The organism is Eggerthella sinensis, assembly GCF_003339815.1.
GTDB classification, from domain to species: Bacteria; Actinomycetota; Coriobacteriia; order Coriobacteriales; family Eggerthellaceae; genus Eggerthella; species Eggerthella sinensis.
Genome location: NZ_PPTT01000009.1, coordinates 1 through 57671 on the forward strand (window position 1 = coordinate 1; position 57671 = coordinate 57671).

A 57671-nucleotide genomic window follows, 5' to 3' on the forward strand; every position below is an offset into this window, starting at 1 on the left:
GGGCGTGCTATGGTGGGGGCATGGAAACGAATCCTTACAACGGCGGTCCGGCTTCCGGGCGCACGTCCGTGCGGCGAAAATTCGTCGTGGTCGGCCGCTGGGTGCTGGCCGTGGCGTGGGCGGCCACCGTCTATCTCATGCCGAGCGTGGCCGCGCCGTCCACCATCGTGTGCTTCGTCGAATTCGCCGTGCTCAGCTTCCTTTTGGCCAACGCGCTGTGGCAGCACATGGGGCTGTTCACCTCGTGCGCGCTGGCCGTGCTGCTCACGTGCATGCTGGGCATCGCCGACGGCGTGGTGTCGCTGCTGGTGCCCGACCACCTGTTCAGCTTCGTCGACTGGCTCGTGGGCTCGGCCGGCGCCGTCGTGGGCGGCGTGGTGGCCCATCCCGCCCTGCGCGCCATCGACAGCTTCATCAGCTCCGACCTCTGAGGGCGAACGCCCTCCCTCATCCCATCCGAAGGTTACGGGTGCTTCTCGGGGCGGCCACGTGCGCGCGGCGTGCGCTGCGGCGCTCGCCGTGTGCGCTAGGGTGACGAGTCGAACGGACACCCCGAGCAGAAGGAGACAGCCATGAACGCGAAGGAAGGCAGCAACCGGCCCGCCGCGCTGGGACGCGGACTCGACACCCTCATGGGACGCGACGACGACGTCCAGGAAGATTGGAAGGAAGCGCAGGAGGCCGTGGAAGGAGACGAATTCCAGGAGCTCGACGGCGTCGAAGCGCCCGAGGAGCCCGGCCGCGAGCAGCGACTTGCGCCCGAGGAGCCCGCGCGCCGCAAGGACCGCTCGCTTGAGAAAAACGCGTGCCTCGTGGGCGGGCTCATCGCGAGCGGGGCGGCGGGCGCCGTCGCCGTTGCGGCGTTTACCCTGCTCGGCGTGCGGGCGGTGCTGTCGATGAGCCGCCGTCGCTGGTAGCGTCGCACCCCTCCATCCCCCTCGCCCCCTTGAGAAACGCCGCCCGCCCGGGCGGCGTTTCCGCGTTCGGAAGCGCGCCCGCCGCCGTTTTCTGCTACCGTGGTGGCGAACGCAACGAACGGGGGAAGGACCAGCTATGCGCATTCTGCTTGTCGAGGACGACGGGGCCATCGTGGCCAGCTTGACCGATTTGCTGCGAGCGGAAGGGTACGAGATCGACGCCGCGGACGGCCAAGACGCCGCCGTCGAGCTGCTGCGCGGGGCGCGCTACGACCTCGCGCTCGTGGACGTGGCGCTCGCGCAGGGCAACGGGTTCGCGGTGTGCGCCGCCGCCAAGGCGTGCGAGCCCGCGCCCGCCGTCATCTTCCTCACCGCCTCCGACGACGAGTACAGCACGGTGGCCGGCCTCGACATGGGCGCCGACGACTACATCGCCAAGCCCTTCCGCGCCCGCGAGCTGCTCTCGCGCATCCGCTCGGTGCTGCGGCGCACCGCGCACACGTCCTCGCTGCTGCGCCTGGGCGACGTGGAGATCGACGCGGGCTCGGCGTGCGTGCGCAAGGCGGGCGGCGACGTGGCGCTCACGGCGCTCGAGTACCGGCTGCTCCTGCTGTTCGCGCAGAGCCAGGGCAAGCTGGTCACGCGCGAGCACGTGCGCAACGCCATCTGGGACAGCGCCGGCGAGTACGTGAGCGACAACACGCTGAGCGTGTACGTCAAGCGCCTGCGCGACAAGGTGGAGGACGACCCTGCGAACCCCCGGCTCATCCTCACGGTGCGCGGGCTGGGCTACCGGGCGGGAGCGTGAGATGAAACTGCTGAGGAATCGCGCGTTCGCCGGCCAACTCGCGTTGCTCGGCGGCGCGCTCGCCCTCGTCGCCGTGGCGGCGGGCGTCGTCGAAGGACCGCGCGCAGGGCTGTGGGCGCTCGCCGCGGACGCGGTGGCCTGCGCGCTGTTCGCGGCGTTCTCGGCGCACCGCTACGGCCAGATCGCGCGTTTGGCCGCCGAAGTGGACGAGGTGCTGCACGACGGCCGCCGCATCGATTTCTCCGACTACCGCGAGGGCGACCTCGCCGTGCTCAAGAACGAGCTGGCCAAGATGGTGGCGGCCCTGAGAACGGCAACCGAGCGCCTCGAAGCGGAGAAGCACGCCCTGGCCGATGCGCTGGCCGACGTGTCGCACCAGATCAGAACGCCGCTCACGGCCATGGGCCTGCTCATCCCCGCCGCCGAGCGCGCCGAAGACGACGCCGAGCGGCGACGCATCCTGCACGAGCTCGAAACGCTGACGGATCGCGTGGGCTGGCTCGTGACCGCGCTGCTCAAGCTGGCGAAGGCCGATGCGGGGGCCATCCGCGTGCAGGCCCGGCCCGTGGACGCGGCGCGCCTCGTCTCCGACGCGCTGGCCCCGCTGGCCGGCGCCTTCGACCTGCGCGACGTGACCTGCACGGTGGACGTGGACGAGGGCGCCTCCTTCGTCGGCGACGCCGCGTGGTCGGCCGAGGCGCTGGGCAACATCCTCAAGAACTGCATGGAGCACACGCCGGCCGGAGGGGCCGTGCGCGTGCGCGCCTCCGTCGACGCCGTGGCCTTCCGCCTGCGCGTGACGGACACGGGGCCGGGCATCGCGAGCGAGGACCTTCCCCATCTGTTCGAGCGCTTCTACCGCGGCGAGGGCTCGGAAGGCTTCGGCATCGGCCTGGCGCTCGCGCAGGCGCTCGTGACGGCGCAGGGCGGCTCGCTGCGCGCGAGCAACGACCGCGACGGCGGTGCACGCTTCGACCTCGTGTTTCCCAAGGTCATCGTGTAGCGCGACCCCGCTCGAAGTTCGCCGCGCGGCGTTTCTGAAGACAACATGACAATTCTGTCACGGAGCGTTCATGCCCGTGCAAGCGCCGTGGGCGCACACTGTTCCGCAGACCGTAAGCGAGAAAGGCTCATCATGGACATTCTGACCATCGACCATCTCACCAAGGTGTACGGAAGCGGACGCACGGCGCTCAAGGCGCTCGACGACGTGTCGTTCTCCGTCGCCGCAGGCGAGTTCGTGGCCATCGTCGGCTCGTCGGGCTCCGGCAAGTCGACGCTGCTGCACCTCATGGGCGGCGTCGACCGCCCCACGTCGGGCACCGTGCTGCTGAACGGCGCCGACGTGTACGCGCGCTCCGACGAGGAGCTGGCCGTGCTGCGCCGCCGCGAGGTGGGGCTCGTGTACCAGTTCTACAACCTCATTCCCGTGCTGAACGTGGTGGAGAACATGACGCTGCCCGTGCTCATGGACGGCCGGCCGGTGAACGAGCAGCGCCTCGGCATGCTGCTGGACGGCCTGGGTTTGCGCGGGCACGAGCGCTTCCTGCCGAACCAGCTGTCGGGCGGGCAGCAGCAGCGCGTGGCCATCGGGCGCGCGCTCATGAACGCCCCGGCCGTCGTGCTGGCCGACGAGCCCACCGGCAACCTCGACTCGCGCAACTCCGGCGAGATCATGGCGCTGCTGCGCGAGTCGAACAAGCGCTTCGACCAGACGCTCGTGGTGATCACCCACGACGAGGACATCGCGTGCATGGCCGACCGCGTGATCGCCATCGAGGACGGCCGCATCGCCTCCGACGAGAGGCGGCGCTAGATGGCCGGCATATTCACGCGCTTCACCCGGCGCACGCTCGCGCGCAACCGCGTGCGCACCGCCGTGACCGTGGTGGGCATCGCCTTGTCCACGGCGCTCTTGGCGGCCGTGCTCACGAGCGTGGCCAGCGTGCAGCAGGGGCTGTTCGAGCGCACGCTGGCCACCGAGGGCTCGTGGCACGTCTACTCCCCCGACGTGACCGCGCAGGCCGTCGACGCCTTGAAGGACGCCGACGAAACGCGCGCGCTCGCGACGTTCACGCTGTACGGGACCGCCGCGCTCACCGAGCAGGACGCCCGCTCCCTGGGCAGCTTCATCGGGGTCAAATCCCTGCCGAGCACCGTCAAGGGCGCGGACGAACCCGACGGGGCGCCCTTCGCGCTCATGCCGGAGCTGCTCGAGGGGCGCGAGCCCGAAACCGCCGACGAGGTGCTGCTGCCCGACTACTTCAAGGGCGAGACGCTGGGGGCCGACGGCGCGCCGGGTGCATCGTCGAACGGCCCGCTCGAGGTGGGCGGCACCGTCACGGCCGACTTCGGCGCCCTCGCCGCAGCGGACGGCGAGACGCGCATCGAGGAGGCGCGCGAGCGCACGCTCACCGTCGTGGGCTTCTACCGGCACCAGCCGGGCTTCCTCGGGAACAACTACACCGCCGCCGAATCATCCGCGGTGGCCCTCACCGTGGCGGACGCTGCGGAAGGAGCCGGCGCGGCTTCCTCGCCCGCCGCCAAAACCGGCGTCTACGTGGTGACGCAGGGCGTGTCGAGCCTCGACGGCATGCACGCGTTCTTCGAGCGCGCCACGGGCGTCGGCGAGGCGGCCTCCACCCTGTACCACACGAACCTGTTCCGCTACCTGGGCGTCTCCGACGGCCGTGCCATCTGGGACGCGTTGTGGATGGTCGCCGCCGTGCTGGCCGCCGTCATCGTGGTGGCGTCGGTGTCGCTCATCTACAACGCCTTCGCCATCTCGGTGGCCGAGCGCACGCGGCAGTTCGGCCTTTTGGCCTCGCTCGGCGCGTCGAAGCGGCAGCTCAGGCGCACCGTGCTCGTGGAAGCGCTGCTGCTCGGCGCCGTCGGCGTGCCCGTGGGGCTGCTGGTCGGCGTCGCGGGAACCGCCGGGGTGTTCGCCGTGTCGCAGGAGGCGTTCGCGGCCATGCTCGGCGAGAGCGGCGGCCTCTCCGTGCACCTGAGCGCGCCCATCCTCGCCGCCGCGGCGGCGCTCTCGTTCGTCACGCTGCTCGTGAGCGCGTGGGTGCCGGCCGCGCGGGCGGCGCGCGTGTCGGCCGTCGACGCCATCCGCCAGACGCAGGACGTGCGCCTGTCGAAGCGCGCGACCCGCAAGGCGGCCTCGGACGGCGCGGGAAGCGGCGGTCCCTGCGCCGTCAAGCTGGGGCTCGCCGGAAGGCTGTGCGGCATCCCCGGGTTCGTGGCGCATCGCAACCTCTCGCGCGCCGCGTCGCGCGGACGCACCGTGGTGGCGTCGCTCGCCGTGAGCGTGGCCCTCGTGGTCACCACGGGCAGCGTGGCGCTGTACCTCGAACCGCTGTCGCAGCGCGCAGGCGGCTCGGGAGGCGCCGGAAGCGGCGCGGACATCGTGGCGTCGGTCTACGCCAACAACGAGGGCATGCGCGAGAGTGCCATCCTCTCGGACCGCGCCGACGAGTTCGACCGGTTCGTGGAACGCGCGAGCCGGATCGAGGGCGTGGAGCTCATCGGGTCGACGCGTCAAGGGCAGACCGAATGCGTCATCCCGGCCGACCTCATCACGCCCGAGGCGCGGCAGACGCGCGAGGCCTACCAGGAGCAGATCGCCGCCGACTGGGTGCCGCGCGCCTTCGACGCCCAGGGCGCCTACTACGGCGAAGTCACCCTCTTCTACCTCGATGCGGGGGCGTGGGAGGCGCTCGTGGACGAGCTGGGGCTCGATGCGGCGGCGTACTCCGACTCGGCGAACCCGCGCGCCATCGGCCTCGACGTCTACCAGGATACCCTGCCCGACGGCTCCTACGTGTCCGCCAAGCCGTTCGCCGGCACGGGGCCCGTCACCCTGTACGCCATCGAGGAGCGCGAAGGGTTCTCCTCGATGGGCATGACGAAGGGCGACGACGGAGAGCCCGCCGTGTGCTACCTCGACCAGGAGGCGGCCGACGGCGCGGGCGGCGGCCTGATCTCCGTGCCGGCCGACGAAGCCGCCGCGGCCTACCCGCTCGAGATCGGCGCGCTCGCGGCCGACGAGCCCGCCGCGGTGAACGCCGCCGCAGGCGGACAGCGCTTCCCGGCCCTGCTGCTGCCGGAAAGCGCGGCGGACGACGCTGCCTCGGGAGACGGGCAGACGAGCCCCTACGCGTACACGTTCGCAAGCCTCTCGTTCACCGCCGAGGACCACGCGCAGGCCGTCGCCGAGCTCGAGGAGCTGGCGAAGGACTACGACGGCCTCTCGGTGAACGTGAACGACATCGTGGAATCGGCGCGCCAGAACCGTCTCATCTTCCAGTCCATCCAGCTGTTCGTGCTGTGCTTCTCGCTCATCACCGTGCTCATCGCCGTGGCCAACGTGTTCAACACGCTGGCGAACGGGATCATCCTGCGCACGCGCGAATTTGCCACGCTGCGCTCGGTGGGCATGGGCAATCGCGCCTTCGCCCGCATGCTGGCCTACGAGTGCGCCAGCTACGCGCTGCGCGGCTTGGGAATCGGCCTCGCCGTTGCGGTGGCAGTGGCGTTCCTGCTGTTCAAAGCCACGTCCCTGGCGTTCGCCGGGCTGGCCTTCACCCTGCCCTGGGGCTACGTGGCCCTGGCTGCGGGCATCGTGTGCGCGGTGCTCGCCCTGAGCGTGGCCTACGCGCTCCACCGATCGCACGCCGCCAGCATCGTGGAGTCCCTGCGCTCCGACGCCATCTAGGCGCCCCCGCCGGACGGCCCGTCCCCCCGGGGAACGGGCCGTCCGCGACGCCGGCCCCTCCCGGCGCCGCCCCTCTCCCGTTCGCTTCCTCAGCGGGCGGCTTTGAAGGTGCGCACGGTCGCGTCCACGGCGTCGATGGCGAGCGCGACCAGCACGAGACCGCAGAACGCGGTTTGGATGTTCGCGACGGCCCACTGCACGGGGCCGTTCAGCGGATCGCCCGACGATTCCAGCGCTTGCATGACGGCCGTCCCGTCGACGATCTGGAAGTTCGTCAGCCAGAACACCACGAGCACGGCCGCCAGCGCATCGGAGACGAGCGTGACCGCGAGCAGCCGCGTCGAGTAACGGCCTTCGACGAGCTTGAAGCTCTCGGCGGCCACGCAGATGAGCGTCCAGGCGATGATGACCCAGGCCGATGCGCGGATGGCGGCCACGTTGAACGGGTCGAACGGCACGCCGTCGCCGCGGTGGCTCAAAGCGTTCAGCACGTCGGGGAACAGCAGGAGCACCGCCGCGCCCAGCACCGAGAACACGATGCCTGCCACGGCGTCGCCGCGCGTCGAGGGCTTCGCCTCGCGCGGCACGGGCGGAAGGTCGTCGAGCGAGCCCATCATGGACACGTCCACCTCGATGCCCTTGCGCGAGAAGACGGCGAACAGCACCGTCACGAACGAGAACGCGAACGAGAGGGCCGCGATCCAGCCGCCGACGCCCTCGACCGCCTGCAGAGCCAGGTTGTCGCCCGGTTCAACGAGCATCGACAGGATGCCCGCCACGGCCATGCCGCCCGTCACGCAGATGAGGACCAGCTTCAGCACCGCGATATATTGGGAGTAATACGGCTGCCCGATCAGGCACTTCCCTTCGCCGTTCGTGTACTTGCGCACCATTTCGGCCGGCGTTCCCAACTCGGTGAGCACCACGCGCACGTCCTTCGACGTGGGCGCGAGCCCGCCGCAGCGCTCGTCGAGCATGTCGGAGATCAGCGTGCGCAACTCCTCGGCCACGTCGGCGCGCTGTTCGGCCGGCAGATGGCGCGTGATGGCGTACAGGTAGCGCTCGATCAGGTCGTTATCGTTCGACATGGGTGCGATCCTTTCCCGCGGCGTCGGCGTCGCCGGCGCGCTCTTCGGCATGTTCCGTATGCAGCAGCGTGTTCACGCCCGCGCAGAGCGCCTGCCACTGCGCCTCCACCTCGCCGAGCACGCGCACGCCCTCGTCGGTGGTTCGGTAGTACTTGCGCGGCTTCGATGCGCCGTTGTCCCACTCGCTCGTCAGCAGCCCCTGCGCCTCAAGGCGCCGCATGAGCGGGTACAGCGTGTTCGCCTCGATGGGAATGCCGTGATCGGCCAGCGTCTTCACCAGCGCGTAGCCGTACGCCGGTTCGCGCAGCTGCCCGAGCACGAGCATGACCAGCGTGCCGCGCCGCAGCTCGAGGACCATGCTCGATACGATGTCGTCGTGCGCCACGTCTCCCCCTTTCCGCCGTTCGTTCGATAGTGTGTGTTGCACACTATAACATACGATACACGATAGTGTGCGATACACACCATAAACTATTTGGATCGCGCTTGCGAGGCGCCGAGCGCGGGCGCGTCGTGCTACCATATTCCTTTATATGATCGCTTGTATCATGGAAAGAGATAGCGCTATGAACCAGAAGCCGAACGCGTCCGTATGGCTCTCGAGGATAACGGCGGTGGTGCTGGCCGTGCTGATGACCGCCTTCTTCGTGATCACCATTAACAACATGATGACCATCAGCAACCGCACCGACGAGATCAAGAGCAGCCCCTACCCCGTGTCGGTGGCGGCCGGGCGCGTGGAAACGCTGCTCGTGCAGTGCCGCACGCTCTCGGGCCGCCCGCTGCTCTCCCGCAGCGACGAGGCCCTCGACGCCCTCGAGCGCTCCTACGACAACGTCGACGAAGACATGCGCGAGAAGACGGCGTTCATCGCGAGCGAGCACGACGCCGACCCCGCCGCCGCACAGGCGCTCGAGGAGGGCTACGCCGACCTCGACGAGCTGCAGGAGCAGCTCGTGGCCCTCGCGCGCGACCCGTCCGTCACCGACGAGGAGATCAGGGCCTTCACCGACGAGCGCATCAATCCCGCCATCGAAGACCTGCTCGGCCTCGACATCGGCATCCTCGACCAATCCACCGCCTCGGTCGAAGAGCTGTACACCGTCGTCACCGACGTGGGCATGCAGACCATCGCCTGGGCCATCGTGCTCATGGCGGGCGTGACCGCGTCGGTGGGCGCCTACCTCGTCCTCATTCGCCGCAACCGCAAAAGCGAGGACAAGCTGCGGGCCGACCTGCAGGAAGCGCTCGCCCTCGCGCAAACCGCGAGCGCGGCGAAGTCGCAGTTCCTCTCGAACATGTCCCACGACATCCGCACGCCCATGAACGCCATCGTGGGCCTCACCTCCATCGCCGAGGCGCACCTCGAGGAGCCCGAGCACGTGGCCGTCTGCCTCGACCGCATCAAGACGTCGTCGCGGCACCTGCTCAGCCTCATCAACGACGTGCTCGATATGGGAAAGATCGAAAGCGGCAAGATCGTGCTCAACGAGGACCGCTTCAGCTTCCCCGAGTTCGTCAACGGCATCGTGACCATCGCGCAGCCGCAGGCGCAGGAAAAGCATCTGACGCTCGACATCACCATCGGCAACGTGCAGCAGGAGAACGTCATCGGGGATTCCATGCGGCTCAACCAGGCGCTCATCAACCTCGTGAGCAACGCGGTGAAATACACGCCCGAAGGCGGCACCGTGCGCCTGTCGCTCAGCGAGGAGCCGTCGCGGCGCGCGGGCCATCACAACTACCGGTTCGTCGTGCAGGATACCGGCTACGGCATGACGCCTGAGTTCGTCGAGCGCCTGTTCGACCCGTTCGAGCGCGAGGAGAGCGCCGAGACGAAGCGCATCGAGGGCACCGGTCTCGGCATGGCCATCACGAAGAACGTCGTGGACATGATGGGCGGCACCATCGAGGTGGAGAGCGCGCCCGGCGAAGGTTCCACGTTCACCGTGGTGGTGCCCCTCGTGCCGGTAAAGGACGCCGAGGAGGATTTCGCCCTCGGCACGCTCGAAGCGGCGCGCGTGCTCGTGGTGGACGACGACGCGCAGGTGGTGGAGGGCACGCTGCTCATCCTCGACGAGCTGGGCCTGCGCGGCGACGCGGCCACGTCGGGCGCGCAGGCCGTGTCGCTCGTGGCGGGCGCGCACGACGAGCGCGACGACTTCCGCTTCATCATCGTGGACTGGATCATGCCCGGCATGGACGGCATCGAAACGGTGCGCCGCATCCGCGCCGAAGCGGGCGACTCCACCCCCATCGTGCTGCTGACCGCCTACGACTGGGCCGATATCGAGGACGAGGCGCGCGCGGCAGGCGTGTCCGCGTTCGTGTCGAAGCCCCTGTTCAAGTCGCGCCTCCATCGCGTGCTCAAGGAATTCGCCGACCTCGACGGCGCGGGGGGCGTCGAGCAGCCGCGCGCCGAGGGGCACGTCGTCGGGCGCGTGCTGCTCGTGGAGGACAACCTGTTGAACCGCGAGATCGCCTCCGAGCTCATCCGCACCATCGGCGCCGAGGTCGAGCAGGCGCACGATGGGCAGAAGGCCGTCGAGGCGGCCGGCGCGGCGCCTGAAGGGTACTTCGACCTCGTGTTCATGGACATGCAGATGCCGCTCATGAACGGCATCGAGGCCACCCGCGCCATCCGCGCGGGCGAGCGCGCCGCGGGGCGCGGCCGGGTGCCCATCGTAGCCATGACGGCCAACGCGTTCACCGAGGATCGCGAGCAGGCGCTCGAAGCCGGCATGGACGGCTTCATGACCAAGCCCATCGACCTGGGGAAGCTCAGGCGCGTGCTGGAAGAATACTTGCCGGAGAACGCGGAGTAAGCCCGCGCGCGGCTGCTCCATTCGCTATAATCGCACCCATGAGAAAAGCCGGCCCCGCGCCGGCGTCCGCGAGACACGAGGAGGACTACCCTGATGGATCCCAACAAGCGCCCCGACGATATGGTTCGCATCACCACGCCCGAGCTGGCGAACGCGTTCATCGACGAGCAGGTCGACGCGATTCGCGCGCAGGTCGGCGACAAGAAGGTGCTCCTGGCCCTGTCCGGCGGCGTGGACTCGTCCGTGGTGGCGGCGCTGCTCATCAAGGCCATCGGCAAGCAGCTCATCTGCGTGCACGTGAACCACGGCCTCATGCGCGCCGGCGAGAGCGAGCAGGTGGTGGACGTGTTCCAGAACCAGCTCGACGCGAACCTCGTGTACGTGGACGCGGTCGATCGCTTCCTCGCGCTGCTCGACGGCGTGGCCGAGCCCGAGGCCAAGCGCAAGATCATCGGCGCCGAGTTCATCCGCGTGTTCGAGGAGGAGGCCCGCAAGGTGGGCGACGAGGTGAGCTTCCTCGCGCAGGGCACCATCTACCCCGACATCCTGGAATCCGACGGCGTGAAGGCGCACCACAACGTGGGCGGCCTGCCCGACGATCTGCAGTTCGAGCTGTGCGAGCCCGTCAAGCTGCTGTACAAGGACGAAGTGCGCGTCATCGGCCGCGAACTGGGCCTTCCCGAGGAGATGGTGGAGCGCCAGCCCTTCCCCGGCCCGGGTCTGGGCGTGCGCTGCCTCGGCGCCATCACGCGCGACCGCCTCGAGGCGCTGCGCGCAGCCGACGCCATCCTGCGCGAGGAGTTCGCCGCGGCCGGCCTCGAGGGCAAGGTGTGGCAGTACTTCGTGAGCGTGCCCGACTTCCGCGCCACCGGCGTGCGCGACGGCGTGCGCGCCTTCGAGTGGCCCGCCATCATCCGCGCGGTGAACACCGTCGACGCCATGACCGCCGAGGTGCCGGAGCTGGATTGGGCGCTGCTCAAGAAGATCACGGCGCGCATTCTGGACGAGGTCCCCGGCATCTGCCGCGTCGTGTACGATTTGACGCCGAAACCCATCGGAACGATCGAGTGGGAATAGCCGCAGGCAAAACGCTTCAAATCACTTCCGCTCAAAAAGTAACGTTTACGCAGGTTAAAAGTGTTGTTTCGCTAAGTTCGACACACCCTTGCGAAACGCTAGAAAACGCTCCTTCCGGGATTATTCGTACCGAAATTCGTACCAGCCCGGCGCCATAGCCCATGGCGCTGGGCACCCGGAAAGGAGTCCAAACAATGACAGACGAGCCAAGATCGAGCAGCTCTGCCAAGACGGGGAGATGGCCTACTTCCGCACGGATCTCTGCCCGTATTCGTCGGACAGCTACACGCTCGAAGAGAAGCGGGGGCATCTGCGACGACATGGCCAGCACCTCCGAGGCGCTGCTCGACGCGAAGCGGAAGGATTTCGAGGGGCTGCCGCCGAAGGCTCGGGCGAGGCTCTTGGACATGCTCTGCCTATCCGGCGTGGAGAGCCCCGGATGGTGGCGGGGCGTCCTCGCAGGCAGCGGCGATCCGGCCCGCAAAGACCCTGCGGGGATCTAGCCCCGCTTTCCGAAGATGCCCGCATCCCCGACCCGCGCTTTGAAGGAATGCGCGGGTCGTCAGCGAGCAAAACGGCTACAACTGCAATGGCACTGGAAAAGGCGGCACGCCGTCGCGTTCATTCCCCGTCGAGAGCGTCCCACATCCCGCCGAGCGCCTCGAAGACGGGGACCAAGGGCAGAAGGAGGATCGCAGGCAGCAGGAAGAGCACCCCGTCCAGAAGCCCGCCGCACACCTCCGCCAACCGCGCCCGACGCCTACGCCAGCAGCTCATTCACCCGCCTCTGCACGGCCTCGTAGTCCGCGCCCAAGCGCTCCCTGCGCGCCTCGCCGTTGCCGTAGTCGCCGTTGATGACGGCGTGCGCCAGCGCATCCACGTTGGAAGCGGCGCCGGATGCGGAAGGCCCGCAGCCCAGGATCTCGTTCACGCGCGCCTGGACGGCCTCGAGTCCACGCCTAAGGCGGCGCGACGGGCCTCCCCGTTGCCGAACTCCCCGCCGATCGCACGGCGCGCGAGCCCGTCCACGTCGCACCCGCCGCCCGGAACCCCTCCGCCGGACGCCTCGCCCGATAGCGCCCGGTTCACCTCGGCCTGCACCTCGTCGTAGCGCGCGCCCAGCGACGCGCGCCGCGCGTCGCCGTTGCCGAACTCCCCTGCGATCACACGCCGCGCCAAGTCACCGACGTCCCCCGAAGGCGCGCCTCCGCCACCGCTCCCGGAGCCGTCGTCGGCCGATCCACCGCCGCAGATGCGCGCGTGCAGCCACGCCCACTTGCCGGCGTCCACGTAGGGCGCCGGGCACAGCTTGCCCGTCACGTCGTAGTGGCGGATCACGTCGCCCGCCCCGATGCCGTAGCGGGCACGGATGTCGCCCACCAGCCCGGCCAAGGCCGCCACCTGCTCCTCGGTGAAGTCCTCACCCGCGCTCACCACCTCGATGCCGACGGAGCGCAGATTCACGCCCCAGTCGCCCGCGTGCCAGGCGGTGTCCCCCTCGGCAACGCTCTGGCGCACCGCGCCGTCCTTGTCGACGAAGTAGTGCGCCGACGCCTGCGCGTCCGAACGAGAGAAGTACAGCAGGTTGTCATGGGCGGAGGCGTCGGTGGCCGTGTAGTGCACCACGATCTTTGACACGGCGCGCCCTTGGCGTCCCGGCGTGTAGTTGCGGGCGTCGCATTGGACGAACTCGACCACATCAGGCATCGCTTCCACCGCCCTCGGGCAGCGCACGGCCGAGCTCCGCCATCACGGGCGACAGCACCGCCATCACCAGCGCCACGCACAGCGCGCGCCACGTCGGATCGAGCACCGCACACCCCATCAGCAAATCCACGTTCGCCACGATCACGCCCAGCACGCCCTGCACGACCGTGCGCGCCAGCCGCCATGACCACTCGTTGCCCGTCAGGAACTTGTCCATCTCACACCTCCGTGCTCCGGCGAAGGTCGGCGATATCGCGCTGAGCCACGACCATATCCTGCTCCAGCGCGTACGTGCGCTCGATCATGCCGTTGTGCTTCTCCACGTGCTTCGCCAGCTCATCGATCTTGAACTCCATGACGGCCTGGCTCCGCAGGTTGGAGACGATCACGCCGGCGAGCGTGAGCCCGCCCGTGACCAGCGCCGTGACCAGCGACTCCATGCACCCTCCCTCCGCGTACCGATAACATGGGGAAAGCATAAGGGCGCGTCACAAACAGAAAGCGCACCCCGAAGGGCGCGCCGATGAGAAAGACGGATCCATGAGCCGGGCTACACCGCAGAAGAAAGCCATCTGCTACATGCGAACGCAAGCTGTTTGCACGTTTCGGGATTCGTCCCAACGTACAGGCATACCCCTAATGCCAGGGCCATCTAGATCGGCTGAGGATTGACCTTACCCACCATCTGGGCGACGCTTTCGCTTACGGACTCGCTCAAGCAGGCTTTGAGAACCCTCCCCTTGCCGTCCGAGAACTCGAACCCCGTTTGTCCGTTCGCCTCCATTGCGACCTCCTCAACTCGCCATCCGGCAATAAGAGCCTAGGTGAACTAGATTCATTTGCATCCTTAACTGCGCTCTGCAATAATCCTACTAGCAAAATACTTCCGCGAATAGATACGAGATAGTTGAAAAACTTCCGCATTTGGAGAAGCGATGCCGTACAAACCAATCGAAAAGACCAAGATCAGCAAGAGAGCGTTTGGCATGACGCTGGAACAGCTCGGATGGTCCCGGCGAAAGCTTGGCGCGGCCTTCTCATGCGCCGAAAGCGTGAAGCCCGAATTGCGTAGAACAGAAAGGGCCATACGCGATGCGGTCAACAGGGGGGAAATGCGAGCGGACGTGCTCGACGCGCTATCCAGATTCCTCGATGTTGAGCCGGACCTCCTGTCGGGAAAGCTGCACAGGAGCATATGGAGGCTCGATCTCCCGAAAGAAGCGAAGTGGTCGCTCGTCAGCTCCCTCAAACCGGAGAATTTTCGATACGGCACGCTTCATACAGGAGAAAGCACCTTCCGCTACATCGAAGACCTTTTGGCGCTCCACGGCGTCGCCCCCCGCCAGTATGAGGAATTCAGCAGGGAGCGGCAGCTTGATTTCGCCGAGGCAATTGAAAACGCGTTGGTGCCGGTAATCATCGACTTCTTCCCAAAAAATGCAGCCGGAAGGAATATCGAGCCCGGCGTCTGGTCGCTGTTTGTTCAAATCCAAGACGCGAGAGATGAGTTTTATCTGGAACCAAACGAGCCCGTTTTCGATTAGCCCCGCATCACCCCGCCGTCAGATACCCGATCTTCCCATCGAGCCCGTCGATCACCATCCGGTCGTAGTTCGTGCGCGACGCCGAGTAAACCGTCCCGTTGCCGCCGACCAGGCTCGTGCACCCGTAGAACGTCATGCCGCCCCCGCACCCGCTCTGCAGAGCCCAGTCCGCGTCCGCCAGGATGGTGGTGAGCGCCGAGCATCCCCCGAACGTGAACGCCAGCACCTCGAGCGCCGCCGGCGAGAACCCGCGCAGGTCGAGCGCCGCCAGCGACGTGCATGCGTTGAACGCGTAGCGCATCTCGCGCATGCCCGCCAGATTCGCCATGCCCTCGACCGCCGCCAGCTTCCCGAACCCGTAGAACCAGTAGTTCAGGCTCATGCCGAAGTCCGCGCAGGCCCCGGCCATGTCGTCGGCGAATGACACGCGCTCCACCAAGGCGCGGTGCTCGTACCAGAACGCGAATCCCACCGCGTCGTAGCGGGCGTTCACGCACGCGCGCCCGGTCGCCAGCACCGTGCGCGCCGGATCCACGGCGCCCGCCGCCGACACCTCCAGCAGCCCGTCCTCGTACACCACGCCCGTGCACCAGCGGCGCCCATCGTCGGCAGGGTCGGTCAACAGCCCAGTATCGCCGAAACAGCAGATGGCGGCCCCTCCGCCGTTGCTGCGCACGTATCCCGTTCCGCCCACCAGGCTGCGGCACCCGTAGAACATGTTCGTCCCGCTCTCGAGCGCCGCCGTGTCGAAGAAGGCGGCGAACACGCTTTCCAAAGCGGGGCAGCTCGCGAACATCATGTCGCCCTCCGCCATCCCGCTCAGCGCCTCGAACCCGCGCACCTCGTGAAGGTGCAAAAAGCCGTTGAACCAGTTCTTGCCGGAGGTCACGCCCGCGGCCGCGAACGACCCGTCGAACACCACGCGGACCACCTCCTGCTTGCGCTCGTCCCACGGCCTGCCCGAAGCGTATGCGTAGCCGTCCGTCGCGACCTCCCACGCCGCCAGTATGCGCTCGCCGACCGTCGACGACCTGCGCTCCAAGTAGTTGAATTCCAGCGTCCCCCCTTCCAGCAGCAGCGCGCGGGGCTTCAGCCCCACATCCCACGCAAGCGCCCGGATGGCCGCCGCCATGTCGGCGGGACGGTACCTCGTCGCCTCGCCGTTCTGCGCGCGTATGGCCTCGGCGAGGGCGAAGAGCACCGATTCCGAAAGCACGCCCGACTCAAGCGCCATGCAGGGCTCCTCCACAAAGCCCCCGGCGTTGTCGCCGTCGAGCGCGGAAACCGCGGCCGCCATCTCGCGCGGCTTGTACAGCGTGCCGGTGCCGTTCTGCCAGCGGATCGCGTTGGCGACGTCGGTCAGTACGGAGGTCGGGATCGTGCCGATTGCCATAGCCTAGAACTCCTCTTCTTCGAGGTTTGCCAGCGAAGAGACGGCCTGATCAACGTATTGTCTGGTGGCGTAGCTGCTCAGGTCGATGAAAAGCGTGCCGCCCGCAAGCGACAGCGGCGGGCCGGAGCGAAGGCCGTGCCGTCGGCACCGTCCGCCCCCGGCTCGCCCTTGGGGCCCTGCGGCCCGCGCAGATCGGCCGAGCTCGCGCCCGATGCGCTCGTCACGGTCAGCACCGAACCGTCCCAAGAGTGCGTGCAGGAAACGCCGTCGGCGCCGTCCGCGCCCGGATCGCCCTTGGGGCCCTGCGGTCCCCGCTCGCCGGCCTCGCCCTTCTCGCCTCGCGGTCCCTGCTCGCCCGCCTCGCCCTGCGGACCCGTCTCGCCCGCGTCGCCCTTGGGCCCCTGCAGCACCGTCGCGGTCGTGGTGCCGCTCGCGTCGGTCACGGTGAGGATCGCGGCGTCCCCGTACTGGGACACAGAGGCGGACGGGCTCGCGCCATCGCGCCCGTCCTTGCCGTCCGCGCCATCGACGCCGTCGCGCCCGTCGAATTCGCCGTTCTCGGCCGCAGCCCGCACATCGGCCTCGGCCTGGCTCGCGCTCGCGGCTGCCTCGTTCGCCGCGGCCGCGGCCGCATTGGCCTCGTCGGCAGCCTCGTGCGAGAGCTTGGCGGCCTCCTCGTACTTCTTGATGGCCTCCAAGAACAGCGTGAAGCCGTCTTCCGATTCGACGCCGCCCACCAGCACCGGCTCCACCCGGATCACGAAGGCCCGCGTCGAGATGGAGCGGTCGTCCCAGCTCACCATGCATTGGGCGTCAACCGTCCCGGCGACCTCCTGCAGCGCCGCCGGATAGAACACGCGAAACGACCCCGCGGCTGCGTCCACGGCCGCAAACGGCTCGCATCCCCGCTTGCCGGTGGCGCGATGCCGCCATATCAGGTACACGGCGGCGTCCGTCAGGTCGAGCGCCGCGCCGTTCTGCTTCATGGCAAGGGAGATTCCCCGCCCGTCGGCATCGGCCGGCGAGGCCGCGAAGCAGTCGGAAAAGTAGTCGTCTCCCGCATTCCAGACGATCTCGTGCAGCCCGTAATCGTCGAGCCCCATCCCGTGCCTCCTCTTCAAGGATCAGAAGTCCAACTCCGCAAGCTCGTCCAGATCGTCGATGGCCGTCGTCACGCTCTGCGCCACGAACGACGTGGACGCCGCCGTGCTCAGGTTGCCGTCGATGCCCGCTACGTCGTCCTGCAGCGCGGCCACGTCGGCGGCAACCGTGCTCAGCGAGGCGTAGTCGGCGGGCTGCGCGCACCCGACGGTCACGCGGCACGATACGGCATCCCCGAACGTCCTCACGCGCCGCACCACGCGCGCCCGCAGCCTCCACTCGGGCTCCCGGCTCGCGTCCACGACGGCCACCTCGTCGCCCAGCCCGGCCTCGGAGCCGTCGAGCGCCGAAGCCTCCACCTCGTAGCTCACCTTGGGCCGAACGGCATCCGCGAGAGCGCGCTTGGTCAGCGCCAGCAGCAGCATGGGATCGGTGCAGTCGGGGAACGTCACCTGGCCGAAAGCATGCACCTTGGCCGTCCTGTCCGCGTTCCAGCGCCCCCACGCCTCGCGGGCGTCCTCGTCGGCCACGTAGTTCGCCCCGCCGTTCACCTTCCCGAAGGTCAGCTTGCGGCGGTAGCCCGGCAGGTAGCTTCCGCCCTCGTCGGTGAAGGGCAGCCCCGCCCCGTAGCCGTAGAGTGCGGTATGCACCTCGTCCTCCAGCACGGTTTTCGTGCACCCGGTCAGGTTCTTTCCGTAGTTCAAACGAAGCCCGCGCCATTCCCCGAGCTTGCGCACCAGGTTGACCCTGCGCTCGGAGACGCGCGCCCCGTCTACCGAGATCGAGGCCGAGACCTCGCCGCCGAACACGTCGGCCACCTTGCGCAGGGCCGCAAGGGCGTTCATGTGATAGAGCAGGCAAGAACCCAAGCCCGATCCCGCCACCTCCCCCGCAGACCATCGAGTGACGGCCAGCACGGACGCGAGCGCCTGCGCGGCAGTCTTGCCGGCGATCCGCGTATCCTCGATATAGTCGTCCAGCAGCTCGCAAAGCGAGGACTCCGCGTATACCGAGCAGGGGCCCTCGAGGGGCTCGTCGGTGCGCGCGACCACGTGCTCGCGCCACGCGTCGCCGTCGAGCCACAGCAGCCGGTCGCCCTTCGCGGGGACCTCGCGCGAGGCGAACTCGAGGGTGTCCTCGCCGTTCAGCTCTTCGGTGTGCACCAGCTCCCCGGCCACGGGCAGGATCCCGACGCGCCCGTCGAACCGGTCGAACCAGTAGAGCACCGGGACTGCGCCGGCCATCTAGAGCCACCTTTCAACGAACCGGGTCTCAGCAGACGAGCAGCCCGTAAAGGCGAGCTCGTTGTATCCCGGACAAAGCGCGAAGAAGTCGCTGCCGAGCGCAACGGCGTCGCGGGCGTCCAGGCCGTCGACGCGCACGCTCCCGTCCGCGCAGTCGATCACCACGAACTCGCCGCCGGCGAAGGCGCGCTCCAGCCGAACGGCCTCGCCGGTCGCCCTGTTGGCGATCTGCAGTCCGCTCCCGGCCTCGACGACCGCATGGAACGCCGGGTCGGTGCACCAGGTGCCGCCCACCTCGAAGCCCGGCGCGCGCACGACGCGCTCCGCGCCGTAGGCCACCGGGTCGAACGCGGTGAACGTCACCTCGCATTCGCCGTCCTCGAACAGCTGCGTCCAATTCCCAGCGGACACCAGCAGCACGTCATGGTAGGTCAGCTCGGGCTCGTCGGGCAGGACCAGCGTCCCGCCGTGCGGCTGCACGAGCCACGCCCGCAGCCGGTGTCGCATCGAGGCCAGCCCGGCCACGCCGGGATCGAAGCCGGGATCCATGAGCAGGCACACCATGATGTCCTCGGGCGGCATCCACACGGAAGCGGGCACCGCACCCGGCCTCCCGGCCACGCGCATCGCCTCCACGGCCATCTCGTTGAGCGAGCGCCCCACCACCTGGGCGGAGCATATCTCGGAGAAGTCATGTCCGGCGTAGATGATCGAATTCACAGCCGCCCCCTCGCACGCCCGTAGGCGTTCGCCTTTCGCTGCGCCTCGCGTGCGAGCGAATCGGCCGATCGCGCACGGCGCTGCCCGTCCCATGACAACGGCCGCTTCCTAGACGGTTCGAACCCGCGTCCGACTTCACGGCGTTCGCGTTTCGCAGTCCCGCTCACAGTGACCTCACCACCGTCAGAACCACGTCGAAGGCCCATACGAAGCGCCCGGAGCCGTCACGCTCCTTGAACGACGGCGCCGTCGTGTCCAAGCCGACGATGCGCCAGCCGCCGTTCTCGGCGATGCCCTCCCACTGGCACGTACGGACCAGCCGCTCGCATGCGTCGGCGTCGGCTTCGGCCTCGGCGGGCGCCTCGCGCACCACCAGCACCGCAACGGTTACCGTGCCACGCTCCGAATCCTCGGAACGGACGCGACGCTCGAACGCCCCTTCGCGCAGCACGATGGGCTGCCCGTCCTCCAACGCCGACGGAGCCTTTGCGAAGTAGCTTGCGAACTCGCCTTCTAGCAGGGCTTTCGCAACCAAGAAGGATAGCTGCATATGCCTTACCTCACTTTCAGCTCCCAGTGGTGGACCCGTCCGAACAGGTCTTCGCACGGATGGCATTCCACCACGTAGTACGAATGCCCGCGTATGATCACGCGCGATCCCGCCGCCACCTCGAACGCCCCAGCGGAGTTCACGGCGTCCACGTACACCGTCCCCGCGCCCGCATCGGCGCTGCGGTGCGCGTCGCCCGAGGCGGACTGCCTCCGGTCGAACCGCACGCCGGCGATCACGACGGGCTCGCCGAGCGCGCCGTCAGGCAACGGAGCGCGCACGGCCATCGCATCGGGCAGGGCGGTTCGGGGTATGGGCTTGAACAGCCGCATCAGCGCACCCCGCTAAAGGCTATGCCGCAAGGCCCGAGCTCCCTCAGCGCCGCCTGCGTGGCCAGTTCCTCGCCGGTCGTGCCCTTGTTCTCGTAGTTCCGCACGGTGAAACCGCCTATCGTGTAGCCGCCCACCTCGCCCGCGCCGCACTCGGCGAACGCCTCGCAGGCGGCGCACACGGCCCGCTTGTATGCGTTGCAGTTCGTCTTGGCACCCTTCGCGGCGCACAGCCACGACACATGCGACTCCGCCAATCCGACGGATGCGCAGAAGGCGGCCTCCGAAAGGCCGCCCCCGTACGTCTGCGAATAGTATTCGTAGGTGACGCCCATGGCTACGCCGTCGGAACGGCGCTCACGTGCACGCCGTCGAGCTTGTTGTCGAACAGCTCCACGATCCCGTACTTGCGGTACTTCACGAGGTAACTGTCAAGGCTCTCCAATTCGTCGGGAGCGAACACCTTCGACGCGACGTGCTTGTCGAACTTGATCACGGCGCTCTTCTCAACCACCATGAAGTTGATGTCGGCGCCGGCCGAGGCCTTCTTGTAGCCGAACTGGTCCGAGTCGCCGGAGAGCAGGTCGATCTTGGTGTAGAAGCGCACCTGCGGCACCTCCACGATGCCGGCGAAGCGCTCGAGCACGCGGTTGGAGCGCGCAGGGTTCGCCAGGCTGAAGTCGTCGAGCACTCCTTTGAGCGTCGGCGTGATGAACAGGTAGCGCGAGCCGGGGGTCACCTGCGCCTCGTCCATCGCGGAGGTCAGCTCGCGCAGCTGCGCCAGCACGTCGCCTGCCTCGCGGCCGAGAGGTCCTCTTCGTCCACCTTCACGCCAGCGTGGCTTGCGATGGAGGCGAAAGCGAATGCGTCAGCTTCCGGGGCAACCTGGGTGCGCTGCAGCTCGCTTCCCGCCTCCACGAAGCAGTCCAGAACTCCCGCCTCCTCGACGTCCATCACGTCGGCCAAAAGGCGGATCCCGCGATCATAGTTGAATTTCTTGGTCTCGAACTCGTAGGTGATCGCGCCTGTCTTGTAGCCCTCGTTGCGCGTGTAGTTCCCGAGCCCCGACACCGAGATCTTCGGGATCATGATCTCGCGCGCGTTGCGCCCGGCGCGCACCAACCGGCGGCCGGAAGCGAGCACGCTGCTCATGCTCGCGCGCTGGTACACCTCGTCGAGGACGGTGGTGTAGTTCTTCACGAAGTCGATGCTGTTCGGCATGAATGCTCCCTCTTTCCCGTTGTCGCTACTCGTTGGCCTTATCGTCGTCGGAGAGCCCGGCGATATCCCGCCAGCGCTTCATGGTCTTGCCCTCGTCAGACGCCGCCCCGGCGTTCGGCAGGCCCGTCTTGCCGACGGGGCCCTCGACGGCCGCGTGCTTCGCGAACAGCCAGGGCTCCGCCTCGCGCATCTTCTCGACGTCGCCGTCGTAGTCGGCCAGCACCGCCCGCGCCGCCTTGACGTTCCTGCAGCCCGCGAGCTCAAGCGAGAAGTCGATGCGCTCGTCGGCGCTCTGCCGCTTCAGGTCGTCGATCTCCCCGCGAAGCGCCTCTGCCGCCTCGGCGGTCTTAGCCGCTTCAGCGATCTGCGCCTCCAACTCGGCTATGCGCCCATCACGCTCTGCGATCTGCGCCTCGTAGCCGCCGCCTTCCTCGCCTACTTGCGGCGGCGCTTCCTGCTCGCGCCCCTCGCCGCCCTGCTCCTGCGCGCCTTGCGCTGCTTCCTGCGCGCCATCGACCTCACCGTCCATGCGAACCGCCTTTCCTCGACGGGGCGGCCGCATAAGAAGGCAGCCCCTCAACCTGCTAAGAGGTTAAGGGGCTGTCACAAAGTAATCTGGTTTACATCTAGCGAGAAGACTTCGGTCATATGTACGCGGGATTTTGAAAAGATGTCATCGAGCAAGCTTTTCTTTTCGTCATAGTTCTCGATTTCGATGGCAATCTCTCACTGCAGACCCACTACATTGAGTAACCATTGCGTTCAAGCTGGTGCATACGCCGCTCGAATTGATCGGTCTGCGTCTTCCCAATCTTAATGAGACAAGAAATGACAGTCGTCATCACTCAAATGACGCCCTTAACATAATCCCTCATCGTCCTATTCCATGTTGCCGATCAACCCGAGTAGTTCGTCGTATGTAGCAACCTGATGGTATCTCACGCCTTCGGTACTCATCTCATTGAAGAGCTTCTTCGCGCAGGCGATCTTTGAGTTCTCGACCACGTCAAGCTGCATGGTGTCCATGGACCCTTTGGTCTCAGCGATGAAGAACACGTGCCGCACGGCACCTTTGTTGAATGCGATGGCCCAGTCGGGCGCATAATCCCCAACAGGCGTGGGAATCTTGAAACCACGAGGCAGGCGTGCGTACACGCAGACTTCAGCTGCCTCATCCATGTCCTTGGCGAAGTCGTGCTCAATAGCCGAGTCAAACACCACGTAATCCTGGATGTTCTTAACGGCCTCGTAAACGCGGCTCATGTTCTCAGGCATATGCTCGGTGAAGATGCCTTCGTCGTAGGTGTCCTCGAGGGTGTGGTACTCGATATGATCCACGATCATCGTAGCCTTCTCGGCGACGATAGCCCTCGCCACCTTGGCAATGAACTCTTCGGGGTTGCGCTTGAACATGGCAAACTTGAGCGGGCTTATGCCTTTCAAGATGGAAGTCGCGCTCCTGCGCGTTATTGCTGCACCTTGGGCAATCTCGCCCACGAGGTCATAGGTCACGCTCGAACCGGGTAAAGCGTCCAACTCAACGGTCTCACTCTTCACGTTGCCGAACTGTTCGCGGCTCGTTATGGACTCGCGCGTCGCCTGAGTTTTCTGGCTACCCGTGGTCAGCGTGTAGGAGAGCGTGCTCACGAACAGTTTCTCATCAATATGCGCGATGGCCTTCCAGCGAAGCTCCTCGGCGTCGAAACTCACCGTGTAGGCGTGCTTGTGATTGATGTGAGCCCAAAGCTCCTGAAACTCCTTCTTGTGGAAGTTCGCGTTGAGCTTGTTGATCGCTATCTTCTGTTCGTGACCATCCGTAATATAACCGTCGAGTGCATGAGAATCGTAGACACTCTGGACAATTTTTCCAATGTGTTCGACATAGGGCCTGAGGTTCTCTGGAAGCTTGTCCATGGCATATTCGATAAAACCGCCGGACCTAAATGTGGCCGTGGGGCGCCCGTCCATGTCGATAAAGTTGCCAGCGATGAGCGCGTAGGTGATCTTTCGAGCATCGTCGTTCGATAACGTGATTGTTGTGCCCTCTGGATTCTCTATAATCTTGCCAGCAAAAAGCGCGTCGGTGACGATGGTCGGACGCTCGCGCAGACCCTGCTTGATGTCCTTCTGTAGTGCATCCACGAAGCTCGCGTAGCTCTCGGATGCGATGACGGTCAAGACGTTCACACGGTGAACCTCGCCTTCACCAAGCGCCTCGAGGTCCTGCCGGTTGCCGAAGGTGTCCACGCACAGGCGGAGTCCCCGTCCTACCTCTTGGCGCTTACTCACCTCGTTGTCGGAGTGCTTCAGCGTACAGATCTGGAAGATGTTGGGGTTGTCCCAGCCCTCGCGCAGCGCAGAGTGGCTGAAGATGAAGCGTACATGCTCCTCGAAACTGAGCAGCCGCTCCTTGTCGCGCAGGATCAGGTCGTAGGCGCGGCGGGCATCGTCGTCGTTCAGGCCGATGCCGTCCTCGCGCTCGGCCTTCTTCTCCTTCTTCGACTCGACCGGATTACCCTTCTTGTCGATCGAGAAGTAACCCTCGTTGGTCTCGTGGGCCCCGATGCCGCACAGGTAGGCCGTGTATTCATCCTCGATGCGCCCGTTCAAAAATTCGGCAACGGCGGCCTTGTACTCCTCCTCGAATAACTTGCGATAGCCAATGGTCTCATCTCTGTCCGGGTTGGCTACATTGCGGTACTTGGCCACCTCGTCGATGAAAAAGAGTGAGAGGCACTTGATACCCCGGAAGAAGAGAGCGGACTCCTTCTGCAAGTGCGATTTGATAGTCTCGCGAATCTGGATTCGCCGTATATCGTCCTCAGTCGAGTCGCCCACGACCTCGCCTTTGTTCACGACCACTTCGTTGAGAAATCGTACGTAGCCCAACTGCCCGTTCTGATCGGGAACGATGCCGTCCGGGGCAATCTGGTAGCCCTCGCGGTAGGCCTCCATCTCGCCGGATGCGGGGTAGATATCGTCTCCCACACCGAAGCGGCCATGAGCGATTACCACCTTGCCGCCTGCAGTCAGCCTGCGATATTCAATCAAGGCTACGGGCGCCTTGTTCCTGCTCACCACGATGTCGCGAAGATACAGGTAGCCGTGCGTGCCGCGGATGTTCTTCAGCTCAAAGCCTTTCACCTCGATGCGCTTCACCAGGCGCTGGTTGAAGGCATCGAGCGCATCCAGCACATACACAGTGTTGTGGCGCACGCGATGGGTTGCGGAGTAGTTCAGGCAGAAGAGCGGGTTGAACTGCTTGATGCCGTTCTGAGTCGCCTTTCCGCCCATCTTCTGCGGCTCGTCCTGGATAATAATGGGCCGGTTCGCAGCGATAACGTCGATTGGCCTACGGCTGCCGAACTCGTCGCGCTCATCGAAGATGATGCGAGCCTGTTTGTTGTTCGTCCCCTCCTTCATGGACGTGTTGAAAGCCTGCATGTTGATGATCATCGCGCAGATGTCAGGGCTCTCGGAATAGCGATCGAGCTCGGTCAGATTGTCAGAATCGTATATAAAGGACTCGATTTTCTTGCCATACTGCTCGAAGAAGTGCTGCTCGGTATTCTGCAGGCTCTTATTCACGCCCTCGCGTATAGCGATTCCGGGCACCACGATGATAAACTTGGTCCAACCATAGGTACGGTTAAGCTCATACATAGTCTTGGTGTAGACATAGGTCTTCCCGGTGCCCGTCTCCATCTCTATATCAAGCTGACATGCGCCTTGACTTGCGGACAGCTCCGATGATTCGCTAATGCCGTTTGCGCGTTGCACGCGGTGGATGTTATCTAGGAGTTGAGTAGCTGAAAGCTGCACCGGGGCATTCGTGTATCCCTCATCAGAAAGCATAGCCTGATAGAGCATGTCTTCCATGCCCTTGCGAATGACGGCTTTGCCCTTATCGCGCAGATACGTGAAGGCGTCTTGCTTAGGTTGTCCCTGAAAAACAGATACGACAGCCAAAGCAGCATCCTCTTGGTAACGTTGTTTCTTGAACTTGAATTCCATGTCTACCGCCTATATGACCTTACGTTCTGTGTCGGGGCTAAACGTCTTGAAAAGCTCCTCGAAGTTGGCGGCCGTGGCGTCATCAGCCATCGAGGCGTCGCGGAATACAGCATAGATCGGGCGCATCTTGGCAATCTTCTCGATACACTCCTTATTCACCTCGGTGTCGAAGCAGGCAACGAGCTTAGGTGCGCGCCCGCCGTTGACGATGAACACTTTCTTGCCGCAAATGTCGGTCTCATCAATCCTCGCCGAGTAAGGGATGCGCAGCGTGGGGAGCACCTGGAAGAGCAGATCAAGTCCGCTTCTGCCGGGCTTCACGTTGTCCTCATAGAGGTCGAGAGTCGCCTGGGCGTAGTCGTCCGGAGTCAAGTAGGTCTCAGAGAAATTCGACGAATCAATGCGCAGGACGCGGAAGCCAACGTCCGGAATGGGCTTGGGATCCTCGCCGAGCTTGAGCTGGCGGTTGGCTTCCTCGACCTCCTCTACGATCTTCTTACCGGCGCGACGAATACGCTCCTCGCCGATGTCGCAGATGTTGAAATAATCACCATCGTTTGCATCAAGGGACTGGCGATCTAAGTTTTCAGGCAGTTGCACGAGTATGAAATGGCATGACAAACCATCCAATGCCTTATTGAAAACGGCATGGGCAGTTGTAGCAGAACCAGAAAAGAAATCTAATACGATATCGTCATTGGATAACTGCATTTCAATGATCGTCTCTATAAGTTTGACGGGCTTCTTTCCGTTAGGAAACGCAACGCCACCTTCTTTAGTGAGATTCTTCGTTTCACCCACGAAGTCCCAAAAAGTTCCTCTTCTTTCCAATTTATAAAGAACACCGTCAATTTCTTCGGCAGTGTCGGCAAGCCATACAAAGAGTCGTGCCTGTTCGCCTTTATAAAACTGCTCGTATACATTGCCTTTTCTTTTGCCACTTCTTGGAACATATTCTATAGATATGAGGTCTTCAATAATCCCGTGCTCCTGTCTAGCGGCCATTACGCGTGTTCGTATAGAGGATTGTGCATTTGTCGTTTGAAAAATCTTCGGGCCGTAGGAATGGTAAATATCTGCCTCATCCAGACCCGATTCTCTTGCTAGCTGAGAGACAGATTTAATGATGGGATTTTGTCTTGTATAGATTTTTATTTCATTTCCTTCACCGTCAACGGTACTGCAGCAGTATTCCTTTACGCCCGGATCAATAAGGACTGAAGTGTATTTCCAGCTCTTACCCTGCTCAACATATTCGTCCACCAGCTCAGAAATCTCACGCTTCTCGAAAACGCTTTTGAATGGTGGAAGATACAGATAATCCTTTGCGTAGATTAGAAGATACTCAATGTTCTTCTTTAGCCGCTTGTCTTCTCCGCCACCAGAAGCCCCTGCAGTGTTTTTCGCAAGGACGGAAACCGTATTTATATAGTTAGTCGCACCGAAAACCTCATCACAAATCTTCTTTAGATTGTCGAGCTCAGCATCACTAATGCTTATAAAGATTGCACCGTCTTTTGATAGCAAATCTCGCGCTATAAGCAAGCGCGAATAGATCATCGAACACCAATCAGAGTGAAAACGTCCGTTGCTATCGGGGTTAGAAACGAGACGACCACCATCTTCATCGTAATCACCACTCAATGTGTCGTAAGCAGCGTGCGTCTGAGCAAAATCATCATCGTAAATAAAATCGTAACCTGTATTGTAAGGAGGATCGATGTAAATAAGTTTTATCTGCGCTGCATAAGTATTCCTCATTATTCTTAGGGCCTCCAAATTGTCGCCCTCAATGTAGAGGTTTTGGGTCGTGTCCCAGTTGACACTCTTACCCATCTCAGGACGCATGGCCTTGGTCGTAGGCCGACGCGCCTCCTCCTTAGCCTTGCGCTTGCCCGGCCAGGTGAACTGGTAGCGCTCGCGCTGCCCTTCGGCCACGTCGCCAAGAAGATCGCGCAGGGCATCGAAGTCGATGGCCGCGCGTACGTTGCCCTCGCCATCGGTTACCTCGGTGGCCACGGAAGGGAACAGCTCGGCGAGCCGCTCGACATTCTCTTGGGTGATGTCGGTGGTTGACACGTCGATCTTCTCCATCTATTCCAATTCCTTTCGTGTCTGCTCCAACTTGTCTTCTGCCGCCCTCATCTGAGCGAATAGTTCGTTCTTCTTGCCAACCTGCTTGGCCTTGCGGCATTTGTCATCCAGCTCGTCCACCAGACGCTCAAGCGATCCAATCTTGTCCACAAGCGCTATGCGCTCCACAACACTCGTACCGGTCATGCCTGCGTCGCCGAAAACAACCTGCGATACCACGCAATCCCAGACGGCGTCGAGGTCGTTGCCTTCCAACGCAAGGCTCAACTCGTCGACCTTCCTCCGCGGACCGAAGCGCACGCTTTGAACCCTCACGGCAAGTGTGGCACACTCGCCGGGCTCCTCGCAAAGGAACACCAGCTTGTGCGAGTTGGCCTTCGCTATCTCGTCAACTACGGTTGTGGCGGCGCTCTCATCGCGGAGCATCAGCCCGACGATCATGATTTCCTTCACCGTATCGCCTGCAGGGATGTGGACGATGCCCTCCTTGATGGAGTTCAGGATATCGATGCGCTCCACGCCGTGGACGAAAGCATCCTTCTGCTTAGGCGTAAGCTTCAGGTTCTTGTAGAATGCCTCCTTGGGGAGCCTACATCCCACTCTCGTCGTGGTCGGCAACCCTAGCATGGTCTCACCGCCAGGAAGCACACAAGCTCGAAGTCGTCGAGCCCCTCTACGTCGTTCTCCAGGAAGCTCGTCGTGCCTACGCCGAAGAAGCTGTCGATGTCCGTTTCAGCCTTCGCTTCGATGATAGATCCGATGGCATCCTTCAGAAGCTTAGCCTGATTGCGCATATCGCGTCCATTCTTGGTCTCGCGGTTGAAGACCCGACACAGGTCGCGGTCGGGTTCGCTCTTGCCCCGGCAGAGCAGGCGCATAGTGTCGAGCGCGTCCTTCGGGTCCAGGTGCCCGTGCAACACCTCACCGTCGTCGGTCACGTATACGAGGTAGAAGGGATGCAGGTGATTCCTGCCCTGAATGTTCACGCCCGGGTTCACGTTGCGCAGCACGAAGAGCACGCCAGGATTAGGCCCGGCTGCGACCGCATGGATGCCGCTCGGCAGCCGATCCACCGCAGGGTTGTCCTTGTAATAGCCAATAAGATCCATACGAAAGTCATTCAAGCCCAGGTCGGTGATACTCACGCCGCCGGAAACGTCCTCTAGGTCGATGACCTCATCTTGCATCTTGCGGAGCTGCTGCTCTCGATACTCCAGATCGCCCTTCTCCTCTTCGTTGATATAGTCGTCGTCGCCCGTCGAGGTCATAACCGTGATGCGCATGCGCTCCTCAACGCGAGCCTTCAGCTTGATGTACTCGTCCAATTCCACGTCGGGCCAGTAGTTCACCAGCTGGATCCGGTCGCACTTCGACCCGATTCGGTCGATGCGTCCGAATCGCTGCACAATGCGCACCGGATTCCAGTGGATGTCGTAGTTAATCAAGTAGTCGCAGTCCTGCAGGTTCTGACCCTCAGATATACAGTCAGTCGCTATCAGAATGTCGATGTCCTTGCCTTCGAGCTGCCGCGCCACGACCGCGCGCTCCTTCGATATGGGAGAGAAGCACGCAAGGATGGATCCCATATCGGCGGGCACGCTCTTGATTGTGCTGCGCCCCGGCTTCGTTCCGGTCACGACTGCCGTCTCAAGCCCCAGTTCGCGCTTCGCGTACTTAGCGACGTGCTCGTACAGATACTCCGCCGTGTCGGCGAACGCCGTGAAGATCATCACCTTGCGGTTGCCAACGTTTATAGGATGTTCAATCTTCTCACGTATCTGCTCGCAAAGCTCGATGAGCTTGGCGTCATGTGCAGGGTCGATGTCCTTGATCATGCTCAAAAGGACGCTAATGATCTCGATATCCGCTAGGATGTCGCGCTCCCAGGAAAGCCAGTCCATGTCCTCCAGCTCGATCTTGGTCTTGCCGCCCACCTCAAACGAGAGCTCCTCGACATCGTCCGTGTCGAAGTCGAACTCGAATTTCGAGGCAGCGTCTTCCACAACTATGTTACCGACGCAGTTCTTCTTGTAGGCGTCGATGACGGAGACCGTTTCATTCATATAGGCAAGGATTCGCTCAAGCGTCATGCGGAACGACCATACCGAACTCTCAAGGCGCTTCAGCAGATTGGCATTCATGAGTTTGCGCAGGCCCGTCTCGCGTCCTGCTATGGTTAGGTTGCCACCATTCTCATCGGCGTACTTGCTCACCTTGCTCTGGTGTAGGTAGCGCGACGGAACGTATATTGCCAGACTCAGATCCTCAAGCTCGTCGTATATCTCATGGTAGCTGATAGAGCCTTCGAGCGCAGAGAGGTGAGGCCGCTTCGATATGGGCTTGTTGCGCTCGGGAAACGGTCCCAGCGCTGTCATGTCGTAATGGCGCTGGATGTGCTTGCGCGACCGTGCCACAGTCACTTGATCCAGCACCTCGAAGAACTCGAAATCGAGCATGCGCGTGAGCGCCTCAGTGGTACGCTGGTCGGGGCCGAGCTTGCTCCACCGCGTGAACGCGGTCTGTGCATTGCGGAACACCGTTTCGATGTCATTGTCGATGCGGAGCCGCCCTTCCCACTTCGAGGCATCGCCTACATAGGCGAGGGCGAGCTGGTTACGCAGATCACGGAAACGGTTGTTTACGGGAGTGGCAGACAGCATCAACACCTTGGTCTTCACGCCCTGCTGGATCACGCGGGTCATGAGACGCTGATAGCGGTTCTCCTTGTCGTCGTTCTTGGAGGCCGTATCGGCACCGTTGCGGAAGTTGTGGCTTTCGTCGATAACGACCAGGTCGTAGGCACCCCAGTTGATGCGGTCGAGCGGTATGCCCGTCTCGCTTATTCCTTTGTCTCGCGACAGATCGGTGTGGTAGAGCACGTCGTAGCGCAGCCGGTCGGTCGCAATCGAGTTGTTCACGACGTTCTGGTTGTAAGTCAGCCAGTTGTCCTTCAGCTTCTTGGGGCAGAGCACCAGTACGTTGCGGTTGCGGCTCTCGTAGTACTTGATCACGGCGAGTGCCGTGAAGGTTTTACCCAGACCCACGGAGTCGGCAAGTATGCAACCGTCGTAGGTCTCAAGCTTATTGATGATGGCTATGGCGGCATCCCGCTGGAAGTCGTAGAGCTTGCTCCAGATGGCTGACTGGCGAAAACCCGTGCCCTCATTGGGAAGGACGTCCTCGGATATGTCGTCCAGAAATTCGTTGAAGATGCGATAAAGAGCCGCGTAGTAGACGAGCTCGGGCGCATTCTCGGCGTACATGGTCGAGATCGACTCGATGACAGCATCGGTCACGTCCTGCAGCTCGCCGCGCTCCCACGCCTCGTTGAAGGTACGCAGACACTCCTGCGACTGACTCGTATCCAGGCGCATGGTCATACCGAAGGCCGAGTCGCCGCGCTCGGTTCCCAGCTTGGCTGTTGTGAACTCGTCAAACGGCAAATAGGCGATATTGTCGTCGTTTTTGGACACCTCGAAGAAGGTGTCCATGTGTCCCTCGCCAGAGAACGACTTGAAACGCGCCCTACGGCGTATCCAATCGGCGCACTCGGTGGCGACGGCTTTCTGAGTCAGTTCGTTGCGTAGCTTTATTTCGAACTGAGTGCCAAAAAGGCCTTGTTCGCGAGTGAGACGCGGGATGTAGAACTCGCGCTTCTCCTTCTTGGGGCGGTTCGCCGTGAAGGCGTCCGATGTGAAGATAAAGCGGAGGCTGTCGATGCCATCGAGCTGTTCCGCCAGTTCGCGATAGGCGTACATCGAGAAAACGGAAGCAGCCACAGAGAGGCGATCCCCGCTGTCTATTCGGGCGGCGAGATCATCCTTCACGATGCGCGCACGATTGTCGAAGTAACTGGGCTCCATCGATTAACTTCGCTTGACAAGTCGTTCGATCAAGCAGCTCTTCACGAAGGAGGTGAAATTGAGACCGTCGAGGGAAGCGGCTTCTTTGGCGGCGTCGCGCATGGTGCGAGGTATGCGAATGGTTACAGAGACAAGCTCAGAATCCCGCAGATAAGACTGAATCTCGGTCGGTGAAGCACCAGAATCAACCAGCTCGAAATACTTCATAAAAATCCTTACCGAGTAACGTCTAAAGCAATACAACTAAACGCAACGATTTTACCAGAGAGTGAGTCAGTAAAAGAGAAGAGCATGCCAATAAAGACAAAACGACGGCGATGCGAGAGTCCTAGCCGAACCTGGACAGTTATCTTTGCAGCGAAGCAGCCGTACAAGCAAGTCACATGTTCTCGAATTTATCTGTGCCGCCAGTCTTGGCCGCTGGCCCGGACTGGCGGTGCGTCGTCGGCGCGCACTTCAGCAGCACGACCGCCCGCACTCCGGGTGCGCTGCCGGGGCGTTCGTGCCACAGGACGGTCATGGCGCATGGAAGTCAACCCTTGCGGCCGTGCGGGGCGATGGCGCCCGTCTTCACCCCGGCTGCGCAAGCCCCCTTTGGGGTCTTGCTTCGCTTGTACGGGTTCAGCCGCACGCCGTCGCCCCGCACGGCCTGTTGCGAGTTGCCCAGACGCGCCATGCCCGCCCTGCGTCACGCCCGCCCAACGGCGCGCACCCTCCGTACGGGCGGTCGTGCTGCTGCCGCACTTTTCTCCGCCGCGTGCGTGTGGGTCAACGGTTAGGGCAGGCAGAGAAGCGCATGGGCAGAGGGTTTCACCAATCCAGCCAGATGTAAGCAGCCTCCAACGCACACCTGCTCCACGAAGTCCTGTCAACCTCAGGAGCGCCGAAGATCACCCCAAGAGCGCACGACCGTCATGGGCGCGTCAGCTCGCCCGCGCGCTCCCTGGCCGTAGCCTCGTCCTCCCCGTACCACTTCATCCGGTACTCCCACACGGCCATGGTGACGCCCACCTCCCGCATGTCGCGCTGCTTCTCGGCATCGGCGTCCTGGACGATGGAGTCGTCGAACATGACCCTCATGCTGCCCTCGTCCGGGACGCTCTCGCCCAGGGCGCGCGACGCGGCCATGGCGCTTCTGGCGATGCCAACGAGCGGGCCCTCCAAGCAGTTCTCGTGCCGCCTGATGTTGCGCATGAGCGCCGCGTTGTCGCTCGAGACCTCGGTGGCCGTCTTGACGTAGCCCGCGCTGTCGAAGTCGAAGTACGTGATGCCGAAGCCGGCGAGGTCGCCGAGCATCTGCAGCGCAACGCGGAAGGCTTCGACCTGCGAGCCGGTGCGCAGCGCCGGCGCGAACTCCTGTATCGTGTCCTCGGTGCTCATCACCTTGCGAAAGACGGTGCAGTCCCGCTTGCCGAACGGGATGGCGACGTCCTTGCTGCCGTCCCGTTCGCGGTCGAACAGCACGTCGGAGAGGAACACGCGCATCTTCGACAGGTCCACCTCGTTGACGAGCGCGTCGAAGGTGAGGTCCACCGCCTGGATGGCGTCGATGGCGTCCGCGAACACGCTCTGCCCGTAAGGGCTCATGTCCACGCGCGTGTTGGCCACGGCGGGCTTAACGATGGCGAAGGTGGGGAGCGCCGAACCCGTGTCGTACACCGGCACCACGCCCACGGGCGCGATCTCGTTGCCCTCGCGGTCGAAGCACACGGTGACGATCCGGTACGCCCCCTCGCCCTCCGCCCCGTCGGCCAAGTGCATCTGTAACTGATCGACCGCCTTCGCGCGGTAGAACGCCCGCGTGACGAACGCGCACTCGGTCACCCCGTCCTCGTCCCACGTGAGCGGGATAACCATGCGCGCGTCGTAGTGCCGGATGCGCACGCGCCGCTTGCCCAGATCCACCCACAAGGCGAAGGCGCCCGTTCCCAAGCCGAAGGCCCGCACGACGGTCGCCTGCGCAGCCGCCATGAACCCCGTCTCCGAGAAGAACGCGCTCAGCCAGTCGGTCGCCCCCTGCTCCCCGCACACCACCCGCACGTTCTCGTTGAGGAGCAGCGACCCCCACTCCCTGCACACCCGCATCGCGGGATGCAAGGAACGCCGATGCACCGCGTACGCCCGCCCTACCCCGTCGGTGTCGCGGTAGTCGTAGAAGTCACCGCGCGCACCCATCCAATCGTCCCATGTCCGAATATGCGCTTCCATGTCGTCCAGTGGAAGCGCGAACCCAAGCTGGCGAAGGTACCCCTTCACATGCTCCGGCACCCAGTACTCGTCCATCCCGTTCAAACCCATGCGCGTACCTCATTCCCTCTACCCACGCAGGCGATAGCACCTTCCGCGTTTCCGCTGCGTTTTATGCTGAAGAAGAGCCCGGCGAATACGGCGAAGGCGAAGACCGCCAGCCCTCACCCCCGCAATACGTCATCCATCATCGCGTAGCGCACCGCGTCGATGGAATGGTCGTTGCCGTCCGGCACCTCGTCTATCCAGTTGCCCTCCCGGTCGCGCTCGAACTCCTTCAAGGTGAACTCCGCGAAGGTCAGCGGGCACCTGTCAGGGTCGATCACGATCTCGCGCAGCCCCGCCAGCCACTCGTAGCTCAGCCGCCGCATGCGCGCCTTGCGGGCGGCGTGGACGCGGATGCCGAGCTCGCGCCTCCACACGTTCATCTGCACCTTGGAATCCGGCGTGTCGTCGCAGTAGACGATCTGGTCGTGGAAGTAGGGCTCTCCGCCCGCCTCGTCAGAGAAGGTGAGGGAATCCACCACCACCTTGCCCGTGTCCGCTGGCATCGTCTTGTTCGCCGAGTGCTCCTCGAAGATGAGGAGCCTGCGTGCGGAAGGCTCCCAGCCGCACCTCACGAACCGCCACGGGTCAGGGAACCACCCCCAGTCCACGCCGTTGCGCACCCGCTCGAACCCGCGGATCCGGGAATCGCCCAGCGCGGCCTCGCGCACGTTGTCGAACACCGCGCCGCCCGTCCCCGTGATCTCCCCCAGGTACTCCCAGCGCCAGGCGCTCTCGTTCGTGTCGCGTAGGTACTCGGCCTCCTCCAGAAACGGCGCGCCCAGCCACTCGGGATGGGAATCCGCCACGTCGAGGTAGGAGGAGCCGCACACCAGCGTATCGGCCCTTCGCACGCGCTCCAGCCGCTCCACGTTCACCCACGACCACATGGTCTTCGGCGGGTTGTAGCTGTAGAAGATCCAGAACCGGTCCCCTCCGCGGCGCAGGCTGTTCAGGATGGAGCGCACCGCCTCCACACCCTCGAACTGGTCCAATTCCTCGAACCACACCGCCGCGCAGTACCCCTTGGTGAACTTCACGCCCTTGAGCTTCAAAGGGTCGTCCGCCCCGCGGAACACGATGCGCTGCCCGGTGGGCGTGTAGGTGACCTCCATCGGCGACACCCGCGCCCGGAACACGCTTTCCAGCCCAAGAACCTCGATGGCCCACAACTACCGAGCCCTCTCGGAGGGGGGGGGCAGGGAGCGCTTGGACGAGTACCTGCAGTTCCTAGACTTCCGCGATCGCATGATCGCCACCCAGGGAAGGTGAGCGCCATGGCGGAAACCAAGGGAACCGGCTCCATCGTCCAACTCGAAAAGGACAAGCCCAAAAGCAAGTGCCGCAAGTGGCAGCTCCGCGTATGCGTCGGGAAGGATCCGCGGACCGGCAAGTACAGGGCCCGCACCCGCCGCCTCGAGGGCACCTACACCGCGGCGGCGGCCGCACTCCGCGAGTTCATCGACGAGGTGGAGGGCGACCGGGTCCAAGGAAGGACCAGCTACACCTTCCGTCAGTACTGCGACCGCTACATCGAGCTGAGGAGGGCCAGCAGAGAGACGGCGCCCACCACGCTCAACCGCCAGGGGTTCCAATTCAAGGCCGCGTGCTTCCATATCGGGGAGGCGAACCTGGCCGCCGTCACGCCCGCCATGCTCAACGACATGTACGTTGCGATGCTTCGCGGCGACACGCTTTCGGGAAAGCCGTCCGGCGGCTCGTACGTCAACCAGATCCACGACAACATCAAGCTCGTGTTCGACCAAGCCATCACGGAAGGCGTCCTCACGTCCAACCCGTGCCTCAAGGCCAATCCGCCCAAGATGGACACGAAGAAGAAGCGCGCCCTCAAGCCCGGGAAAACCAGCGAGCTCCTTGGCATGCTCGACCCAGCCAAGGATCGCGATTGCGCCTACCAGCTCGCCGTGACCATGGGGCTGCGCCGCGGCGAGATCGTCGGCCTGTCCTGGGGCGACATCGACTTCGAGCGCGGCATCGTGGACGTCAACCACTCCTACGACATGCTAGGCAACCTCAAGGAGACCAAGACCAAGGCGGGGATGCGCCTGCTGCCCCTGTCCGACGCCGCCAAGAAGGCGCTGCTAATACACAAGCAGGCGCAGCTCGCCCGCTACGAGCGCACCAACCAGTGGCGCAAACCCGAGGAGGGCTACATCGAGCAGACCGACGAGACGCCGGTCATCACGGACAACTGCGGCACCTGCATCCTCCCCACGAGCCTCAGCCGCTGGTGGACGGAGGACCGCGGCAAGTACGGCCTCGACGGCTGGTGCCTCCACGAGCTGCGCCACACCTACCTCACGCTCCTGGCGCTCAACGGGGTGCACCCGAAGGTGATGCAGGAGCTCGCGGGCCACTACAGCTCCAGCATCACCATGGACATTTATACCCACGTCAACATGGATGCCAAACGCGAGGCCGAGACCGCCGTGTCGAAGGTATTCTAGCCCGAGTCGAAGCGCTTCATGCCGGGTGGTACAATACGGAAACGATTCGTACCAGATTCGCACCAGATACGGTGATCTGACCGCTCTTCTGCTTGCAGCGAGGAACACGATGGACAGCCTGAAAGAAAACTACTACGGCAGCTTGTGCACGGAGATGTACGAGATGCTGCACCCGAAAGCCCCGCAAGACGAACTGGCTTTTTACCTTTCCTACGTCCGAGAGGGAATGTCGGTGCTCGAACCCCTTTGCGGAAGCGGGAGGTTCCTCGTGCCGTTCCTGGAACGAGGGATCGCCATCAAGGGCGTGGACAATTCGCGCGAGATGCTGGAGAAACTGCTCGAGAAGGCGCCCGATGCTGCAGTGGTGCAGAGCGATCTCGAAGACTACGAGACGTCGGAGCGTTTCGACTACGTCTTCATCTCCTCCGGCTCCGTCTCTCTGTTCACCGATCGGGATTCCTGCAAGGCTGTCCTGTCAAAGATGAGAACGCTGCTGAAGAAGGGCGGCGTCTTCGTGTTCGCCGTGGATACCGTGGCGAATCGCGAACCCGACAGCGACGACTACGTCGTGCGCGAAACGGTCGAAACGGACGATGGCCGCCGATTGGAGCTCTCGTCCAAAAGCCGCTACGATGAGGCGACGGGCACGCAGTACAGCCCGGCCGTGTATGCGCTGTATGAGGGCGACGCCCTCATACAGCGCGAGGAGATGGACTTCCGAACCCACCTCTACGCTTTGGGCGAGATGGAATCGCTGCTCGAGGAATGCGGCTTCACCGAGGTTGCGACCTACGCGTCCTTCGATAAGGATATCGCCCGTTCCAACAGCACGGAATCATTCTTCTACGAATGCAGGTTCTAGGATCACAAACCTGTACTGCGGGAGCGAATCAGCAGAAGAGCACCGCAGCATAGAGCGTATGGAACTATGCACGCCGATGGGCGTGAAAATGCCCGACGGCTCGACGTACGGCAACACTCCGGGAAACACCGTGCAGGGCGGACGGGTTGCCTACTGCGACGGCTGGATCTACTACAACAACCTCCCGGCATCGATCGAATTCTACCGGATACGCACCGACGGCTCCGACAAGGAAACCCTGCCCGAAGGTTTCGCCTCGCAGATATCGATGCACGGCGGATGGCTGTACTACCTCAACATGGACAACGCCCTCTGCCGCATGCGGCCCGACGGCATCGGCTGGGAGCGGCTGACCACCTTCTCTTCCGGCTACTTCAACTTCGTCGACGGGTGGATGTTCTTCACGAAACTGGATATGCAGAGCGACCGTCCGGAAGAGAGCATTTGGAAGATGCGCGTCGACGGTTCTGAGCTGAGCCAGCTCTACGAAGGCTTCACGGGATCCATGGTGGCCTACGACGGATGGCTGTACTTCAGCGCGTACGGCGACGACGCGTTTCAAGACGACCTGTACCGCATGGAACTCGATGGCACCAACCTGCAGAAGATCCACGAAAGCACCTCCTCGTACGTTGTGACAGACGCGGGGATCTTTTTCAGCGACACGTTCGGCCTCAACGAGATGAAGCACGACGGAAGCGACGAGCGCCAGGTGCACGACACCCGGTTCAACAGACCCGAACGCCTGAACGCCTGGGGAGACGGGGTTTATTTCACGTGCGAATCCGAAGAAGGCGCGCAATCCCTTTATCGGTTCGACATCGTCACATCCGAGGCGACGCTCGTCACCGAAGGAGATTGCATGAGCTTCGGCATCGTCGGCGACCAACTCTTCATCTGCGAGCGGAAGCCCTCGTACACGTTCGACTACTACCTCGCCGACCTCGATGGATCGAACGCCCGGCTCATCGATACCGCGGTGGCCGAGGGCTTCGAATCGATCTGACCGATCCGAGCCCCCACCTCCGCGCCTTCCCTATTCCCGGCTATCGAGGGCGGCGGCTTTTTCGCCGATGACCATGCCGAGGGTCGTGCAGGAGCCGATGCCGACGCCCACCATGTAGTGGTTGCCCACCACCGAGCGCGTGACGATCTCGCCCGCGGCGAACAGGCGGCCGCCGCCCACCGGTTGGTCGTCGTACTGGCCGATCACCTGGCACTCGCCGTTGATCATGAAGCCGGTCGTGGGCGTGTAGAGGATGTTCGGGTAGCTGGCGTAGGCGTAGTACGGCGGCTGGTCGAGCGGCACGGGAGAGGGGGTTCCCGTGCCATTCCAGAACGTCCGGCCGAACAGCGTGTCGCCGCCATCGGCCACATCGGCGTTGTAGCGTTCGATGGTGGCAGGCAGGTCGGGGGCGTTGATGACCGCGGCCAGTTCCTCCACGGTGTCGCCCTTGACGAAGTACGATTCGTTCTGCTCGTAGATGCCGTTCTTGGGGCCGGTTTCCACCGCGCGGTCGTAAGCGGCCTGGTCGGCGATCATCCAGGTCTGGAAGCGCTCGTTGCCCTCCTGCTTCGCCTTCGCCACCATCGCACGGGTGCGGGCGTTGGTCCAATACTGGCCGTCGTCGAAGAAGCGGTTTCCCGACAGGTCGGTGACGATGGCGCCGAAGTGCGGCATCTCGCAGAAGGCGGCCCCGTCTTCGGAATGGCCCTCCACGGCGTACACCGTCTCGCGGCCCCACATGGCCGCGCCGAGATCCATGAGCGCCAGATGCCCCAAGCCCGTCAAGCCCTGGCCCGTGAACAGGGGTATCTTGCTGAAGCCCATCGCGCATTCCTCGAGCAGCTCCACGTTGCGCAAAAACGACCCCGTGCACATGAGCACGGCCTTCTTCGCCTTGTAGGCAACCTCCTTGCCCTTCTTCTGGGCGATGGCCCCGAGCACCGTGCCCGCGCCGTCGTACACGAGCTTCGTGAACTCGGTGTCGAACCGGTAGTCCACGCCGGCGTCCTTCCCGGCGTCGGTGAGCAGCTGCAGCATCTTGGCGTTGTCCACCACGTGGCAACGCAAGAGCGAGTGGCCCACCTGCACGTACGGGTCGGGGAATTCGAGCCCCAGATCTTTCAGCACCCGGTAGCCGCGCGCGCTGTTCTCGGCGAAGGTGCGGATGGCGTCCTCGCGGTTCGCTTGGACGACGTTGCCGTCGGAGTTGCCGTTGGCCAGGGCATCTTCCAGGAACTGCTCGACCGAGTCCTCGATGCCGAGCGCCTTCTGCTCGTCGGAACCCACGACGCAGAAGTTGCCGTAGCAGATGGACGTGGCCGAAAACGAGTTCGTCGACTGCGAGTCGAGCAGGATCACGCTCGCGCCCGCCTTCGCCGCGTGCAGGGCCGCCGACGCGCCCGCGCCGCCTCCGCCGAGCACGAGCACGTCGCACTCCTCGTCCCAGCCGGCCGGCAGGTTGGTGCCGCCCTCGGTGCCGCTCGCCGTCGAAGCGACGGCCTCCGTGGCGGCGCCCTTCGGCGCGCACCCCGCCAGCCCCAGTCCGGCGGCGATTCCCGCCAACCCGGTGCCCGCCACGAAACCGCGCCGCGTGATGTTCTTCCCCATGATGTCTCCTTGTCCGCTTCGTTCTCGATTCGCACCCGCTCCCTGCGGGATGCTTCGAGTATAGGAAGCGGGAAACGGCCGGGGAATCAACCATGCCGGGTGGGTCCACAACAAACCGTTGTGGAGCGAAGCGTCGGGGGGGGGAAGCGGTGGGGCGCGAAAGGGTTAGCGGATTGAATGCTCCCAGGTGAACAGGCGGTTCTCATGCTCGCGTACCCAGGCGAGCGCGTAGGTTTCGAACTCGCGAGCATCGCCGCCCAGCGCCTCGTCGGCGTTGCTCACGAGGTACACGTCCCACGAGCAGTACTCGTCGTACACGGGCACGATGGACACGTCGCCGCGCGCGCCGATGGAGGCGTGCTTGTCGGTGGAGACGCACACCGCCTCGTTGTCGGCCGCCAGGTGGAAGCCGGCGTACCCCTCGCCGGTTTCGATGAGCTTCTTAGGCGCGACGCCCTCCTTGAGGAATTGGCCGATGATGTTGCCGTACGGCGCGTAGCTGCGGCTCATGAGCGCCACCACCTTGCCGTCCAGGTCGGAGAACGCAAGGCGCTCGCGCTGCGAAAGCGGGTCGGCGTTGTTGACCACCACCACGTGACGGTGCCGGATAAACAGCTCGGCGCGGTACCGGGCGCGATCAACCGGCCCCGCCATGAAGCCCACCTCGATGGCCCCCGAAGCCAGCAGCTCGGCCACGCGCAGGTCGCTGCACTCGTCGATGGCCAGCTCGATGCCGGGATGGGCGCTCTCGAAGTCGGAGATGAAGTCGAGGCCCACCGACATGATGAAGCCGGCCGGCGCGGCCACGTTGAGCACGACGCGGCCGGACAGCGGCTCGGGCTCGTCCTCAAGCGAATCGAGGATGGCGGCCAGCTTGGTGGCCTTCGGATAGAGCGCGCGGGCGTACGCCGTGGGCTCCACCCCCTGATGCGAACGCGTGAAGAGGGGCTTTCCCAGCTCGGCTTCCAACTTGATGATGGTCTTGGAAAGGCCCTGCTGACTCACGTAGAGCCCCTTTGAGGCCTTCGATATGCCGCCCGCTTCGTACACCGCGCAAAACGCCCGCAAGCTCTGAAGATCCACGGTCCCCTCCTCGCTCCCCTTGCGACCCGCTCGGCTCCTGCCGCCGAAACCAACGAGGGGCTGCTCGAGCCCCTCGCGTGCTACGGCGTCTTCCGCCTCCTACGGCAATGCCTGCGTATCAGATCCGCCCGAACTTGGAGAGAAGCTCCACGGCGGCGGTGCAAGCGTCGCAGTCGCAGTACTTCTCGCCCCGCTCCTTGCGCTCGAGCTGCGTGGCGAGAATCTGGTCGGCGGCCTCTTTGCCGAACAGCTCGACGGCGGGACCCTGGGCGAAGGCGATGACGCCCTCCACGGTGTTGGGCCGCCCTTCGAGGAAGTCGACGAGCTTGGCAGTGGCGGCTTCGACGGCCTCGTCGCTTGCGCCTTCGACGGCGCGCTTCCACGCCAGCGCAGCGTCTTTCGTCTCCTGCTTGCTGGCCTCCGAAGCCGAGAGGATGTCAACGCGCTCCGCAACGTAATCGAACAATTCCTTCTCCATGGTGCCTCCTTCGCATTCGCTTTCCAACGAGCATATAGTATCACCAATCAGGTTCGTATCCGGCTATCTCCCGATACGCGAAGCAGTCCACCACGTGGTCGTTCACCATGCCGATGGACTGCAGGTAGGCGTAGACGATGGTGGAGCCGACGAACTTGAAGCCGCGCTTCTTGAGGTCCTTGCTGATGCGGTCGGAGAGCGGCGTGGTGGCCGGCACGTCCGCTTGGGATTCCCAGCGGTTCACGATGGGTTTCCCGTCCACGTATCCCCAGATGAACGCGTCGAAGCTTCCGAACTCCTCGACCACGTCCAGAAACAGCTTCGCATTGGTCACGGCCGCGTTGATCTTGAGCCGGTTGCGGACGATGCCCTCGTTCGCCATGAGCTGCTCGACCTTCGCCTCGTCGTAGAGCGCCACCTTGGCAGGATCGAAGCCGTCGAAGGCCTCGCGGTACGCCGCGCGCTTCTTGAGAATGGTCAGCCACGAGAGACCCGCCTGCGCGCCTTCGAGGACCAGCAGCTCGAACAGCTCGCGGTCGTCGTGCGTGGGCCTCCCCCACTCGTTGTCGTGGTAGTCCACGTAGACGGGGATGTCGCCCGCCCATGAGCATCTGCGCCGTTCTTCCATGTCTCCCCCCTACCGAAACGTCATGCGATAGGTCAGCGTGGCGCGCTCTCCGGGTTCGAGGATGCGCACGCCGGGCTTTTCGGTCAGCTCGCGCGGGGAGAAGCGCGCGTCCGGCAGCGCCGACCACGGCTCGATGCACAGGTAGCGCGCGTCGGCCTGCCCCGCCTTCGTCCAGATGCCGAGGTAGGGGAAGTCGGGAAACGACACCTCCACCTCGCAGGCGTTCTTCGTGCACGCGAGCGTCACCGTGGAGCCGGGCACGTTCTCGAGCACGATGGTGTCGATGCCCAGCTGCTCGGGAGTGCGCGTCAAGCGCCCGTCGTCGAGCGGCACGCGCGTCTTCGGCAGCGTGAGGATGCCCTCCTCGTCCATGCCGAACATCTCGAGGGCCTCGGGCGCCCCGGCGCCCACGCCGTCCCCGAAGCGCACGAAGTAGTCGGCCATGTGCTCGCCGGGCAGCAGCCGCGTTGCGTAGGCCTCGTGCCCGCCCACCTCGAACGGCATCGGCACGGAGCCGACGTTCTCCACCGCATGCGTCTTCACGACGGTGCCGCCCTCGAGCGAGAAGTCGACGGCCAGGCGGAAGTCGAAGGGATAGACCGCCCGCGTCTGCGCGTCGGAGACGGTGGCGAAGCGCACCTGCACCGGCGATACCTGCTCGGCGGCGAACGCGCGGTCGCGGCTGAAGCCGTGCATCGGCGCGTCCACGCGCGCGCCGTCGTTCGCGTACCAACCGTCGCGCAAGCGCCCGATCAGCGGGAACAGCAACGGCGCGCGCCGTCCCCACACCGCCGGGTCGCCGCTCCACATGCGCTCGACGCCGTCGCGCACGACGCTCTGCAGCTCCGCGCCCGTGCTCGAGATGCGCACTGCGAGCTCGTCGTTTCCCAGCTCGAACATTCCCGGATCCTGCATAGCGCGTCCCTTTCGTCAAAAGATTCGATTGGGAACATCCTACCCTACCGTCAGCGGTTGATGGAAGGCCCTTCGCATGGCGAAGCAAGATATCGATCCGCAAGGAACACCCCTTCCGTCAGCCGCAAGACGAGCCCCTTTGCGCGGTTTGCGGTTTTTCCCACCAAAATGCTTGACATTCGCGTAGCGGGCGTTCAGTATTGCGTGTGTTTTGCAGCGAGCCCTTCCCCGGCCCGTTGGACCGAGCCATGAAGGAGGTGCCTTTTGGACGACAGTTGCTCAGCCATCCCGCTACGTCAGGGGCATCGCCCGACGGCTCGCACCGTGCGCTCCTAGCAGCGCCTCCGGCGCATCCAACGCATCCGATCCCCCTTCGACAACCCGAACCATCCGCCCCGTCGATCCTCCTGTGCGCCCGCACAGCCGCCTCGACGCGCTCAGAAACACGAACCGAAGGAGGTGAGAGCCGTGAAACCCCGCAAACCCCCGCCCGGCGTACTGCCGGAACGTCAGAACGGCGCGTCGGCGTTCGGCTCGAGCTTCGACCGATCGCGATCGCCTGCATCCTGACCGGCATGCGTCGGAACCGCCTGCGTGCGCAGGCCCGGTTCGGCGCCTCATCAAGCCGTCGAGCCCCACCGTATCGAACGAGGCTTTGCCTCACGAAACGAAAGGGGTGAAGCGATGAAAAAGCTCGCAACCCTCAACCGCACGGGAGAAACCTCCACCGTGCGCGCATCAATGCTCGATTCCGCCGCGACGTGGCGCATCGAGGACATCTACGACCTGTTCGGAACCACGGCGGGCGGCCTCGACCGCGCCCACGTGGAACAATCCCGCGACTCGTACGGACGCAACGTCGTCGAACAGGGAAGAAACGACGATCTGCTCCGGCGCATCGTCAAGGCGTTCATCAACCCGTTCACCTGCATCCTCATCGCACTGGCCATCGTATCGACCTGCACGGACATCGTCTTCGCCGCACCGGGCGATGCCGATCCGACCACGGTCGTCATCATCTCGACGATGGTAGCCATCTCAGGCACGCTGCGCTTCGTGCAGGAAGGCCGCAGCGGAAGAGCCGCCGCCCGCCTGGCCGCCATGATCAGCAATACCGCTTGCGTCATACGAGCCGAGGACGGCGAGCAGGTGATCCCCATCGAGGATCTGGTTGCAGGAGACCTCGTCCGCCTGTCTGCGGGCGATTTGATACCAGCCGATATGAGGCTCGTGCAAACCAAGGATCTTTTCTTGAGCGAAGCCGCGCTCACCGGCGAAAGCGAACCCGTGGAGAAGAGCGCCGAAAACCGCGACGTGGCCTTCATGGGTTCCACGATCGTATCCGGCAGCGCTACGGGCATCGTCGTGCTCGTAGGCAACGACACCTTGCTCGGAGCCACCGCCGCGACCCTTTCGAACGAGCCTCCCCAAACCTCCTTCGAACTTGGCGTCAGTTCGGTTTCGTGGGTGCTCATCCGGTTCATGCTGGTAATGGTGCCCGTCGTGCTGTTCATCAACGGCTTCACCAAGGGCGACTGGATGGAGGCGGCCCTGTTCGCCGTGTCCGTGGCCATCGGCCTCACCCCGGAGATGCTTCCCATGATCGTGACCACGTGCCTGGCGAAAGGCGCGGTCAGCATGGCGAACGAGAACGTGATCATCAAGAATCTCGACGCGGTTCAGAACCTCGGCTCCATCGACGTGCTCTGCTGCGACAAAACCGGCACGCTCACGTTGGATCGCGTGGCGCTGCACCGGTGTCTGGACGTCGAAGGAAACGACAGCCGCCGCGTCCTGCACTGTTCCTATTTGAACAGCTACCACCAAACCGGGTTGAGGAACCCGATGGACAGCGCCGTCGTCGCCTCCGTCGAGGACGGAGCCGAAGACGCTCTGCTGCGCGACCTGAAAACCTCCTACACCAAGATCGACGAAGCCCCCTTCGACTTCGAGCGCCGACGCATGAGCGTGGTGGTGTCCGATTTGTCCGGCGCAACCCAGATGGTGACGAAGGGCGCTGTGGAGGAAATGCTCGACGTCTGCTCGTTCGCAAACGTCGGCAACGAGATAGTCCCGCTGGACGAGCGGATGCGCGCCTCCGCGCTGGAGAGGGTCAATAAGCTCAATGCCCAGGGCATGCGCGTCCTGGCCGTCGCCCAGAAAGCCGATCCCCGCCCCGTCGGCGCATTCTCCAGCGAAGACGAAACGAACATGGTGCTCATCGGGTACCTAGCCTTCCTCGATCCCCCCAAGGGGAGCGCCGAAAACGCGATTCGCGCGCTGAGGGAGCACAACGTGGACGTGAAGGTGCTCACGGGCGACAACGAGAACGTGGCCGCTGCGGTGTGCCGGCGCGTGGGGGTGGATACCGAGCGCATCGTGCTGGGCAGCCAGGTTGAGGATATGGACGACGAGCGATTGAGCGGAGTCGTCGAGCAAGCTTCCGTATTCGCCAAGCTCTCTCCCGATCAGAAGGCGCGCGTCGTCACGGCGCTGCGTCGCAACGGCCACGCGGTGGGTTTCATGGGGGACGGCATCAACGACGCCGCCGCCATGCACGTGTCGGACGTGGGCGTATCGGTGGATACGGCCGTCGACATAGCGAAGGAGTCCGCGCAGGTCGTATTGCTGGAAAAGGATCTGATGGTGCTTGAGAGAGGCATCGTCGAAGGCCGTCGCACGCACGCGAACACGATCAAGTACATCAAGATGACCGCGTCGTCGAACTTCGGCAACATGTTCTCGGTGATGGCCGCAAGCGCGTTCCTCCCCTTCCTGCCCATGGCGTCCATCCAGCTCATCCTGCTGAACCTCATCTACGACGTATCCTGCACGGCCATACCCTGGGACAACGTCGACGAGGAGTTCCTCGCGCGGCCGCAGAAGTGGAACGCGCGCTCGATAGTGGATTTCATGGTGCGTATCGGGCCCACCAGCTCCGTGTTCGACATCACCACCTACCTGCTCATGTTCTTCCTCGTATGCCCCTTGGTCGCAGGCGCGCCGTTCGACCGGATCACCGATCCTGCCACGCTGGCTCTGTTCGTGGCCACGTTCCAAGCGGGATGGTTCGTCGAGTCCATGTGGACGCAAACGCTGGTCATCCACATGATCAGGACGCCCAAGATCCCGTTTCTGCAGAGTCGCGCCTCGAAGCCGGTGACCGTGCTCACCTTGGCGGGGATAGCCCTGCTCACGTGCATACCGTTTTCGCCGTTGGCGGGTCCGCTCGGGCTTGCGCCGTTACCGCCCGTCTACTTCGCACTGCTTTTGGTCACCGTCGCCTGCTACATGGCGCTCGTGACCGTGGTGAAGCGCCGCTTCGTCAAGCGCTACGGCAGCTTGCTCTAGCTCAGGGCGGCGCGCTCCCCCGGCGCCAAGGAGCGCGTCGCCATGGTGCGTTATGCTCATCAACGCCGATTGCAGCATCAGCTCAGTCGTTTCCTACTGCTCGCGCTCGGCTATGGTGCCGCGGCGGTAGGCGGCGAGCAGCTCTTCCAGGTCGGCGATCTGCTGTTTGAGCACCGCGCCCGTGTCGGTGTCGGCCACGAGCGTGCGTTCGCCCACGAGCTCCACCACGCGGCGCGACGAGTGGATGTCCAGCTCGTTGATCACGGCGGCGCGAGTGGATTCCAAAGGCTCGTGCGCGGCCAGCACGAAGCCGTACGAGTTCGAGATGAGCGTGTAGCCGGCGATGCCCGTGGTGGGCTGGTACGCCTTCGAGAAGCCGCCGTCGATGGTGAGCACGTGGCCGTCGCACTTCACGGGGTCTTCGCCGTCCTTCGCCTTCACCGGCACGTGCCCGCACACGATGCGCGACGTCTCGAACTCGAGGCCGAAGTCCTCGAAGATGCCCGCGAGCACGTCCGGGTCGTTCAGGTAGGCGTAGAAGGGGTTCTTGACCTCCTTGCGCGCCTCCTTCTCGGCGATGAGGTACAGTTCGAACGTGGCCATCTTGCTCTTCGCGAACAGGGGCGACCCCTCCCCCAGCCACAGGTACCACATGAGGTCGCGCCCGCGCTTGCGCTCGTCGGGATCGGACGCGTTGAAGCCGGCGCGCACCCAGCGCTCCATGGCGTCGTAGAGCGCGCGTCCCCGGTACTTCTCGCCGAACACGTCCACCTCCATGAGGGAGCCGTCGGCGTTGAGCGGCACGCACGCGTGGAACAGCAGGTTGCCGTTGCTCACCTTGTAGAGGCTGCCCGCCTCGAGGAAGAAGCGCATGTGGCGCTGCAGCTTCTCGCAGCCCGTGAACGCCTGCTCGAGGCGCTGCATGACCTCTTCCTCCTCGGGGGTGAGACGGTAGGGGTCGGCCGGGTCCACCGTGGGGAACACCGTGTCGGTGAGCGCGTACTCCACGCCGTCCACCACCACGGTGTTGCGCTCGAAGTCGATCTTGTCGAGCAGCTTGCGACTCTCGAGGCCGAAGTCGGGGTTCTCGTCGATGAGCTGGGCTTCCACTTTGAACTGGATGATGGCCATGGCCTTCTGGATCTTCACGTTCATCTCGAGCTCTTGCGGCGAGAGGTCGGGGTTGCCCTTGAGCCCGAACGCCACGCACGGGTCGTCGGCGTAGGCGTCGAGCGCGAACGACGCGAGCGGCAGGATGTTGATGCCGTAGGCGTCCTCCAAGATGGACAGGTTGCCGTAACGCGCGCAGTTGCGCACGACGTGCGCGATGCAGCCGCGCTGCCCGAGCGAGGCGCCCATCCACACGATGTCGTGGTTGCCCCATTGGATGTCGAGCGAGTGGTAGCCCATGAGGGTGTCCATGATGATGTGGGGGTACGGCCCGCGGTCGTAGATGTCGCCGACGATGTGCAGGTGATCGATGGCGAGGCGCTGGATGAGCATGCTGAGCGCCTCGATGAGCGCGCCGCCGCGGTCGGTGCGGATGACGGCGTCGACGATGGCGGCGTAGTAGGCCTGCTTGTCCACGCCGAGACGGTTCTCGGTCATGAGCTCTTCGATGATGTAGGCGAAGTCCTTCGGCAGCGCCTTGCGCACGCGCGAGCGCGTGTACTTGCGCGCCGAGCGCTTGCACACGGCCACGAGCCGCGGCACCATGACGGCGTACCAGGTCTGCGCGTCTTCCACCTGCGACAGCACGAGCTCCATCTTCTCGCGCGGGTAGTAGATGAGCGTGGCCAGCGAGCGCTTCTCCTCCGCGCTCAGGCTGTCGCCGAACACGTCGTCGATCTTGAGGCGGATGGAGCCCGATGCGTTCTTGAGGATGTGCGAGAACGCCTCGTACTCGCCGTGGATGTCGGAGGCGAAGAACTCGGTGCCCTTCGGAAGGTTCAGGATGGCGCTGAGGTTGATGATCTCCGCCGACGCCTTGGCGGCGGTGGGAAACGAACGTGAGAGAAGTTCCAGGTACCGCAGTTCGGTCGCATCCATGTCCGGCCTCCTTGTAGGGTTCTTCAACATGCTGATCGCCCTATGATACCCGCATGAGCAGGGTCGCGGGAGCCTACTCCCACATCTTCCATATCTCGGGCGCGTAGCCCACGGTGGCCTGCTTTCCGTTGCGCACCACCGGCTCGGCCAGGACGTGCTGGTTCTCGAGGAGCTTGTCGAACTTCTGGTCGGGCGTAAGATGCGCGAGCAGGGCCACGAGGTCCTGGTCTTTGGCCTTGGCGTCGATGAGCGCCTCGATGCCGCCCGCCGCGCGCGCCACCGACTCGAGCTCGCCCTTGCTCATGCCCTTCTCGCGCACGTCGATGAACTGGAACTTCACGCGCCGCTCCTTGAAGTAGCGCTGTGCTTTCTTCGTGTCGAAGCTCTTCTTGCTTCCGAATACCTGGATGTTCATACGCATTCGCTCCTTGCGCGCTCGTCTATAATGACTACGAACTGTACTATACCCCGGATCAAAAGCGAGAATACATCCATGCCATCCATCCAATCAACCATCGCCCAGGAGCTTGGGCTTACCGCGGCGCAGGTGGCCACGGTCATCGAGCTCATCGACGAGGGCAACACCATCCCCTTCATCGCCCGGTACCGCAAGGAGGCCACGGGCGGCATCGACGACGTGGCGCTGCGCGAGCTCGACGACCGCCTGGCCTACCTGCGCACGCTCGAGGCGCGCAAGGCCGACGTGCTCAAGGCCATCGAGGAGCAGGGCAAGCTCACCGACGACCTGCGGTCGAAGATCGAGGCGGCCACGGTCATGCAGCGCGTGGAGGACCTGTACAAGCCGTACAAGAAGAAGCGCGCCACCCGCGCCTCGAAGGCCCGCGACGCCGGGCTCGAGCCGCTCGCGCTGCTGCTCATCGCGCAGGCGACGACCCACGGCGACCCGCGCGCGCTGGCGGCGCCGTACGCGAAGGCCGACAGCGCCTACGACACGCCCGAGGCCGTGCTGCAGGGCGCCCGCGACATCGTGGCCGAGGCCCTCGCCGACGACGCCGAGCACGTCGCGGCGCTGCGCACGCTCACCCGCCGGCAGGCCGTCATCGAGGTGGCCGCCGTCGACGCGAACGAGAAGACGGTGTACGACACCTACTACGGCTCCTCGGAGCAGCTCGCCCGCATTCCCAACCACCGCATCCTCGCCATCAACCGCGGCGAGAAGGAGGGCAAGCTCAAGGTGCACGTGCGCACGGACGCCGACGCGGCCGTCGCGCTGCTGGAAAGGCGCGTGATCAGGCGTCCGAGCATCTTCGCCGACGAGCTCAAGGCCGCCGTCGCCGACAGCTACAAGCGCCTCATCGCGCCCTCGCTCGAGCGCGAGCAGCGCGCCGAGCTCACCGAGCGCGCGCAAACCGACGCCATCCGCGTGTTCGCCAAGAACACCGAGAGCCTGCTCTCGCAACGCCCCGTGCGCGGCGCGCGGGTCATCGCGCTCGACCCGGGCTACCGCACCGGCTGCAAGGTGGCGGTGCTCGACGAGTACGGCAAGCTGCTCGACTACACCACCGTCTACCCCACCCCGCCGCGCTCGGACGTCGCGGGCACGCAGCGCACGCTGGCGGGCTACGTGCGCACGTACGGGGCCAACGTCATCGTCATCGGCAACGGCACGGGCAGCCGCGAGACCGAAGAGGTGGTGGCCGACCTCATCGCGCGCACCGATACACCGCTGTCGTACACCATCGTCAACGAGGCAGGCGCCTCGGTGTACTCGGCCTCGCAGCTGGCGAGCGAGGAGTACCCCGACCTCGACGTCACCACGCGCGGCGCCATGAGCCTGGGCCGCCGCCTGCAGGACCCGCTGGCCGAGCTCGTGAAGATCCCGCCGCAGTCCATCGGCGTCGGGCAGTACCAGCACGACCTCAACCAGGCCGCGCTCGAGCGCGCGCTCACGGGCGTCGTGGAGAACGTCGTGAACCGCGTGGGCGTCGACCTCAACACGGCCAGCGCGAGCCTGCTCGGATACGTGTCGGGCATCAGCGCGCCCGTCGCGAAGAACATCGTGGCCTACCGCGAGGAGCACGGGGCGTTCACCGACCGCCGCCAGCTCAAGAAGGTGCCGAAGCTGGGCGCGAAGGCCTACCTGAACTGCGCCGGGTTCCTGCGCATCGCCGGCGGCAAGAACCCCCTCGACGCCACGAGCGTGCACCCCGAAAGCTACCCCGCGGCGTCTGAGGTGCTCCGGCGCGCCGGCGTCGAGCCGGAGGCGCTGACGCGGGGCGGCGTGCCCGACATCGCGAAGCGCCTCGGCGACGTGGGCGCGCTGGCCGCCGAGCTGGGCGTGGGCGCGCCGACGCTGCGCGACATCGTGGCCGAGCTGGAGAAGCCGGGGCGCGACCCGCGCGACGACGCGCCCGAGGTGGTGTTCAGCCGCAGCGTGCGCGACTTCGACGACCTCGAGGCGGGCATGGAGCTGACGGGCACCGTGCGCAACGTGGTGGACTTCGGCGCGTTCGTGGACATCGGCGTGAAGCAGGACGGCCTCGTGCACATCTCGAAGCTGGCCGACCGCTTCGTCAAGCACCCGAGCGAGGTGGTGTCCGTCGGCGACACCGTCACCGTATGGGTGACCGGTGTCGACAAGGACCGCGGCAAGATCTCGCTCTCCATGGTGAAGGCCAAGGCGTAGGGCGCGGGCGCAAGGGGGGCTCCGCGCTCGCCGGGGCGCCGGGAGCAACGCGCACGCACGCGCCCCTGGCGCCCTACGCCACCACCTTGGACTCTTCCACCTTCTCCACGTACCAGTTCAGGAACTTCATGAGGGGCTTGCGCAGCACGAGCCCCAGCAGCGCGGCCGGGACGAGGAACAGCGCGAGCTGGCCCATCTGAATCCAGAAATCGTTCTGGTAGACGCCCATCATGGCGGCGCGCATGGCGCTGATCACATGGGTTGCCGGCAGAAACGGGCTGACCACCTGGAAGAAGTCCGGCAAGAGCGGCAGCGGGAAGCTGCCGCCGCCGCTGGTCACCTGGATGATGAGCAGCAGCACCGCGATGGCCTTGCCCAGGTTCGCGAACGACACCACCAGCGCGTAGATGAAGAACGTGAACACGAGGCCCGCCATCCAGAAGCACAGCATGAACAGCCACGGGTCGCTCACCTGCACGCCGAGGAACAGCATGTTGCCCAGGGCCATGCACGTGGTTTGCAGAAGCGATAGCACGGCGAACACCCCGAAGCGCCCGAGGAACAGCTGGTAGAGCTGCGGGTCGTCAAGCTGGTGCTCGGCCTTGCGCGACACGGTGGTCTTGATCACCACCACGAGCAAGAGCGACCCGATCCATATGGCGAGCGTCGTGTACAGCGGCGCCATCTGCGAGCCGAAGTTGTCGGCCGGGAACACCGCCTCGCGGTCGAGCTGCACCGGCGCCGCGAGCGCCGCGGCCAGCGTCGCGGGATCGGACCCCAGCATGGCGCGCAGCTCGTCGGTGCTGCCGCTCGACAGCGCGGCCACGATGGCGTCGCCGAGGCCGGTGAGCTTCTCCGACGAGGCCGCGAGATCGCTCGCCGCGTCGTCGAGCTTCTGCTTCGCCCCGCCCAGCTGGTCGGACACCGACTGCGCCGACCCCTCCAAGCTCGCGGCCGCCCCGTCGAGCTTCGCCGCGCTGTCGCCGAGCGAGGCGACCGCGGCCGCCACCTCGGCCTGCAGCCGCTCCATGCCCGGGCGGATGTCGGTGTCGAAGTTCGTCGACAGCCCGCTCACGCTCTGCTGCGCCTCGGCGGCGAGCTGCTTCACCTCGTCGTGCTTGCCCTGCGCGTCGGCGTTGCCCGCCTCGATGTCGGAGGCAGCGCCCGTCAGGCCGTCGCGCAGGCGCTCCTGCTGCGCGATGGACGCCCGCACCTGGGAGATGAGCAGCTCCACCGTGGGCTGGTAGTCGGAAGGCACGCTGCCTTTCAGCTCCTCGAGCTGCGCCGCGATGGCCTCGTACTGGGAAATCTGCCCGTCGACGGCGCTCGCCTGGCCGCGCAGCCGCGCGGCGGAATCGGCCGCGAGCGCGTCGGCCGAGCCGAACGCCGCGTCGATGGCGTCGGCCACGCCGGCGTACCCGTCGCTGCTGCTCTGCAGCGCGTTCGCCAGATCGTCCGACGAGGCCGCAAGCGCGTCGGCAATGGAAGAGACGGCCTGCTTGGAGCCGCCCGCCGTCTCCCCCACCTGCCCGGCGGCGCTTTTGGCCTGCGACAGCAGCGCCGACGAGCCGTTCACGAGCGCCTGCGACGACTCCATGATGGACGAGTAGGTGGTGAGCACCGCGGCGGCCTGCGCCATCTGCGCGCCCATGGCGTTCACGTGGGCGGCCACGTCGCCGATGCGGCCGTCGGCGTCGGAGCTGGCGGCGTAGTCGGACAGCGACGACGACACGGCCAGGGCCACTTCGGACAGCGTCTCGGCGAACACCTTGTTCACCTCGTAGGACACCTGGTCGGCGCCCTGGTCGGTCACCTTCGGCGCCACCGCGCTCTTCTTCTCGTTCGTGTAGTACACGATGTGCGCGTGCTCCACGTCATCGGAGTAGAACGTCATCATGTCCTTGCTGAAACTGGGCGGGATCACCACGGCCGCGTAGTACTTCCCCGACCGTGCGCCGTCGACGGCCTCCTCCTCGCTGACGAACGTCCAGTTCAGCTGGTCGTTCGCCCGCAACGCGGACACAACCTGCTCGCCGACGTTCACCTTGAGGGGCACCAGATCGCTCTGGTAGCCCTCGTCGGTGTTCGCCACGGCCACGGTGAGGTTGCCCGTGTTGTCGAACACGTCCCAGCAGGCGATGATGTTGTACCAGCTGAAGATGGACGGGATGAGCACGAGGCCGAGCACGATGATGCCCGTCACCACGTTCGTGGTGAGGCGCCGCACATCGTTGCGAAAGAGATGCCAGATGTTACGCACGGCCGGCCCCCTTCCCCGCACCGTCCGGCGCCGGCAGCGGCGCCTCGTCCAGGCTCGTGCGCGCCGAGAACAGCGCGCGCAGCTCGTCGTCGCTCAGGGCGCCCAGCGTCACCTGCCGCTCGAGGCTGTCGCGAACGTGTTCGAGCACCACGAGGAACAGCATGACGATGACGAGCCAGACGAGCCACGCCGTGAGCACCACCACGCGCGTGCTGCCCGTCACCGAGAACACCACCGTGGCCACGGTGGGCACCGCGATGCCGAAGAACCACGCCCCGTGCAAGAGGTGCGGGTACCAGGTGATGAAGCGTTGCGCGTGCTGGCGCAGGCGCACCCGGTACTCCTCGCGGTCGGCCAGCGCGCGCGTGAGCTGCGCCACGCGATAGCGGCGCATGGGCACCTGCACGTCCTCACCGTTCAGGATGTCGCTCTCCTTGATCTGCTGGGCGAACATCCTGTTGAGGTTCGTAAGGTACGGGCGCAGGCCCAGCCCGATGACGAACGAGACGGCCAGGAACACCAGCAGCATGCCCATGAGCGCGCCCCACTGCCCGTCGTAGAAGCCCGCGATGGTCTCGCGCATGGCGTTGATGCCGTACGTGAACGGGAAGAACGGGTAGACGGCCTGGAAGAAGTCGGGCGTCATCTCGATGGGGTACAGCCCCGTCGCGCCCGGGATCTGCGCGAACACGAGAATGACGCAGAGGCCCTTGCCGATGTGCTGCAGCGTCACCGACAGCGCGTACTGGATGCTGAGGTAGGTGAGCGACGCCGCGACGGCCGTGAGGAAGAACAGGGGCGCGTTCACCGTCTGCACGCCGATGACGAGGTCGCCCGCGCAGCACACGACGGCCTGCAACGTCGCGAACACGGCGAGGAACAGCCACCGGCCCAGGTAGCGCTGCGACAGGGTGAGGTTCTTGATGCCCTCGTCGTCCACCTCCTGCTTGAGGATGACCATGAGCATGAACGCGCCGATCCACAGCGTGAGGTTCGTGAACAGCGGCGCCATGGCCGAGCCGTAGGCGTTGAGCGGGTACAGCTTCTCGGTGGTGAGCTCGGTGGGCGACTGCATGAAGTCGGCGATCTTGCCCGCGTCGAGCGTGCCGTTGTCGAACAGGCTGGAAAGCGCGCCCGACGTGCCGAGGGCCACGAGGTCGGTCTGCACGGTGTCGAGGCTGGTCTCGAGGCCGGCCAGCAGCGCATCGGTCTGGTCGAGCGCCGTGCGCGTGGTGCCCAGCGTGGAGACGAGCTGGTCGAGGACGAGCGACGCCTGGTCGACGAGCAGCGTCTGGTTCGACACCGCCGCGGCGAGGCTGCCCGCCGTGCCGCCGATCTGCGAGAGCGCGCTGTTCACCGCGGGCAGCGTGGTGGACGTCAGCGTGGAGCGGTAGTCGTCCGCGCTGCCCAGCGTGCCCTGCACCGCGGCGTTCACCGCGTCCGATGCGCCGGATATCGTCTGGGCCGCGCCGCCCATGGCGTCCGCCACCGCGCCCGCGTCGGACAGCGCCTGCTTCAGGTCGGCGTTGCGCGTCTCGAGGCTGTCCACCGTCTGGCCCAGCAGCTCTTTGGCGGGGTCGTCGTCGGGCAGCGCCTGCTGCATGGCCTTGAGCTGCTCGATGACGGCGGCGTTCTGGTCGGCTGCGGCCTGCCCGCTTTCCACCGCGCCGCCCACTTCGCCCTGCGCTTTCACCACGGCGCTCGCGGCGGTGCCCACCGACGCGTTCGCCTTGGCGGCGGCCTGCGATGCCAGAAGCGAGCTCTGGTCCATCACCGACAGCATGCTCGTCGAGAACAGCCCGAGGTCGCTCTGCGTGGCCGCGGTGAGCGCGGACACCTGCACGAGCTGGTCGCTCAACAGCGCGATGTCGTCCTTCGCGCCGCCGAGCGAGGCCTTCGCATCCTGCGCGCGGCCGACGGCCCCCTGGGTCGCCTCGGCGAGGCCCGCGATGGACGCGCGCCCGTCGGCGATGGTGGCCTTCGCCTTCTCGAACTGGGTCGCCACGCCGGCCTGCGACGTCTCGAGCTCGTTCTTCGCCTCGGCCAGCTTGCCGTCCACCGTGTCGGCCACGACGGAGCTCACCGTGGACACGAACGAGCTGTTGATGGTCTGGTCGAGCGTGGTGGCGCCCGTGTCGGTGATCTTCGGCGAGACGGCGCCGGCCTTCTCGTTCACGTAGTATTCGAGCTGCGGCTGGTGGAACTCGCCCGTGAGCAGCGTGGTGAAGTCTTCGCTGAACTGCTCGGGGATGATGAACGCGGCGTAGGATTTCCCCGAACGCACCTCCTCGAGCGCGGTCTCGCGGTCGGTGAACGTCCATCCCAGCTGGTCGTTCGCGTGCAGCTGGTCCACCACCTCGTCGCCCAGCTGAAGCCGCCCCATGAGGGCGTTGTCCGCGCCCGCGTCCTCGTTCACCACGCACACGCGCAGGTTGCCCGTGTCGTCGTAGGGGTTCCAGAACCCCACGACGTTGAACCACGTGTACAGCGAAGGAAGGATCACGAGGACGATGGCAACCACCAACGCGGCGGGCGCCTTGAACAGCCTCAGGATGTCGCGCACGAACACGCGCAGCACGTTTCCCACGGCTTGACCTCCTCGAACAAGTTTGCATTCCCGAATGCGCGCCCCCTCGGACGCACGACAACCTTGTTATTCTAAAGCATCGGGCCTCCAAAAGCGTCGAACAGATTCCCGAATGTGTCAGTGCGCGCCCGTCCCGGGAACGGAGGCGGCGCTCGCGGTGGCGTTTCGCGCCGGGTGCGCTACTATGGCAGGAAGCGAAAACGGCGCCGCGCGCGCCCGACCCACCACCCGAGGATGCGTCCATGGCCCGACCGAACCCGCAGAACCCGCATACCGCGCCCGCCGCCCCCGACGACCGCGCGCCCGACCGTATCGAGGTGCGCGGCGCCCGCGTGCACAACCTGAAGAACGTCGACGTGGACATCCCCTTGAACGAGCTCGTGGGCATCGCGGGCGTGTCGGGGTCGGGCAAGTCGTCGCTCGCCCTGGGCGTGCTGTACGCCGAAGGGTCGCGGCGCTACCTCGAGGCGCTCTCCACCTACACGCGCCGCCGCCTGTCGCAGGCCGGCCGCGCCGCCGTCGACGAGGTGCTGCACGTGCCCGCGGCGCTCGCCCTGCATCAGCGCCCGGGCGTGCCCGGCGTGCGCAGCACGTTCGGCACGTCCACCGAGCTCCTGAACAGCCTGCGCCTGCTGTTCTCGCGCGTGGGCAGCCACGTGTGCCCGAACGGCCACCGCGTTGCGCCCACCCTGGCCGTGGCCGCCGAGCAGCTCATCGAGTGCCCCGTGTGCGGCGTGAGGTTCTACGGCCCCGGCGCCGAGGCGCTCGCCTTCAACAGCGAGGGCGCGTGCCCGGAATGCGACGGCACCGGCATCGTGCGCACGGTGGACGAGGGGACGCTCGTGCCCGACGAGACGCTCACCATCGACGAGGGCGCCGTGCTGCCGTGGAGCACGCTCATGTGGGACCTCATGAAGCAGGTGGCGCGCGAGATGGGCATCCGCACCGACGTGCCCTTCAACCAGCTCACGCCCCATGAGCGCGACCTTGTGTTCCACGGCCCCGCCGAGAAGAAGCACATCCTGTACAAGGCGAAGAAAACCGACGCGTTCGCCGAGCTCGACTTCACCTACTTCAACGCCGTCTACACCGTGGAGAACGCGTTGGCGAAGGTGAAGGACGAGAAGGGCCTCGGGCGCGTGGCCCGCTTCCTCAAGCAGGGGACATGCCCCGTCTGCCACGGCACGCGCCTGTCGGAGGATGCGCGCAAGCCGCAGGTGGCGGGCATCAACCTGGCCGAGGCCACCGCGCTGACGCTCGGCGAGCTGGACGCGTGGGTGCAGGCCGTGCCCGCTACGCTGCCCGAGGAGATGCGGCCGATGGCCGCGAGCATCTGCGAGTCGTACCAGCACACGGCCCGCCGCCTGAGCGACCTGGGGCTGGACTACCTCGCGCTCGACCGCGCGAGCGCGACGCTGTCCACCGGCGAGCGGCAGCGCGTGCAGCTGGCCCGCGCGGTGCGCAACCGCACCACCGGCGTGCTGTACGTGCTCGACGAGCCGTCCATCGGGCTGCACCCGTCCAACATCGACGGGCTGCTCGAGGTCATGCGCGACCTCATCGCCGACGGCAACTCGGTGGTCATGGTGGACCACGACACGCACATCCTGCGCCACGCCGACCATATCGTGGAAATGGGCCCCGCCGCCGGCGCCGGCGGCGGGCGGGTCATCGCGCAGGGGTCGCTCGCCGCGGTGGAGGCCGACCCCGCCTCGTCCATCGGCGGCTTCCTGTCGGGGGCCGCGAGCGTGCGCGTGCGCGAGCCGCTCGACGCCGACGAGGTGTTCGCCCGCGGGACCATCCACCTCGAAACCGAGGCGCTGCACACGGTGAAGCCGCTCGAGGCGGACGTGCCGCGCGCACGGCTCACCGCGGTCACCGGCGTGTCGGGCTCGGGCAAGACCACGCTCGTGCTGGAAAGCCTCATCCCGGCCCTCGCCGCGAACGCCGGCGGAACGCCGCTTCCCTCCCACGTGAAGCGCATCGACGCCGACGGCATCGTGCGGGCGAACCTCATCGACGCCACGCCCATCGGCACGAACGTGCGCTCAACCGTGGCCACGTACGCCGGCGTGCACGACGACCTGCGCCGCGCCTTCGCGCGCACGCCCGACGCAAAGGCGGCGGGGCTCAAGGCGGGCGACTTCTCCTACAACACCGGCAAACTGCGCTGCCCCGTCTGCGACGGCACGGGCTCCATCAGCCTCGACGTGCAGTTCCTG

General features: G+C 65.0%; 49 protein-coding genes (1 of these 49 running past the window's edge). 16 read left to right on the forward strand and 33 right to left on the reverse strand.

The features are described from left to right. Nucleotides 1-20 precede the first annotated feature (20 nt). From C1876_RS06510 to C1876_RS06535, 6 genes are all read left to right on the forward strand, one after another. Nucleotides 21-431 carry a VanZ family protein gene (locus C1876_RS06510; RefSeq protein WP_114545912.1) on the forward strand — a complete coding sequence of 137 codons (411 nt, stop codon included), beginning with the start codon at nucleotides 21-23 and terminating at the stop codon, nucleotides 429-431. A gap of 141 nt (nucleotides 432-572) precedes the next feature. Continuing rightward, nucleotides 573-917 (forward strand): hypothetical protein, encoded by a 345-nt coding sequence (locus C1876_RS06515; protein ID WP_114545913.1) that lies wholly within the window; start codon nucleotides 573-575, stop codon nucleotides 915-917. 136 nt (nucleotides 918-1053) lie between these two features. Further along, nucleotides 1054-1725 carry a response regulator transcription factor gene (locus C1876_RS06520; protein WP_114545914.1) on the forward strand — a complete coding sequence of 224 codons (672 nt, stop codon included), beginning with the start codon at nucleotides 1054-1056 and terminating at the stop codon, nucleotides 1723-1725. Between the two features lies 1 nt (nucleotide 1726). Further along, a complete protein-coding gene (locus C1876_RS06525; RefSeq protein WP_114545915.1) occupies nucleotides 1727-2728 on the forward strand; it encodes a sensor histidine kinase in 1002 nt (333 codons plus the stop codon). A gap of 132 nt (nucleotides 2729-2860) precedes the next feature. Beyond that, nucleotides 2861-3541: an ABC transporter ATP-binding protein gene (locus tag C1876_RS06530; RefSeq protein ID WP_114545916.1), complete on the forward strand. Its 681-nt coding sequence runs from the start codon at nucleotides 2861-2863 to the stop codon at nucleotides 3539-3541. After that, the gene (locus C1876_RS06535; RefSeq protein WP_114545917.1) at nucleotides 3542-6445 is read left to right on the forward strand and encodes an ABC transporter permease; all 2904 of its coding nucleotides are present in this window, start codon (nucleotides 3542-3544) and stop codon (nucleotides 6443-6445) included. 89 nt (nucleotides 6446-6534) lie between these two features. Here C1876_RS06535 and C1876_RS06540 read toward each other — a convergent pair whose 3' ends face one another. Both C1876_RS06540 and C1876_RS06545 read right to left on the reverse strand, forming a co-directional pair. Further along, nucleotides 6535-7533, reverse strand: coding sequence for an HAAS signaling domain-containing protein (locus tag C1876_RS06540; RefSeq protein WP_114545918.1), 999 nt, complete (start codon nucleotides 7531-7533; stop codon nucleotides 6535-6537). Next, nucleotides 7520-7918, reverse strand: a complete 399-nt coding sequence (locus C1876_RS06545; protein ID WP_244910064.1) for a PadR family transcriptional regulator — start codon at nucleotides 7916-7918, stop codon at nucleotides 7520-7522. The genes C1876_RS06540 and C1876_RS06545 overlap by 14 nt, the downstream gene beginning before the upstream one ends. A gap of 181 nt (nucleotides 7919-8099) precedes the next feature. Here C1876_RS06545 and C1876_RS06550 point away from each other — a divergent pair, with 181 nt between their 5' ends. The 3 genes from C1876_RS06550 (at nucleotide 8100) to C1876_RS06560 (ending at nucleotide 11938) form a co-directional block, all read left to right on the forward strand. After that, on the forward strand, nucleotides 8100-10358 hold the full coding sequence (locus C1876_RS06550; RefSeq protein ID WP_114545919.1) for a response regulator: 2259 nt from the start codon (nucleotides 8100-8102) through the stop codon (nucleotides 10356-10358). Between the two features lie 93 nt (nucleotides 10359-10451). Further along, nucleotides 10452-11435: a glutamine-hydrolyzing GMP synthase gene (gene guaA / locus C1876_RS06555; protein ID WP_114545920.1), complete on the forward strand. Its 984-nt coding sequence runs from the start codon at nucleotides 10452-10454 to the stop codon at nucleotides 11433-11435. A 320-nt stretch (nucleotides 11436-11755) separates the two neighbouring features. Further along, a complete protein-coding gene (locus C1876_RS06560) occupies nucleotides 11756-11938 on the forward strand; it encodes a hypothetical protein (protein ID WP_114545921.1) in 183 nt (60 codons plus the stop codon). Between the two features lie 257 nt (nucleotides 11939-12195). On the opposite strand, the gene C1876_RS17820 is transcribed toward C1876_RS06560, so the two are convergent. From C1876_RS17820 to C1876_RS18120, 5 genes are all read right to left on the reverse strand, one after another. Further along, nucleotides 12196-12366, reverse strand: coding sequence for a hypothetical protein (locus tag C1876_RS17820; protein ID WP_211309516.1), 171 nt, complete (start codon nucleotides 12364-12366; stop codon nucleotides 12196-12198). Then, nucleotides 12363-13142, reverse strand: coding sequence for an N-acetylmuramoyl-L-alanine amidase (locus tag C1876_RS06570; protein WP_114545923.1), 780 nt, complete (start codon nucleotides 13140-13142; stop codon nucleotides 12363-12365). Before C1876_RS06570 ends, C1876_RS17820 begins: the two co-directional genes overlap by 4 nt. Continuing rightward, on the reverse strand, nucleotides 13135-13359 hold the full coding sequence (locus tag C1876_RS06575) for an alanine racemase (protein WP_114545924.1): 225 nt from the start codon (nucleotides 13357-13359) through the stop codon (nucleotides 13135-13137). The genes C1876_RS06570 and C1876_RS06575 overlap by 8 nt, the downstream gene beginning before the upstream one ends. Nucleotide 13360: 1 nt before the next feature. Then, nucleotides 13361-13582: a hypothetical protein gene (locus tag C1876_RS06580; protein ID WP_114545925.1), complete on the reverse strand. Its 222-nt coding sequence runs from the start codon at nucleotides 13580-13582 to the stop codon at nucleotides 13361-13363. Between the two features lie 212 nt (nucleotides 13583-13794). Further along, nucleotides 13795-13926: a hypothetical protein gene (locus C1876_RS18120; protein WP_274542572.1), complete on the reverse strand. Its 132-nt coding sequence runs from the start codon at nucleotides 13924-13926 to the stop codon at nucleotides 13795-13797. 202 nt (nucleotides 13927-14128) lie between these two features. Between C1876_RS18120 and C1876_RS06585 the strand changes: the two genes are divergently transcribed. Next, nucleotides 14129-14686, forward strand: a complete 558-nt coding sequence (locus C1876_RS06585) for a hypothetical protein (RefSeq protein ID WP_148044534.1) — start codon at nucleotides 14129-14131, stop codon at nucleotides 14684-14686. 7 nt (nucleotides 14687-14693) lie between these two features. Here C1876_RS06585 and C1876_RS06590 read toward each other — a convergent pair whose 3' ends face one another. The 17 genes from C1876_RS06590 to C1876_RS06665 all read right to left on the reverse strand — a co-directional run bounded on the left by C1876_RS06590 (nucleotide 14694) and on the right by C1876_RS06665 (nucleotide 34679). Then, nucleotides 14694-16079: a hypothetical protein gene (locus C1876_RS06590; RefSeq protein WP_114545927.1), complete on the reverse strand. Its 1386-nt coding sequence runs from the start codon at nucleotides 16077-16079 to the stop codon at nucleotides 14694-14696. Between the two features lie 77 nt (nucleotides 16080-16156). Further along, a complete protein-coding gene (locus tag C1876_RS06595) occupies nucleotides 16157-17182 on the reverse strand; it encodes a BppU family phage baseplate upper protein (protein WP_114545928.1) in 1026 nt (341 codons plus the stop codon). A 21-nt stretch (nucleotides 17183-17203) separates the two neighbouring features. Continuing rightward, nucleotides 17204-18424, reverse strand: coding sequence for a phage tail spike protein (locus C1876_RS06600; RefSeq protein WP_114545929.1), 1221 nt, complete (start codon nucleotides 18422-18424; stop codon nucleotides 17204-17206). Beyond that, entirely contained in the window at nucleotides 18425-19144 is a 720-nt protein-coding gene (locus tag C1876_RS06605) for a distal tail protein Dit (RefSeq protein ID WP_158544635.1), read from the reverse strand. It lies immediately after the preceding gene. Between the two features lie 163 nt (nucleotides 19145-19307). Further along, nucleotides 19308-19694: a hypothetical protein gene (locus C1876_RS06610; protein ID WP_114545931.1), complete on the reverse strand. Its 387-nt coding sequence runs from the start codon at nucleotides 19692-19694 to the stop codon at nucleotides 19308-19310. Nucleotides 19695-19699: 5 nt separating this feature from the next. Beyond that, nucleotides 19700-20026 (reverse strand): putative minor capsid protein, encoded by a 327-nt coding sequence (locus tag C1876_RS06615; RefSeq protein WP_114545932.1) that lies wholly within the window; start codon nucleotides 20024-20026, stop codon nucleotides 19700-19702. Then, nucleotides 20026-20358, reverse strand: coding sequence for a hypothetical protein (locus C1876_RS06620; RefSeq protein ID WP_114545933.1), 333 nt, complete (start codon nucleotides 20356-20358; stop codon nucleotides 20026-20028). Before C1876_RS06620 ends, C1876_RS06615 begins: the two co-directional genes overlap by 1 nt. A gap of 2 nt (nucleotides 20359-20360) precedes the next feature. Further along, a complete protein-coding gene (locus C1876_RS17825) occupies nucleotides 20361-20810 on the reverse strand; it encodes a hypothetical protein (protein ID WP_211309517.1) in 450 nt (149 codons plus the stop codon). Next, nucleotides 20786-21244 carry a hypothetical protein gene (locus tag C1876_RS17830; protein ID WP_211309518.1) on the reverse strand — a complete coding sequence of 153 codons (459 nt, stop codon included), beginning with the start codon at nucleotides 21242-21244 and terminating at the stop codon, nucleotides 20786-20788. The genes C1876_RS17825 and C1876_RS17830 overlap by 25 nt, the downstream gene beginning before the upstream one ends. A gap of 25 nt (nucleotides 21245-21269) precedes the next feature. Next, complete coding sequence (locus tag C1876_RS06630; RefSeq protein WP_114545934.1) at nucleotides 21270-21773, reverse strand: hypothetical protein; 504 nt, start codon at nucleotides 21771-21773, stop codon at nucleotides 21270-21272. 350 nt (nucleotides 21774-22123) lie between these two features. Continuing rightward, a complete protein-coding gene (locus tag C1876_RS06635; RefSeq protein ID WP_114545935.1) occupies nucleotides 22124-25258 on the reverse strand; it encodes a restriction endonuclease in 3135 nt (1044 codons plus the stop codon). Nucleotides 25259-25267: 9 nt separating this feature from the next. Beyond that, the gene (locus C1876_RS06640; RefSeq protein WP_114545936.1) at nucleotides 25268-27352 is read right to left on the reverse strand and encodes a site-specific DNA-methyltransferase; all 2085 of its coding nucleotides are present in this window, start codon (nucleotides 27350-27352) and stop codon (nucleotides 25268-25270) included. After that, nucleotides 27353-27979: a DUF4391 domain-containing protein gene (locus C1876_RS06645; protein ID WP_114545937.1), complete on the reverse strand. Its 627-nt coding sequence runs from the start codon at nucleotides 27977-27979 to the stop codon at nucleotides 27353-27355. Next, a complete protein-coding gene (locus C1876_RS06650; RefSeq protein ID WP_114545938.1) occupies nucleotides 27973-31215 on the reverse strand; it encodes a helicase-related protein in 3243 nt (1080 codons plus the stop codon). Before C1876_RS06650 ends, C1876_RS06645 begins: the two co-directional genes overlap by 7 nt. Nucleotides 31216-31218: 3 nt before the next feature. Further along, nucleotides 31219-31422: a hypothetical protein gene (locus tag C1876_RS06655; RefSeq protein ID WP_114545939.1), complete on the reverse strand. Its 204-nt coding sequence runs from the start codon at nucleotides 31420-31422 to the stop codon at nucleotides 31219-31221. Nucleotides 31423-32127: 705 nt separating this feature from the next. Next, nucleotides 32128-33513, reverse strand: coding sequence for a hypothetical protein (locus tag C1876_RS06660; RefSeq protein WP_114545940.1), 1386 nt, complete (start codon nucleotides 33511-33513; stop codon nucleotides 32128-32130). 113 nt (nucleotides 33514-33626) lie between these two features. Further along, on the reverse strand, nucleotides 33627-34679 hold the full coding sequence (locus tag C1876_RS06665) for a PBSX family phage terminase large subunit (RefSeq protein WP_211309519.1): 1053 nt from the start codon (nucleotides 34677-34679) through the stop codon (nucleotides 33627-33629). 105 nt (nucleotides 34680-34784) lie between these two features. Here C1876_RS06665 and C1876_RS17955 point away from each other — a divergent pair, with 105 nt between their 5' ends. From C1876_RS17955 to C1876_RS06680, 3 genes are all read left to right on the forward strand, one after another. Continuing rightward, nucleotides 34785-35975: a tyrosine-type recombinase/integrase gene (locus C1876_RS17955; protein WP_114545941.1), complete on the forward strand. Its 1191-nt coding sequence runs from the start codon at nucleotides 34785-34787 to the stop codon at nucleotides 35973-35975. A gap of 109 nt (nucleotides 35976-36084) precedes the next feature. Continuing rightward, the gene (locus C1876_RS06675) at nucleotides 36085-36837 is read left to right on the forward strand and encodes a class I SAM-dependent methyltransferase (protein ID WP_114545942.1); all 753 of its coding nucleotides are present in this window, start codon (nucleotides 36085-36087) and stop codon (nucleotides 36835-36837) included. Nucleotides 36838-36895: 58 nt separating this feature from the next. Continuing rightward, nucleotides 36896-37843, forward strand: coding sequence for a DUF5050 domain-containing protein (locus tag C1876_RS06680; RefSeq protein ID WP_114545943.1), 948 nt, complete (start codon nucleotides 36896-36898; stop codon nucleotides 37841-37843). A 30-nt stretch (nucleotides 37844-37873) separates the two neighbouring features. Here C1876_RS06680 and C1876_RS06685 read toward each other — a convergent pair whose 3' ends face one another. The 5 genes from C1876_RS06685 to C1876_RS06705 form a co-directional block, all read right to left on the reverse strand. Further along, nucleotides 37874-39451, reverse strand: coding sequence for an FAD-dependent oxidoreductase (locus tag C1876_RS06685; RefSeq protein ID WP_114545944.1), 1578 nt, complete (start codon nucleotides 39449-39451; stop codon nucleotides 37874-37876). 165 nt (nucleotides 39452-39616) lie between these two features. Next, a complete protein-coding gene (locus tag C1876_RS06690; protein ID WP_114545945.1) occupies nucleotides 39617-40534 on the reverse strand; it encodes a LysR family transcriptional regulator in 918 nt (305 codons plus the stop codon). A gap of 118 nt (nucleotides 40535-40652) precedes the next feature. Beyond that, nucleotides 40653-41012: a 3-hydroxyisobutyrate dehydrogenase gene (locus C1876_RS06695; RefSeq protein ID WP_114545946.1), complete on the reverse strand. Its 360-nt coding sequence runs from the start codon at nucleotides 41010-41012 to the stop codon at nucleotides 40653-40655. 40 nt (nucleotides 41013-41052) lie between these two features. Beyond that, nucleotides 41053-41640 (reverse strand): DNA-3-methyladenine glycosylase I, encoded by a 588-nt coding sequence (locus tag C1876_RS06700; protein WP_114545947.1) that lies wholly within the window; start codon nucleotides 41638-41640, stop codon nucleotides 41053-41055. 9 nt (nucleotides 41641-41649) lie between these two features. Continuing rightward, entirely contained in the window at nucleotides 41650-42555 is a 906-nt protein-coding gene (locus C1876_RS06705; protein WP_114545948.1) for an aldose 1-epimerase family protein, read from the reverse strand. Nucleotides 42556-43239: 684 nt separating this feature from the next. On the opposite strand from C1876_RS06705, the gene mgtA reads away from it, so the two are divergent. Then, nucleotides 43240-45906 (forward strand): magnesium-translocating P-type ATPase, encoded by a 2667-nt coding sequence (gene mgtA / locus C1876_RS06710; protein WP_114545949.1) that lies wholly within the window; start codon nucleotides 43240-43242, stop codon nucleotides 45904-45906. Nucleotides 45907-45999: 93 nt separating this feature from the next. On the opposite strand, the gene C1876_RS06715 is transcribed toward mgtA, so the two are convergent. Further along, nucleotides 46000-47955, reverse strand: coding sequence for a fructose-1,6-bisphosphatase (locus tag C1876_RS06715; protein WP_114545950.1), 1956 nt, complete (start codon nucleotides 47953-47955; stop codon nucleotides 46000-46002). Between the two features lie 73 nt (nucleotides 47956-48028). After that, entirely contained in the window at nucleotides 48029-48370 is a 342-nt protein-coding gene (locus C1876_RS06720) for an arsenate reductase family protein (protein WP_114545951.1), read from the reverse strand. Between the two features lie 78 nt (nucleotides 48371-48448). Here C1876_RS06720 and C1876_RS06725 point away from each other — a divergent pair, with 78 nt between their 5' ends. Continuing rightward, nucleotides 48449-50602 carry a Tex family protein gene (locus C1876_RS06725; RefSeq protein ID WP_114545952.1) on the forward strand — a complete coding sequence of 718 codons (2154 nt, stop codon included), beginning with the start codon at nucleotides 48449-48451 and terminating at the stop codon, nucleotides 50600-50602. 73 nt (nucleotides 50603-50675) lie between these two features. On the opposite strand, the gene C1876_RS06730 is transcribed toward C1876_RS06725, so the two are convergent. Then, a complete protein-coding gene (locus tag C1876_RS06730; protein ID WP_114545953.1) occupies nucleotides 50676-52862 on the reverse strand; it encodes a YhgE/Pip domain-containing protein in 2187 nt (728 codons plus the stop codon). Continuing rightward, a complete protein-coding gene (locus C1876_RS06735) occupies nucleotides 52855-55449 on the reverse strand; it encodes a YhgE/Pip domain-containing protein (RefSeq protein WP_114545954.1) in 2595 nt (864 codons plus the stop codon). Before C1876_RS06735 ends, C1876_RS06730 begins: the two co-directional genes overlap by 8 nt. A gap of 242 nt (nucleotides 55450-55691) precedes the next feature. Between C1876_RS06735 and C1876_RS06740 the strand changes: the two genes are divergently transcribed. Further along, on the forward strand, nucleotides 55692-57671 hold the 5' portion of the coding sequence (locus C1876_RS06740; RefSeq protein ID WP_114545955.1) for an excinuclease ABC subunit UvrA. Its footprint extends 564 nt past the window's final position; the window shows 1980 of its 2544 coding nt (coding positions 1-1980); the start codon lies at nucleotides 55692-55694; its stop codon lies beyond the right edge, outside the window.

What these genes read in the sequence shown, in the direction of transcription:
- C1876_RS06640 (WP_114545936.1), bottom strand. Translation starts at nt 27,352, where the DNA reads ATGGAGAAGATCGACGTGTCAACCACCGACATCACCCAAGAGAATGTC.
- C1876_RS06680 (WP_114545943.1), top strand. Translation starts at nt 36,896, where the DNA reads ATGGAACTATGCACGCCGATGGGCGTGAAAATGCCCGACGGCTCGACG.
- C1876_RS06515 (WP_114545913.1), top strand. Translation starts at nt 573, where the DNA reads ATGAACGCGAAGGAAGGCAGCAACCGGCCCGCCGCGCTGGGACGCGGA.
- C1876_RS06675 (WP_114545942.1), top strand. Translation starts at nt 36,085, where the DNA reads ATGGACAGCCTGAAAGAAAACTACTACGGCAGCTTGTGCACGGAGATG.
- C1876_RS06585 (WP_148044534.1), top strand. Translation starts at nt 14,129, where the DNA reads ATGACGCTGGAACAGCTCGGATGGTCCCGGCGAAAGCTTGGCGCGGCC.
- C1876_RS06600 (WP_114545929.1), bottom strand. Translation starts at nt 18,424, where the DNA reads ATGGCCGGCGCAGTCCCGGTGCTCTACTGGTTCGACCGGTTCGACGGG.
- guaA (WP_114545920.1), top strand. Translation starts at nt 10,452, where the DNA reads ATGGATCCCAACAAGCGCCCCGACGATATGGTTCGCATCACCACGCCC.
- C1876_RS06660 (WP_114545940.1), bottom strand. Translation starts at nt 33,513, where the DNA reads ATGGGTTTGAACGGGATGGACGAGTACTGGGTGCCGGAGCATGTGAAG.
- mgtA (WP_114545949.1), top strand. Translation starts at nt 43,240, where the DNA reads ATGAAAAAGCTCGCAACCCTCAACCGCACGGGAGAAACCTCCACCGTG.
- C1876_RS06635 (WP_114545935.1), bottom strand. Translation starts at nt 25,258, where the DNA reads ATGGAATTCAAGTTCAAGAAACAACGTTACCAAGAGGATGCTGCTTTG.
- C1876_RS06595 (WP_114545928.1), bottom strand. Translation starts at nt 17,182, where the DNA reads ATGGGGCTCGACGATTACGGGCTGCACGAGATCGTCTGGAATGCGGGA.
- C1876_RS06700 (WP_114545947.1), bottom strand. Translation starts at nt 41,640, where the DNA reads ATGGAAGAACGGCGCAGATGCTCATGGGCGGGCGACATCCCCGTCTAC.
- C1876_RS06610 (WP_114545931.1), bottom strand. Translation starts at nt 19,694, where the DNA reads ATGCAGCTATCCTTCTTGGTTGCGAAAGCCCTGCTAGAAGGCGAGTTC.
- C1876_RS06685 (WP_114545944.1), bottom strand. Translation starts at nt 39,451, where the DNA reads ATGGGGAAGAACATCACGCGGCGCGGTTTCGTGGCGGGCACCGGGTTG.
- C1876_RS17830 (WP_211309518.1), bottom strand. Translation starts at nt 21,244, where the DNA reads ATGCCGAACAGCATCGACTTCGTGAAGAACTACACCACCGTCCTCGAC.
- C1876_RS06525 (WP_114545915.1), top strand. Translation starts at nt 1,727, where the DNA reads ATGAAACTGCTGAGGAATCGCGCGTTCGCCGGCCAACTCGCGTTGCTC.
- C1876_RS06650 (WP_114545938.1), bottom strand. Translation starts at nt 31,215, where the DNA reads ATGGAGCCCAGTTACTTCGACAATCGTGCGCGCATCGTGAAGGATGAT.
- C1876_RS06590 (WP_114545927.1), bottom strand. Translation starts at nt 16,079, where the DNA reads ATGGCAATCGGCACGATCCCGACCTCCGTACTGACCGACGTCGCCAAC.
- C1876_RS06560 (WP_114545921.1), top strand. Translation starts at nt 11,756, where the DNA reads ATGGCCAGCACCTCCGAGGCGCTGCTCGACGCGAAGCGGAAGGATTTC.
- C1876_RS06655 (WP_114545939.1), bottom strand. Translation starts at nt 31,422, where the DNA reads ATGAAGTATTTCGAGCTGGTTGATTCTGGTGCTTCACCGACCGAGATT.
- C1876_RS06510 (WP_114545912.1), top strand. Translation starts at nt 21, where the DNA reads ATGGAAACGAATCCTTACAACGGCGGTCCGGCTTCCGGGCGCACGTCC.
- C1876_RS06715 (WP_114545950.1), bottom strand. Translation starts at nt 47,955, where the DNA reads ATGGATGCGACCGAACTGCGGTACCTGGAACTTCTCTCACGTTCGTTT.
- C1876_RS06645 (WP_114545937.1), bottom strand. Translation starts at nt 27,979, where the DNA reads ATGCTAGGGTTGCCGACCACGACGAGAGTGGGATGTAGGCTCCCCAAG.
- C1876_RS06695 (WP_114545946.1), bottom strand. Translation starts at nt 41,012, where the DNA reads ATGGAGAAGGAATTGTTCGATTACGTTGCGGAGCGCGTTGACATCCTC.
- C1876_RS06530 (WP_114545916.1), top strand. Translation starts at nt 2,861, where the DNA reads ATGGACATTCTGACCATCGACCATCTCACCAAGGTGTACGGAAGCGGA.
- C1876_RS17955 (WP_114545941.1), top strand. Translation starts at nt 34,785, where the DNA reads ATGGCGGAAACCAAGGGAACCGGCTCCATCGTCCAACTCGAAAAGGAC.
- C1876_RS06550 (WP_114545919.1), top strand. Translation starts at nt 8,100, where the DNA reads ATGAACCAGAAGCCGAACGCGTCCGTATGGCTCTCGAGGATAACGGCG.
- C1876_RS06705 (WP_114545948.1), bottom strand. Translation starts at nt 42,555, where the DNA reads ATGCAGGATCCGGGAATGTTCGAGCTGGGAAACGACGAGCTCGCAGTG.
- C1876_RS06535 (WP_114545917.1), top strand. Translation starts at nt 3,542, where the DNA reads ATGGCCGGCATATTCACGCGCTTCACCCGGCGCACGCTCGCGCGCAAC.
- C1876_RS06720 (WP_114545951.1), bottom strand. Translation starts at nt 48,370, where the DNA reads ATGAACATCCAGGTATTCGGAAGCAAGAAGAGCTTCGACACGAAGAAA.
- C1876_RS06620 (WP_114545933.1), bottom strand. Translation starts at nt 20,358, where the DNA reads ATGGGCGTCACCTACGAATACTATTCGCAGACGTACGGGGGCGGCCTT.
- C1876_RS06615 (WP_114545932.1), bottom strand. Translation starts at nt 20,026, where the DNA reads ATGCGGCTGTTCAAGCCCATACCCCGAACCGCCCTGCCCGATGCGATG.
- C1876_RS06725 (WP_114545952.1), top strand. Translation starts at nt 48,449, where the DNA reads ATGCCATCCATCCAATCAACCATCGCCCAGGAGCTTGGGCTTACCGCG.
- C1876_RS06580 (WP_114545925.1), bottom strand. Translation starts at nt 13,582, where the DNA reads ATGGAGTCGCTGGTCACGGCGCTGGTCACGGGCGGGCTCACGCTCGCC.
- C1876_RS06520 (WP_114545914.1), top strand. Translation starts at nt 1,054, where the DNA reads ATGCGCATTCTGCTTGTCGAGGACGACGGGGCCATCGTGGCCAGCTTG.
- C1876_RS06630 (WP_114545934.1), bottom strand. Translation starts at nt 21,773, where the DNA reads ATGGACGGTGAGGTCGATGGCGCGCAGGAAGCAGCGCAAGGCGCGCAG.
- C1876_RS06570 (WP_114545923.1), bottom strand. Translation starts at nt 13,142, where the DNA reads ATGCCTGATGTGGTCGAGTTCGTCCAATGCGACGCCCGCAACTACACG.
- C1876_RS18120 (WP_274542572.1), bottom strand. Translation starts at nt 13,926, where the DNA reads ATGGAGGCGAACGGACAAACGGGGTTCGAGTTCTCGGACGGCAAGGGG.
- C1876_RS06540 (WP_114545918.1), bottom strand. Translation starts at nt 7,533, where the DNA reads ATGTCGAACGATAACGACCTGATCGAGCGCTACCTGTACGCCATCACG.
- C1876_RS06575 (WP_114545924.1), bottom strand. Translation starts at nt 13,359, where the DNA reads ATGGACAAGTTCCTGACGGGCAACGAGTGGTCATGGCGGCTGGCGCGC.